Origin of the sequence: Rhizobium herbae, from assembly GCF_017873135.1 — a bacterium.
GTDB lineage: Bacteria > Pseudomonadota > Alphaproteobacteria > Rhizobiales > Rhizobiaceae > Pararhizobium > Pararhizobium herbae.
The window spans coordinates 218,417-275,189 of the sequence record NZ_JAGGJV010000004.1 but is presented as its reverse complement, the minus strand read 5'-3'; the positions used below and the strand labels follow the sequence as shown (position 1 = coordinate 275,189).

Genomic DNA, 56,773 nt, shown 5'->3' with positions numbered 1-56,773 from the left:
TGCGAAAGACTTCTACCGTATCACTGTGTCAGCCGGACGGACAGGTCGGCTGCCTTTGCGCCGATCGCCTTGAAGGCGGCGACCAGGGCAGCGCTATCTTCAGCCTGGAAATAATGGTTGGCGTCCGTTGCGCAATATTTCAAAAGAGTCTGGCCGCGTGTCGGCGCCATGAAGGCGACGGTAAAGACTTCGATCTTGTTGGTGCGTGCCGAATCGCAGGCTGTTTTTGTGGCGTTGTCAGACTTTACGTCATTGCCTTTGGTGTTGGTGCCATTGTAAAAGTTGTTCTCGCCGTCAGTCATGAAAACGATATATTTTGTCGGCGCGGTTTGGCCGTTCTTTGCCTCGTGGATCTTTTCTTCCGAGTTTTTACCCGTCTTTGTCAGTGCAGCAAGGGCGGCCTTGAACGCACCGCTCGAATCCGTGCCGCCTTCTGCGGTAAGCAAATTGACATAGTTCAGGGCTGATGCCGTGCCCCACTCGAGGGTGCCGGTGGTATCCTTTTGGCTGCTATACGACACGTCCGCGGTCCGGACATAATTGGAGTCCGGATCGGCCGTTTTCAGCTGCGCGAGCAGATTGCCGACGGCCAGCTTCAGCGAGGCGATCTTCGCCACGTAGCAGGGTGTGCTCCATGTGGCGAGGGGCCAGTTGCTTTCCTGGTAGGTATTGCAGGATTTGCTGGTGGTATCGATCGCGTTGGTCTTCCACGCCATCGAGCCGGAGCGATCGAGAACCAGGAACATCGAGAGCGCATTCTTCGCTTCGGTCGAGCCTAAAGACTTGCTTGTGGTGCTGATCGTGGTTTTTTTCATGCCGAGCAGCTGGGTCATGGCATTGAGCGGGACATCGAAGCTTGACGAGACCTGGACATTGTAAGTCTTGGCATTGCCGAGGCCGACGGTGGCTGCCTGCTCGTCGATGGTAACGACCGTGCCGGAAAAAGATTCGTCAAAATCGGCCTGTTCTTCCGGAGTCATGCTGGATGACTTCCAGTTCTGCATCTGGGCTTTTACGAAGCTCTTGGCCATCAGCTTGGCCTCCGCCTGTGTCGAGGTCTGGTTGGCAAGCGCCGATGATGCGGCAAGGGCGGCGGCATCGGTCGCGTCCTGCAGATGGTTCTTCGCCATCATCATATTGGTCATGTCGATTGCGACACCGCCCGAGGCGAGCAGGACCGGAAGCAAAAGCGCCGTCATCATGCCGAAATTGCCGAGGCGGTCGCCAACAAGATTTGAACAGGACTGCAGAAGAGTTGATCGCTTTGCCATTTTCCCCACACGAAACAGACGACATTTCTCAATGGAATGACATCTATCCGGTAAGTCTTACGGCCTCGTTCAACTCAGACGTCGGAATTGATTAAAATTTTAGCGATCCCACAAATGCAGGCTGTTGGGGCTGTTTCGATGTGCGAAAAGGGGACGGCGGGCGTTCCCGTTGTGGGTCACTGCAAGGGAATGACGTCGACGGCTTGCTCCGTCTTGTGCGATCCGTAGCTTTTCAGCACACCGATGACCGGTGCGACGTCGCTGTAGTCGCGGCCATGGCCGACGACAATATGATCCAATCCGGCAAAAATATTGTTGGTCGGGTCAAGTTCGAGCCAGCCGGCGGTGGTTCCGCACCAGAACCGCACCCAGGCATGCATGGCGTCGGCGCCTTCCAGGCGCTCCTTGCCCGGCGGCGGAATGGTTCTGAGAAAACCGCTGACATAGCCGGCGGGAATGCCGAGGCTGCGCAGCGCCGTGATCATCACATGGGTGAAGTCCTGGCAGACGCCGCGCTTCAGCTTGAAGGCCTCGCGCGGCGTCGTATCGACGGTGGTCGCCTTCGGATCGTAGACGAAATCCTTGTGGATTTCGGCGCAGATGGCCGTTGCGATCTGGCGGATGGTCATGCCGGGCCTGGCGATGCCGCGGGCATAGGCAGCGATTGCGGTATCGTCCGGCAGGCGCGGGCTGGCGCCGAGAAAATGATGCGGCGAATTGGCGTCGAGCGACCAGACGCTGGCAAGCTCGGCGGGAAAGCCGGCAAGATCCGGCGAAAAATCGGCGGTCAGCGCCTGGGGCTCGAGCTGGACGCGGGCCTGCATGCGGATCACCAGTTTCTCATGCTGCCTGCGAAACAGGATCGAGGTCGACGGATTGGCGAAGAAATCGACGCTGTCGCGGCGCTCTTCCGGCGGCGGCGTGCAGGTGACGGTGCCTGCCACAAGCCGCTGACGGTCCGGCAGCGACACGGGAAGCACGCGCACGACATGCCGGCCGCCCGAAACCGGGACTTCGTAGGTGTAGGTGATCCGCAGATTGATGTCGTAGAGCATGGAACTCTCAGTTTCGGCGCAGGCGATACGTCATATCCTATCCGAGATAGGTTTGCGCGAGGATGTTGGAGAAGCGCCCGAGTTCCTGTTCCAGGTGATTGTAGACCTCGGCGTTCATCGCCTCCGGCGTCATGACAGCGAGACCGGCATGAAGTTTCATCGCCTCGCGATAGAAGGGCGACATCTGGCCGTTCGAGAAGGCATTCGGCAATTGCTCGACCTCCGTCTTGATCTCGTTCAGCTGATAGAGGATGGAGCGCGGGTTGAGCGGATCGAGCGCAAGCAGGTCGGTGACGGTGAGCGAGGCGGTGTTGACGTTGTAGCGGCGGCGGTGGGTCATGACGCTGTCGCCGATTTCGAGCAGCATGTCATAGGCGCCGTCGGGCGCGTCCTCGCCGGACATATGGCCGAGTAGCCGGGTCATGTGCAGGCCGCGCTCGAGATAACGGCCGATCGACAGGAAGCGCCAGCCGGTAAAGCGATACATGTTTTCATGCACGAGACCGGCAAAGCCCGCCAGCTTGCGCAAGAGGATGGTCATGGCATGGGTGGCGTCGTCGCCTGCCTGCACCGTCGACTGGAATTTGCGCGCGGTCTTGGCGAGGTCGTTGAGCGCCAGCCAGCCGTCGGCGGAGAAGCGGTCGCGGATGTTGCTGGCGGAAAACAGGGCGCTGTTGATATTGGCCATCAGGCTGTCGGGCACCGGCTGCTTGGTATCGATATCGAGCCCGGCCAGATAGTCGGTGATGTCCTTCAGCAGCGGCATTTCGGTATTGGCGGTTTCGGCATAACGGCCGTGCCAGGCGCGCAGGATGCGCAGTGCGCCTTCCGCCCGCTCGATATAGCGGCCGAGCCAGAAGAGGTTGTCGGCAGCCCGGCTCGGCAGGCTGCCGGGCATGATGCGGATGAAGCTTTCCTCGGCCGGCAGAAGCGTCATCTGCTCGACGGGCTTCTGGCTGACGATCCAGACGTCGGCGGCAGAGCCGCCGGCCTGCATGGCAATGGCTGCTGCGTCGGCGCCGGAGCCGATGCGGGCGAAGCCGCCGGGCATGACCTGCCAGCCGTCGCGGGTGCGGGCAACATAGACGCGCAGGCTCATCGGCCGCGGCGTCAGCTTGCCGTTGACCCAGGCGGGCGTGGTGGAGAGCGTCACGACTTCCTGCCCGACGAGCTTTGGTCCGTCCGCCAGCAGCCATTCGGCGGCCGAGATCTTGGCGTTGTCGCGCAGCGACGAACCGAGGATCGACTGACCGTTGTCGTCGAAGAAGGGCCGGGTGGAATAGGCCGGGCCGATCACCATCTTTTCGATATTGCGGGCGACCTGGTCGCGTTCCGGCTGCTGGCCGCACCACCAGGTGGCAATGCTCGGCAGCAGCGGATCCTCGCCGAGCAGATGCCGACAGATGTTCGGCATGAAGGCAAGGAAGGCACGGGTTTCCAGAATGCCCGAGCCGAGCGAATTGACGATCGACACCGAGCCGGAGCGCAGCGCCTCGACGATGCCTGGGGTGCCGATATGCGAACTCTGGTTGAGCTCCAGCGGATCGGCGAAGGCGGCATCGAGGCGGCGCCAGAGGACACCGACAGGCTTCAGGCCGGCAACCGTGCGGACCATCACACGGCCATCGATGACAGTCAGGTCTTCGCCCTCGAGCAGCATGAAGCCGAGATAGCGGGCGATATAAGCGTGTTCGAAATAGGTTTCGTTGGCGACACCGGGCGTGAGTACGGCGATGCGGTCGTCCGGGTGTTTCTTGCGCGATTGCAGCGTGTCGCGGAAGGCGCCGAAGAAGCCGGCCAGCCGATGGACGTGGGTTTCGGCATAGAGATCGGAAAAGGCGCGGGTTGTCGCGACACGGTTTTCCAGTGCGAAGCCTGCGCCGGAAGGTGCCTCGGTGCGGTCCGACAGCACCCACCAGTTGCCATCTGGGCCGCGGCCGATTTCGAAGGAACAGAAATGCAGGAAATGACCATCGGCCGGGAGCACGCCGACCATCGGACGGAGGAATTCCGGGTTGGAGGCGACCAGCGAGGGCGGCAGGAAGCCTTCCGCGACCAGCCGGTTCGGGCCGTAGATGTCGGCTGCCATGCGCTCGAGCAATTCGGCGCGCTGGACGAGGCCTTTGGAGACCGCCTGCCATTCGGTATCGTCGATGAGAACCGGAACGTGGGAGAGCGGCCAGCTTCGCTCGGAATTTTCCTTCGTGCCATACGCCCGGTAAAATACGCCGGCGTCGCGCAGATAGCGGTCGGCGCGGGCGAAGCGGTTGGAAAGCTCGGTCTCGTCCATGCGGCCGATGGAGGAGAGAAAATGCTGCCAGACCGGCCGGACATTGCCATGCGTATCGAGCATTTCATCGGCAATGCCGGGAAGCGCCCGATAGCCGAAAACCGGATCGCTTCCGATCCGGTTTTGGCCGTGCATCGCTTCCGCCGTCTGCTTCTTGGACATTAAGATCCTATACTCCTGCCGGACGCCGCAAATCGAGCGTCAGGGGAAATTCTGCTGTCGGGGTTTCCGGCGTCAGCGCGTAAGCGCCGGCGGTGTGACCCCACGGCTCGAAACGCGCCAGTCTGCGGGCTTCGGCCTCGTTGCCGTTCACCGGGAATGTGTCGTAACTGCGTCCGCCCGGATGGGCAACATGATAGATGCAGCCGCCGATCGAACGTTTCGACCATGTATCATAAATGTCGAATGTAAGCGGCGTGTTAACCGGCAGATTGGGGTGCAAACCCGACACGGGTTGCCACGCCTTGTAGCGGACGCCGGCAACGGAGACACCGTTGAAGCCGGTCTTGGTAAGCGGCAGCGCACGGCCGTTGCAGGCAACGGTGTAGCGTTCGGGGTTGGCCGTATCCAGTTTGACCTGCAGGCGTTCCACCGAACTGTCGACGTAGCGCACGGTGCCGCCGGGCGCGCCTTCCTCGCCCATGACATGCCAGGGCTCCAGCGCCTGGCGGATTTCCAGCTTGGTGCCGAGATATTCGACCTCGCCGCAGAAGGGGAAGCGGAATTCGAGCTGGGCCTCGAACCATTCGGGCCGGAGATCGAAGCCATTGGCGCGGAGATCGCCGAGCACATCGAGGAAATCCTGCCAGACATAGTGGGGCAGCATGAACCGATCATGCAGGGCGGTGCCCCAGCGAACAAGCTTGCCTTCGGCCGGGTTCTGCCAGAAGCGGGCGATGAGGGCGCGCACCAGCAATTGCTGGGCAAGGCTCATGCGGGCGTTCGGCGGCATCTCGAAGCCGCGGAACTCGACGAGGCCGAGCCGGCCGGTCGGGCCATCCGGCGAAAACAGCTTGTCGATGCAGATTTCGGCGCGGTGGGTGTTGCCGGTGACATCCGTCAGGAGATTGCGGAACAGGCGGTCGACCATCCAGGGCAGCGGCTGCTGCGCCATGCCGGGCACGGGCACCTGCGCCATGGCGATTTCCAGTTCGTAGAGGCTGTCGTGCCGGGCCTCGTCGATGCGCGGCGCCTGGCTGGTCGGGCCGATGAACATGCCGGAGAACAGATAGGAGAGCGACGGATGCCGCTGCCAGTGCAGGATCAGGCTCTTCAGCAGGTCCGGGCGGCGCAGGAACGGGCTGTTGTTGGGATTGTTGCCGCCAACAACCACATGGTTGCCGCCGCCGGTGCCGGTGTGGCGGCCGTCGATCATGAACTTGTCGGCGCCAAGCCTTGTCAGGCGGGCTTCCTCGTAGATCGCCGTGGTTATATTGACGCAATCGGCCCAGTTGGACGCCGGGTGGATATTGACCTCGATGACGCCGGGATCCGGCGCCACGCGCATGACATTGATGCGCTCGTCCTGCGGCGGCGAGTAGCCCTCGATGTGGATCGGCAGGCCGAGATCGGCAGCGGCCTTTTCAGCGGCGGCGATCAGCTCCAGGTAATCCTCGATCCGCTCGACCGGCGGCATGAAGACGCAGAGGCGGCCATCGCGCGGTTCGACGCTCATGGCGGTGCGCACGGCGCCGCGGATATCGGCGTTTGCCGCTTCCAGCACCTGTTCGGCGCGCTTCTGCCGGGCGTCAGCTGCCACCTTGCGGGAGGCTTCGGCCAAGGCTCTCGCTGGCGTTCCGTAATCCGGCAGAGGCTCGCGGTCGATCGAAGGATCTTCGGGGTGGATATAGGGATATTGCGACGGCGGCACATAGGGCAGCGTGCCGAGCGGCATGCGGAAGCCGATCGGCGAATCGCCCGGCATGAGGAAGATCTTGCCGCGGCGCGTGCGCCATTTCTCGGATATCCATTTCTGCCCCTCGGCCCTGGAATTCCAGGCCTGGACGGGAAGAATATAACCGGTCGGGGTCGTCAGGCCGCGCTCGAACACCTTGGCAATGCGGGCGCGCTCTTCCGGGCTTTCCAGCTTGGAATTTTCCGGATCGACGTTTTCCGGCAGGCTGCCTTCCTTGATGATCCACTCGGCCGGATCCTCGAAGGCGGGGATGATCATCTCCGGTTCGATCTCAAGCTCGGCGGCAATGCCGGTGAGCAGCGCTGCCGCTTCCTTGTCGGTGACCTTGGTATCCTGGCCTTCGGCGGCGATCAGATCGGGATTGTGCCAGATCGGTAACCCGTCCTTGCGCCAGTAGAGCGAGAAGGTCCAGCGCGGCAGGCTTTCGCCGGGGTACCACTTGCCCTGGCCGTAATGCAGGAAGCCGCCGGGGGCGAAGCGTTCGCGCAGGCGACGGATCAGTTCATCGGCCTTGTCGCGCTTGGTCGGGCCGACGGCGCCGGTGTTCCATTCCTCCGATTCGAAATCGTCGATCGAGACGAAGGTCGGCTCGCCGCCCATGGTCAGGCGCACGTCGCTGCCGTTCAGCACCTTGTCGACATGTTCGCCGAGCGCGTTCAGCGCCTGCCAGCTTTCCTCGGAAAACGGCTTGGTGATGCGCGGATGCTCGGCCACGCGGCTGACCGTCATGGCGAAATCGAAGGTGGTGTTGGCATCGCCATAGAGGCCGCCGGAGATCGGCGCGGCGTTGCGGTAATGCGGCGTGGCGGCCAGCGGGATGTGGCTTTCGCCGGTGAGCAGCCCCGAGGTCGGATCGAGGCCGACCCAGCCGGCGCCGGGAATATAGACCTCGCACCAGGCATGCAGGTCGGTGAAATCGACCTCGGTGCCGGAGGGGCCGTCAAGCGCCTTCAGGTCGGGGGCAAGCTGGATCAGGTAGCCGGAGACGAAGCGGGCGGCGAGGCCGAGATTGCGCAGGATCTGCACCAGCAGCCAGCTGGAATCGCGGCAGGAACCGAGCGCCAGCTGCAAGGTCTCCTCCGGCGTCTGGACGCCGGGTTCCATGCGGATGACGTAGTTGACCTTCTGCTGCAGGCGGGCATTCAGGCCGACGATGAAGTCGATGGTGCGCATCGGCGTCAGGTCGATGGACTTGATATAGGCCTCCAGCGCCGGGCTCATCGGCTCGGGCTGCATGTAGATCTTCAGGTCGTCGCGGATGTCTTCCGGATAGGTGAACGGGAAGGTCTCGGCCTCTTCCTCGATGAAGAAGTCGAAGGGATTGTAGACCGTCATGTCGGCGACGAGATCGACCTCGATCTTCAGCTCTGTGACCGGGTCGGGAAAAACGTAGCGCGAGAGGTAGTTGCCGTAGGGATCCTGCTGCAGCGTGACGAAGTGATTTGCCGGCGTGACCTTGAGCGAGTGGCTGATCACCTTGGTCTTCGAATGGGCCGCCGGCTTCAGCCGGATGATCTGTGGGCCGAGCCGCACAGGCTTGTCGTACTTGTAGTGCGTCAGGTGATAGATGCTTGCTTTGATCGCCATGCGGACTTTTATCCCCTCGACGGTGGGTCTATGCCACCATTGAAAAGACTTTGTGCAATGCGAAGAAAGATTGCAAGGCGGAATTCTTGGCGGGAAGATTCATTTCCTGTGGGTGACATCCCCGGTTTGCGCCATGACCGCCTGGCCCAGTTCCTGAGCGACTTCCCAGACATGGCCGGAAGGATCGGCAAAGGCTGCGGTGCGGCGACCCCATGGGCGGTCGACCGGGCCGTTGAGCAGCGTGACGCCTCGGCGGTGCAGTTCGGCGCAGACGGCGTCGGTGTCATCGACCTTGATCGTGAACAAGGCGCGGGAGCCGGAGCCGAAGGGTGCCACGGTCGATGGCGCGATTAGTTGCGGTGCTTCGGTGACCTTCAACAGGTTTACCATCGCGCCCGAGAATTTGAAGACGGCTGAGACATCGTCCTGATAGACGATATCGGGAGCAAAGACCCTTTTGTAGAAGGCCTTGGCTTCATCGATATCGTCGACGAACAGAGTCACGACCTCGATTGAATCCAAACGCACGGCTTCTCTCCGATAGTGGCACCACAAAAGCGCACCGGCAGTGGTCTGCCGGTGCGCGTCCAGACAGGGAACAACGGTTCAGCGCTTCATCGCCACAAGATTGAAATAGGCACCCTGCGGATCGACGCAGTTGACCACCCAGGCGCCTCCGGGGACTTCCATCGGGCCGTTGACGACCTTGCCGCCCCTGGCGGTCGATCGTTCGATGGCGGCATCGAGGGCCTCGACGTTGAAGTAGAAGCCCCAGTAGGGCGGAGCGGGGACCGTGGCAGGCTTCGTCATCATGCCGCCGATCTGCGCGCCATTGTGGCCGAAGATCTGGTAGTCGCCCATCTCTCCCATCGGCATCGTCGTATCCTTGGTCCAGCCGAACATCTCCTGGTAGAAGGGGAATTCGGTCGCGAGGTCGCCGGCCATCAGTTCGTGCCAGCCGATATTGCCATTGGCGTTCTGGGCGATTTCCGGCATTTCGCCACTGCCATCGCCCTTGAACAGGGCAAACACCGCGCCGTGCGGGTCGGTGACGATGGCGAAGCGGCCGATGCTCGGAATATCCTCCGGCTGGCGATGCACCGTGCCGCCGAGCTTGGCGAGCTTCCGTGCCGCCGCATCGACGTCATCGACGCCGATATAGCCGAGCCAGGCCGGCGGAGCGTTCATCTTCAATGCGCCTTCGGGCATCGTCATCAGGCCGGCAATGCGCGCGTCGCCCGCCTTGAACAACGTATAGTTCGCGCCGGGCATGCCGGAATCGACGGAGGTCCAGCCGACGACATCGTCGTAGAATGCTTCCGCTGCCTTGGTATCGGTGGTCATCAGTTCGTACCAGACGAACGCGCCGTGTTTGTCGCTCATTGCATTTCTCCTCCTGGTGTTTTTTGGACGTTGCGTGGGTCGGAAAAGCAGGTCGTCAGACTGTGGAAATACGTTTGTAGTCGCAGGACATGACATGTTTCCAAGTGCCGTCGGCATTCAGGATGCGGGACGAGAAATTCCGGGTGTTCTCGTCCTTGATCGCGATGATGTCCTGGTATCGTGCCGTCCTGCCGGTGGTGTCGAAATCCGGGCCTTCGCAGTCGAGCGTCAGCACCTTGCCGGTGTCATCGAGCGTACCTTCGTAGATCCAGATATTGGTCATGACGGAGCTGATGAAAGAGCCGACATAGCGCTTCCTAGCCGGGTCGTAGCCGAGCGTCAGGATATTCGTCGCCGTGCCGCCGTCCGGCATGGTCCCGGTCGATTCGGAGACGATCCAGGCGCCGCCGAGGGAGCGGGTTTCCTCTTCCCATGCCGCCTCGGGGGCCTGCTCCGCGCTTTCGCCCGGCGGATCGAACGTCATCCGCCATCTGCCGGTCAGTTGTTGCAGCCACCGGTGTTGGTCAACAAGGTCCGCCTTCATCGCATCGTCTCCTCTTCGCGCGATTCGACCGGTCAGATATCGTCAGGCGCAGCAGGAATGCGCCTTTGGCTCCGTTTCATATTCATCGTGACGTTTTACGAAGCTCAATGTTGACGTTTCATTGCGGCCTTTTGGTGCCCGGTCGAGGATCATCAGCGTGGTGAGGATTTCCTCGCCGCCGCGGGCGTAGTCGGAATAGGTGTGATAGACATTGCCGGTCTCGTCGCGGATGAAGGCGCTCATGCCCGGCAGTTCGTCATTGGCCTCATCGGCGGATATTTCGCGGAAATTGTAGAAGACCTTGCCGCTTTCAAGTTCCTCCCTGGTGAAGGACACGTGGTAGTCGAAATTGAAATCGCTACCGAGCGACGACACCCAGGGGAATTTCCAGCCCATGCGCTTCCTGTAGGCCTCGATCTTGCCAAGCGGCGCGCGGGAGACGCAGACATAGGTCACGTCGTGATTGTTGAGATGGGCAAGCGTGCCGTCGATATGGTCGGCAAGGAAGGAGCAACCCGGGCAGCCGGCCTCCCAGTCGGGGCCGAACATGAAATGGTAGATCATCAGCTGGCTGCGGCCGTCGAACAGGTCGGCCAAGGTCTTTTTGCCCGCCGGCGTATCGAATGTGTAGGTCTTGTCGACCTTGACCCAGGGGAGCTTCTGGCGCTCGGCGCGGATCTTGTCGCGCAGCTTCGTTTCTTCCTTTTCGGTGGCGAGCAGCGCCCGGCGGGCGTCGAGCCATTCGTCGCGGGATACAACCGGATTGGTCAACATCGTTCATTCCTCCTCAGAAAATCGCGTTTCGTTCCGCTTGACTAAATACGTTGATATCAACATTATATCGATATGTCAAAGCCCATCGTGATTCCTTTCGAGACCACCCTTCTTGTGCGCGACACATGCCTGTGCCTTCATGTGCAGCGCGCAGCGCGGGCGCTGGCGCGGAAATTCGATGAGGCGTTGCGGCCGCTGGATCTGACCAATGGCCAGTTTTCGCTGCTGATGTCGCTCAACCGGCCGGAGCCGCCGGGCATGGGGCCTGTCGCGCATCTGCTCGCCATGGACCGCACGACGCTGACGGCGGCACTGAAACCGCTGGAGAAGCGCGGGCTCGTGGAAACGACGACTGATGCCAGGGATCGCCGCCTGCGCCGGATGAAGCTGACGCCGGCGGGGCATGCCCTGCTGTCGAGGGCAGTGCCGATCTGGGCGAGCACTCATGCCGAGGTCGACGCCGCTTTGGGCGAAGGCCGGCCGGACAGGTTGCGCGCCGACCTTCTGGCGCTTGCCTGACGCTTTCCAACATCCGTCGGAGGAGGCGGAACGTCGCATAACCAGAGAGGAGACTGCCTATGAGAATGATTTTTGTAAACCTGCCGGTGAAGGATCTGGAAAAGTCCAAGGCCTTTTTCGGCGCGCTTGGGTTCAGCTTCAATCCGAATTTCTCCGACGAGAATGCGGCCTGCATGATCGTTGCCGACAATATCTTCGTCATGCTGCTGGTCCATTCCCGCTTCAGGGATTTCATTATCGACGAGATCGCCGATACATCGAAAACGACGGAAGTGCTGACCTGCCTGTCGGCGTCGAGTCGGGCCGAGGTTGACGAGACGCTCGCCAAGGCGCTGGCCTCCGGCGGCAAGGCATGGCGGCCGGTGATGGACTACGGCTTCATGTACGGCTGCAGCTTCCAGGACCCGGACGGCCATGTCTGGGAACTGGCCTATATGGAGCCGCAGGCGGCGAGCTGATGCCTCCGTCGTTGAGGTAGATTTGGCAGAAAGGGCGTCGGCTTCGGTTGGCGCCCTCTTGCTGGGTGGCGTATTGCACAGGGGCCGCCGATTTGGCGGGCCACACGCAAAGGGCAGATTTCCATGTCGATATCCGAAGCGCAATTCTTGAGTCTGGTGCTGGCCAACCCGGTTAATGCTGAACTTCTAAACGCGCTGCCAATGCTCAAGCTGCCTCAATGCATGGTGACGGCAGGATGCCTGTTTCAGACAGCCTGGAATCTCAAGTACGGCAAGGACGCCGCATGGGGGGTGAAGGACTATGATGTCTTCTATTTCGACGATGACGACTTATCCTGGGAAGCGGAGGATGCCGTCATCCGCCGTGCCAGACATGTTCTCGGCGATGTGGGACAGCAGGTCGAAATCAGGAACCAGGCACGGGTGCACCTCTGGTATTTTGAAAAATTCGGCAAGTCGTATCCTCGGCTCCAAACTGTCGAAGACGGCGTCGATCGCTACCTCATTTCCTGCACGCGATTGGGGATCAGAGTAGAAGACCGGGCGCTGTATGCGCCGGATAGCCTCGACGATATGTGGAACGGCATTTTGCGGATGAATCCCCTCAACGCTCAACCAGACCTGTTTGCAAACAAATGCAAGGACTATCGCTTGCGCTGGCCGTGGTTGACAGTCATGGGATAACAGGCGGCAGCGCGTCGCCCACTGGTCTTTGTGGCGGGAAGGGCGCGGATGGCTTAAATAACTGCTTGTATCCGCCGCATAAAGCATGATGAAACATGACCCAGAACATCTATGACAACCCGGACTTCTTCGAAGGCTATAGCCAGCTCGGCCGCTCGGTCGAGGGTCTGGACGGGGCGGCGGAGTGGGCGTCGATCCGGGCGCTGCTGCCCGATCTGAAGGGCAGGCGCGTCGTCGATCTCGGCTGCGGCTTCGGGTGGTTTTGCCGCTTTGCCCGGGAACAGGGGGCTGCCAGCGTGCTTGGCTTCGATGTGTCGGAGAATATGCTGGCGCGGGCAAGGGCGACGTCCGACGGGGCGATCAGCTATGCGAAGGCCGATCTTGAAGTGCTGGAGTTGCCGGAGGACTCATTCGATCTGGTCTACAGTTCGCTCGCCTTTCATTACATCAAGGACCTCGATGCGTTGCTTATGCGGGCTCATGCTGCGCTCGCGACAGGCGGTCACCTGGTCTTTTCCATCGAGCATCCGATCTACATGGCGCCCGCTTATCCTCGTTGGTCGCAGGATGCGGATGGCCGCGCGACATGGCCGGTCAACGGCTATCTGGAGGAGGGGCCGCGCACCACGGACTGGCTGGCCAAGGGCGTCGTCAAGCAGCACCGGACGATCGGAACGCTGCTCAACATCCTGATCGGTCTTGGCTTTACCCTTTTGCATGTGGAGGAGTGGGGGCCGTCGTCTGAGCAAGTAGCGGCCCATCCGGAATGGGCCGTGGAACGGGAACGGCCGATGTTCCTTCTGGTTTCCGCGCGCAAGTAGCGATGCGGCTTATCGGGCCGGCGATTTGGGCTTTGACAGTTCATCGAGGATCCGCGCAAGGATCGCCGTCGTGGTGCGCAGATCAGTCTCACCGATCTCGGCGCCGAGCGCATCCGCCCATTCCGCCTGTCGGGTCTGGATGTCATTCAGGATCGCCTGTCCTTCAGGTGTCAGCACCAGCAGCTTGGCGCGCTGGTGGGCGGGGTTGTCCTCGTAGCGCACCAGGCCTTCCGTTTCCAGAATATCGGCGATCCGCTGCACGCCCTGGCGTGCGAGCCCAAGGACGCGGCCGATCTCTGCCACCGACATGCTGGCATGGCTTGCCGCCGCCAGCACCTGCCAGCGGGCGCTGCTTTGTCCCGCCGGTTTTGCCAGAGCGTCGCCGGCCGCCGTCAGGTGCTGGGCCAACCGGATGACGGATATGGAGAAGAGGGCGAAGGCATCGCCGGCATCGGTTCGATCGGGCTTTTTCATATTGACAACATACTGTCATTCTATAGAGTGTGAATATGACAGCAAGTTGTCATATTATCGAGCATCGGGCAAGGGAGATCCGGCATGAAAATGACCTACAAGGGAAGCTGCCACTGCGGCAAGGTGCGGTTCGAGGCCGATATCGATCTCGATGCAGGCACCGGCAAATGCAATTGTTCGATCTGCACCAAGCTCCGTGCCTGGGGTGCCACCATCAAGCCGGAGGATTTCCGGCTGCTGGCGGGGGCGGACGACATGGCCGACTACCAGTTCGGTACGATGAGCGGCCATCATCGCTTCTGCCGCACCTGCGGTGTCCAGCCTTTCAGCGACGGTTATGTCGAGCAGATCGGCGGTGCCTTCGTCTCGATCAATCTCGCCTGCCTCGACGATCTCGACCCCTCGGTGCTGGCGGAAGCGCCGGTGACCTATTCCGACGGCCGCAACAATGCATGGTGGAACACGCCGGCGGAGACGCGGCATTTGTGAGGGATGAGTGCCCTGTCCACGCCAGAGTTTTGGAATGCTCTGACGGTCCATATCCTCCGTCATTCTCGCCCTTGTGGCGGGAATCCAGTCACGCGACGTCCGTCGCGTGAAAAGAGTCCTTTGCGCTGCGGACGCAACGCTGCTGGATCCCCGGAACTCGCTATGCTCGCCCGAGGATGACGGAGGAAAATGATGTTCCCCGCATTGCGTCTTTGGGGCCGCCACGAATCTTAAATTGACCAACGGCGCAACAGAACCAAAGGGCTCCCGAAGGAGCCCCTGTTCAGCCGAGATCGCCCAGATCACGCACCGCGCCACGATCGGCGGAGGTGGCGAAGGCGGCGTAGGCCTTGAGGGCGGTGGTGACCTTGCGCTTGCGCAGTTCGACTGGCTTCCAGCCTTTGGCGTCCTGCTCGGCGCGGCGGGCGGCGATTTCTGCCTCACTGACGCGCAGCGAGATCGTCCGGTTGGGGATGTCGATGTCGATCATGTCGCCTTCGCGCACGATGCCGATCAGGCCGCCATTGGCCGCTTCCGGCGAGACGTGGCCGATGGAGAGACCGGACGTGCCGCCGGAGAAGCGGCCGTCGGTGATCAGCGCGCAGGCTTTGCCGAGGCCCTTCGATTTCAGATAGCTGGTCGGATAGAGCATTTCCTGCATGCCCGGTCCGCCCTTCGGGCCTTCATAGCGGATGACGACGACGTCGCCGGCCTTGACCTCGTTGGCAAGGATCGCCTTGACGGAGGAATCCTGGCTTTCGAAGACGCGGGCGGGGCCGGAGAATTTCAGGATCGATTCGTCGACGCCGGCCGTCTTCACGATGCAGCCGTTGATGGCGATATTGCCCTTGAGAACGGCGAGGCCGCCATCCTTGGAGAACGGATGCTGGGCATCGCGGATGACGCCCTTTTCGCGGTCGAGATCGAGCTCCTTCCAGCGGGCGCTCTGGCTGAACGCGACCTGCGTCGGCACGCCGCCGGGGGCCGCGCTGAACAGTTCGAGTGCCGCCGGATTGTCGGTGACGGCAATATCCCATTGCGACAGGGCATCGCCCAGCGTCTTGGCATGCACAGTCGGCAGGTCGGCATTGATCAGTCCGGCGCGATTGAGTTCACCGAGGATCGCCATGATGCCGCCGGCGCGGTGCACGTCTTCCATATGGACGTCGGCCTTGGCGGGTGCGACCTTGGAGAGGCACGGAACCTTGCGCGACAGACGGTCGATGTCGTCGAGGTTAAAGTCGATTTCGCCTTCATGGGCGGCGGCAAGGATATGCAGCACCGTGTTGGTCGAGCCGCCCATGGCGATATCGAGCGCCATGGCGTTTTCGAACGCGCCCTTCGAGGCGATGGTGCGCGGCAGGGCGGTTTCATCGTCCTGCTCGTAGTAGCGCTTGGCCAGGCCGACGATGCGGCGGCCGGCTTCGAGAAACAGCTTTTCACGATCGGAATGGGTGGCCAGCGTCGAGCCGTTGCCGGGCAGGGACAGGCCGAGGGCCTCGGTCAAACAGTTCATCGAATTGGCCGTGAACATGCCGGAGCAGGAGCCGCAAGTCGGGCAGGCGGAACGCTCGATGGTCTTGACGTCCTCATCGGACATGCTGTCATCGGCGGCAGCGACCATGGCATCGACCAGATCGAGCGCGTGGATCTTGCCGTCCGACAGCAGCACTTTACCGGCTTCCATCGGGCCGCCGGAGACGAAGATCGTCGGGATGTTGAGGCGCAGCGAGGCCATCAGCATGCCGGGGGTGATCTTGTCGCAGTTGGAAATGCAGACCATCGCGTCGGCGCAGTGGGCGTTGACCATGTATTCGACCGAGTCGGCAATGATTTCGCGCGACGGCAGCGAATAGAGCATGCCGTCATGTCCCATGGCGATGCCGTCATCGACGGCGATCGTGTTGAATTCCTTGGCGACGCCACCATGGGCCTCGATCTCGCGGGCGACCAGCTGGCCGAGGTCCTTGAGGTGGACGTGGCCGGGCACGAACTGTGTGAACGAGTTCACCACCGCGATAATTGGCTTGCCGAAATCGCCGTCCTTCATGCCCGTCGCGCGCCAGAGGCCGCGGGCGCCGGCCATGTTGCGGCCGTGGGTGGTGGTGCGGGAGCGATAGACGGGCATGGACGTCTTCCTTGAACGTTAGGACCGGGTGACGGCAGATATGGGGACCGGAGGCCACAATTGCAGCGGTTCCTAGCGCAAAACTGCGCCCGCGTCACGATTTTCGTAACAATATTTCGTGTTTTTTCAGCGGCGGCGATATCCGGGGAACCATGGCTGGTGGGAAGAAACGGCTGGGGTTTGACTGCTTTCATCGTGCGGAAAATCGCGTTTCCGGCCCGGCTTGCCATATTCGGGGCGCGTGCCCGGCGGAATTTCCCCTTCAACCAATTGATTCCGAAGAGGAACGGCATCCGCATCCCCCAATTGGGGGATGCGCGGTCAAGCGTTTCATTCTCTACTGGCGTTGCCGGACACTTTGCAACCCGGCAATTTCATCACGTAAACATTGCTAAAGTCCCCTCACCGGCAACGGCGGGGGGCTTTTTCAGCCTAAACCAGCGGACTTTTGCGGCCGGCGATATGGTCCTTGTTCAGCGCATCCATGATGTCCTTCGCGTCATCGCGATCGAGGCCGGTGAGGTCGCGCCCGTCCGATGCCGCGGGCAGCCGGGTGATGACATCAAGGACAGTCCAGGTGCCGTTCTTTTCCTGGCGCAGATCGTAGCGGGGTTCGTTCACAATCATCCTCGTTATCGAAGCGGGTTTCGATATGGTTATATCGTGATGACCCATCATGATCGCAATTGGGCGATGGATCGGGAAATAGCTGCGAGGATATGTGTGGCGGTTCGAACGCCGTTTGTGTTCGGGAGACTGAAGAGAGCTGAGCGATATGGGCGCTGCCGTTGTCCGCTTCCGCCTGCCAGGCCTGCCGCTCACAACGAAAAAGGCCTCTCGGTTTCCCGAAAGGCCTTTTTAAACTGGATGGTGGGCGTAACAGGGATTGAACCTGTGACCCCTACGATGTCAACGTAGTGCTCTCCCGCTGAGCTATACGCCCATCCGATGTCGGCGCATAGACCACAAACCCTCCGGAGCGTCAATAGGCTTTTAACAGCTTTTTGACAGGAAGTTTTGTGGCCCTTGCGCCCGGCCTTATGCGGCCAGCATCTTGTTCACTTCGTCCACAAGATCGCGCAGATGGAAGGGCTTGGAGAGGACCTTTGCGTCCTTCGGAGCTTTCGAATCAGGGTTCAGCGCCACCGCGGCGAAGCCGGTGATGAACATAACCTTCAGGTCCGGATCGAGTTCGGTCGCCCGGCGGGCGAGCTCGATGCCGTCCATTTCCGGCATGACGATATCGGTCAGGAGGAGCGAGAACGGTTCTTCGCGCAGCCGGTCGTAGGCGCTGGCGCCATTATCGAACGACAATACCTTGTAGCCGGCCTTTTCCAGGGCTTTCACCAGGAAGCGGCGCATGTCGTTATCGTCTTCGGCGAGGAGAATTTTTGGACTCATGGATTAAAGCCGTTGCACCTTACGTGTCGATGTCGGGAATTGCGGTGACATCATGAAACCGCAGTTGGGTAAATATCCGGTGAAGACTGAAGGTCAAGCCCCGCTCACCGGCAGGAACGACTATGGACATGATTGCGACCTGCTGGCAACATACACGAAGCTTCAACATTGTGACATGGTAAAAAAGGGCCGCGATGACGCAGAACGTCAGCGAAACCGAACAGTTCGAAGTTCGCGAGCCGGAAATGCAACGCATTCCTTTTGTCTTCAATTCCCCCCACAGCGGCCGGATCTATGCGCAATCCTTCCTGGATCAGTCGCGCCTGGATGGCATGACGATCCGCCGCTCGGAAGACCATTTCGTCGACGAGCTGTTCCATTGCGTGACGGATCTCGGTGCGCCGCTGCTGCTTGCGCATTTTCCGCGCGCCTTCCTCGACGTCAACCGCGAGCCCTATGAACTCGATCCGCGGATGTTCGACGGGCCGTTGCCGCCGCATGCCAATATCAGCTCGATGCGGGTTGCCGGCGGTCTCGGCACGGTGCCGCGGCTGGTGGCGGAAAACATGGAAATCTACCGCGGCAAGTTTCCTGTCGCAGAAGCGCTGGAGCGGATCGAAACCATCTACAAGCCTTATCACGCCTGCCTGCGGCGGCTGGTCGCCCGGACGCATGTCCAGTTCGGGCTGGCGGTGCTGATCGATTGCCATTCGATGCCGGGCAATATCCGCCTGGCCGGCACGGGCCAGCGGCCGGACTTCATCATCGGCGACCGCTATGGCACCAGTGCTTCCGCCGATTTGTCACGCACGGCGGTGTCGCTGCTCGAGGATCTCGGCTTCTCGGTTGTCCGCAACAAGCCCTATGCCGGCGGCTTCATCACCGAGCATTATGGCCGCCCCGCGCGCGGGCTGCATGCGCTGCAGATCGAGATCAATCGCGGTCTCTATGTCGATGAAGCGACGCTGCGGAAAAAGCCGGACTTTGCCATGCTGGCACAGACGATCGGCGTGTTCCTCGGCGGGCTCGCGGCACATGTGGAAAAATATGTGACGAACTCGTCGCTTGCCGCCGAATAGCGCCGGCTGCTACCTGAAATCATGACAAAAAAAACCGCGCTTGTGGCGCGGCTAAGTCTAGGGAGGAAACACCCAAGGAGGGTATTTACAGCCACAAGTGACTGTAAGGAAAAAGCTAATATTGCAGCGCACAATTGTCAAGCCCAATTTGGCCACAATTGGTGCAGTGCGCCAAAGCAAGCCGTCACCGAAACGTCACGAAATGGGCGATTTTGCCGTGTTTCCCGATTTTTGAGGCACGTTCTTCGGGAATCTGGAGCGAGACCGCTTTCGCAACTGCGAATCTGACGATTTTTCATGATTTTTTCGCCAGAGACTTCTTTTTCAAAAAAATGTGCCATAAGCACATTCAGCCTTCCATTTCCTGATTTTCGCGAGGTTTCATGCTGCCGGACCGTGAATTTTTCGACCGCCTTGCCGATGCGGCCAAGGCCGAAACCCTGCCGCGCTTCCGCACCGGCATCAGCGTTGCCAACAAGGAGGCTGCCGGTTTCGATCCGGTGACCGAGGGCGACCGCGCGGCGGAAGCGGCGATCCGGGCCTTGATCGAGACGCATTTTCCCGATCACGGCATTCTCGGCGAGGAATTCGGCAATGTCGGGCTCGACCGGGATTATGTCTGGGTGATCGATCCGATCGACGGCACTCGCGCCTTCATCTCCGGCCTGCCGGTCTGGGGAACGCTGATCGGCCTTTATCACAAGGGCGAGGCGGTGATGGGGCTGATGGACCAGCCCTTTACCGGCGAGCGCTATTTTGCCGACGGCAAGAACGCCCATTATCGCGGGCCGGGCGGAAACAAGGCGATCTCCACACGGCCCTGCGCCGATCTCAGCCAGGCGATCCTGTTTACCACCTCGCCGCATCTTTATACCGGCGATATCAAGACCCGTTTTGAAACCGTCCAGAGCAAGGTCCAACTCGCCCGCTACGGCTGCGACTGCTATGCCTTCGCGCTGCTTGCCTCCGGTCATATCGACCTCGTCATCGAATGCGGCCTGAAGCCTTATGATGTCGGCGGGCTTATTCCCTTGATCGAGCAGGCCGGCGGCATCGTCACCGACTGGACCGGCGGACCGGCGGAAATGGGCGGCGAAATCATCGCGGCCGGCAGCGCGGAAATCCACGCGCAGGCGCTGGCGATTCTGAAAGGCTGAAGGCCGAAACGGAGCGTCAGGCCGACAGATCCTCGTCTTCCGCCATTGCCATGTCCGCGGTACTCCCGGGAATGAATGCCTCGATCGCGGCAATCGCCTGGGCGCGGTAGTGGTCCGCTTCCTGCAAAAGTTCGTGCCGTCCGCCGTCGATCGGGATCATATGGCCGGCGCGGAAATTGCGGGCCAGATTCTCTACCGCGAGATGCGGCACCAGCCTGTCCTGCGTCGGTGCCAGCACAATGGTCGGCACGCGGATCTGCGTCAGGTGCTCGCGGCTTGAAACGCGCTTGATCGCCTTGAAGGTCTCGTGCAGCCAGCGGGCGGTGGGCGGACCGAGCGCCAGTTCGGGGTGGGCGTCGGTCAGGGCCTTGTTGCGGGCAAAGCGCCGCGCATCGGACGTCAAAAGGTTTTGCGAGAACGGCAGCGAGCCCCTGTCGCGCATCAAGGGCAGGAAGCCGAGGCCGCACAGGCTGAAGACGGCCGCAAGAAGGCTGATCATGCCCTGGCCGTGTTTCTGGCCGCCAAGCGCCACGAAGGGTGCGGCGATCGCCAGCCGGTCGATGCGGCTGGCAAGCAGCGGCGCCTGCGACAGCGCGATCAGCGCGCCCATGGAATGGGCGAGCATGAAGAAGGGCAGGCGGGTATCGGGCAGCACGATCTTTTCAAGGAAGATGGAGAGATCGCGCTCATAGTCGGCAAAGCGACGGACATGGCCGCGGCGCCGCTGTTTCAACAGGCGTTCGGAGCCGGCCTGGCCGCGCCAGTCGAAGGTTGCCACCCACAATCCCCGGGCTGTCAGTTCGCCGATCGTCTCGGCATATTTCTCGATCGATTCGTTGCGGCCCTGCAGAAGCACGACGGTGCCCTTGGCAACCGGCGCATCCGATTTGAAAATCGCATAGCGGATTTTCCTGTTGCCGACACCCTCGAAGAAACCGACGGTATGATTGCCGGGGATCGGGTTGTCCGGGGTGGGATAAAGGGTGGGTGTCATCGGCAGGGTCCGTGTCCGGCGGGTCTTTGAAGGTGCGCTGGCGATACAAGGGTGCGCCGGATACACCGGATTTATGAGCGCCTATCCTTGATCCATAGCGATTAAGGAACGGTGCAGGCCACGCGATAGAGATAGGCGAGGCGATCCAGCCGGTCAAAGAAAAAGGGCCGGAAACGGTGGGGGGACTGATTACCGCTCCCGGCCAGAGACAGTCGGTCGGCTGAAGACAGGCAGCATGCGGGAGAAGGGACGTTCACCGCTGCTGCCTGCCTCATCTTCCGATGATGCGGTTTTACCCGGCCGCAGCTGAACGGATATGGAACCGGCCGTTCATCCTGCGTTTATCGACGGCCGGTTTTGATTGCGGCAACCCTTCGAACTTGCCTGCCGGGGTCTTGAAGGCTGCAAAAACAATTCCCATCTCATCGATACGGGCGCCGAAGAGGGCCCGTTCACCGGTTCTGCCGTCGCCGCTTTCGGGATGACGGAACCATGATCGCACAACAGTTGCTCACAAGAGGACACCATGCGTCACGTTGATTTTTCCCCACTCTATCGTTCCACCGTCGGTTTCGACCGTCTCTTCACCATGCTCGACAGTCTCGGCCAGCCGGACCAGTCGCAGACCTATCCGCCCTACAATATCGAGCGGACCGGCGAGAGCACTTACCGGATCACCATGGCCGTTGCCGGTTTCGACGAAAGCGAACTTTCGATCGAAGCCCGCGAACACACGCTGACCGTCAAGGGTGAGAAGAGCGAAGAAAAGGCGACCGAGAACCAGTTCCTGTATCGCGGTATCGCCAAGCGCGCGTTCGAGCGCCGCTTCCAGCTTGCCGACCACGTGGAAATCCAGTCCGCCTCGCTGAAGAACGGCCTGCTTCATATCGATCTCCTGCGCGAGATTCCCGAAGCTGCCAAGCCGCGCCGCATCGACATCGTTGCCGCGCAGCTGGCGCCGAAGCAGATCGAAGCGACCCAGATCGACGCCAACGCCAGCTAAGCGTTTGGTATCAATCTCAGAATGAAGAAGCGGCGTCCGGAAGGGCGCCGTTTTTTTATTGAGCTGCGGCCGCAGCGGCGGCTTCCGCCTCGCGCCGCCGGCCTCTCCCGGCGTATTTCTGGGCAATCACCGCGCAGGCCATCAGCTGGATCTGGTGGAACAGCATCAAGGGCAGGACGATGCTGCCGATGCTCTGGCCGGCGAAGATGACGTTGGCCATCGGCACGCCGCTGGCAAGACTTTTCTTCGAGCCGCAGAAGGTGATGGCGATCTCGTCCTCTTTCGAAAATCCGAGCAGGCGGCTGCCGAACATCGTGACGATAAGCACGATCGCAAGAAGCACGATGTCGAGGGTGATCACCACCGCGAGGTCGCGGATGGAGAAGGTGTGCCAAAGGCCTTCGGTCACCGCTTCGCTGAAGGCAAGATAAACGACCATCAGGATCGAGCCGCGATCGACCGGCATCAGCAGCTTCTTGCGGGCGCGGATGAAATTGCCGATCCAGGGCTGGAGGATCTGGCCCGCGATGAACGGCGCCAGCAGTTGCAGGAAAATCTGCAGGAAGGCGTCGAGCGTGAAGCCGCCGCCATGGCCGCCGGCGGTAAACAAGAGGCCGACCAGCAGCGGCGTCAGGAACATGCCGAAGATGTTGGAGGCGGATGCGGCGCAGATGGCTGCGGGCACATTGCCGCCGGCCATCGAAGTGAAGGCGATGGAGGATTGCACGGTGGAGGGCAGAACGCAGAGGAAGAGGATGCCGGTATAGAGCGCCGGCGGCAGCAGCGTTGGCGGGAGGAAGCCGACGGCAAGGCCGAGCAGCGGGAAAAGCACGAAGGTCGATGCCAGGATGACGAGATGGAGCCGCCAGTGCAGCAGGCCGGCAACCACGACATCCCGGGACAGCCGGGCGCCGTGCAGGAAGAACAGGAGGCCGATGGCGATCTTTGTCGCCAGGCCGAACCACTCGGCCGGCTCGCCGGAAATCGGCAGGACCGATGCCAGGATGACGGTGAGAACCAGCAGGATGGTGAAGGTGTCGGGCAGGAAGCGGCGCATATCGATCGTCCGGACTATGACGGGAAGGTGGTGGCGACATCATTGTCATTGTGATATCGAATGCAAGAAATAACCATTATCACGATTCAGGATAATCCATGCTCGATCTGGTGCAGCTTCGCAGTTTTCTCGCCGTCGAGCAGATGGCCAGCTTCACGCTGGCGGCCGAGCGTCTCGGGCTTGGCCAGTCCACGGTCAGCCAGCACATACTCCGGCTGGAGGCGGATCTCGGCCGCAAGCTGGTCCAGCGCGATACGCACCGCGTCTCACTGACCGCGGATGGCGAGGCGCTGCTGGGGCCGGCCAGGGCGATGCTGTCGCTGGATGGGCAGGTCAAGTCCTTGTTTGCAGAGCGCAGCCTGCATGGTCGGCTGCATCTTGGTGTCTCGGAAGATTTCGTCATGAGCCGCCTGCCGGTCGTGCTTGAGGATTTTACCCGCGCGCATGCCTCGGTCGATCTCGAGCTGACCGTGGCTTTGAGTGGAACGCTGTACCAGATGCAGGATGAGGGCGCGCTTGATCTGGTGCTGGCCAAGCGGCGGATCGGCGATGCGCGCGGCCAGCTGGTCTATCGCGAGCCGCTTGTCTGGCTTGCCCGCGATCCGGAGCGGGTGATGCGCGGTCCGGTCCTGCCGCTGATCGCCTTTCCGCCGCCGAGCATCACCCGCAGCGTCGCACTGGAGGCGCTTGAGCGCGCCGGCGTTCCGTGGCGGATTGTCTGTACCTGCGGCAGTCTCAGCGGCCTGACCGCCGCCGCCCGTGCCGGAATGGGTGTCCTGGTGCAGCCGCGCAGTATGGCGCCGGCGGGACTGCGGGAAATTACCTCGGACACGCTGCCGCGGCTGGAGGATGTGGAGTTCGTGCTGGTGGCGCGACGGGGCGCGGACAGGGCGCTGGTGAAGGCCCTGTCCAACGAGATATTGTCCACGGTCGGCGGCTTGCAGGCGGCTGCCGGGCCGGGAAAAGCCGCGTTCTGATCAGAGGGCTTTCAGGAACCGGTCGACATCGTCCGGCGTCGTTGCGAAGCTGGTGACCAGACGGTAGAGGCCTTCATCCTCGGCGACGGAATTCGACAACGTGTGCGGCACGGGCCAGTCGTAGAAGACGGCACCATCGGCCTGCAGCTTTGCTGCCGTTTCCTTTTTCAGGACGACGAAAAGCTCGTTGGAGCCGCTCGGCCAAGCGAGGCGCGTGCTGTTCGATCCCTCGATGCCTGCGGCCAGCCGGCTTGCCATGCCGTTTGCATGACGGGCCAGATCGAGCCAGAGATCGCCTTCGAGATAGGCATCGAACTGGGCGGCGATGAAGCGGGATTTCGAAAAGAGCTGGGCGGAGCGCTTGCGCAGGTAGCCCATCTCCTCTGCCTTCGACGTATCGAACAGGATCAGCGCCTCGGCGCACCAGCAGCCGTTCTTGGTGCCGCCGAAGGAGAGCAGGTCGATGCCGCGTTTCCAGGTCATTTCGGCTGGCGTGGCGCCGAGCGTCACCAGCGCATTGGCGAAGCGGGCGCCGTCCATGTGCAAAGGCAGGTTGAAGGACTTGGCGATGGCGGCGATCGCATCGATTTCATCGAGGCTGTAGACGGTGCCGGCTTCGGTCGCCTGCGTCATGGTAACAGCCATCGGCTGGCCGCCGTGGACGCCGCCGCCGCGGGTGCGCTGGATTTCCTTCTCCAGCCGGTTCGGGTCCATCTTGCCATCTGGCCCATCGACCGGCGCAAGCTTTGCGCCATGTGAGAAGAATTCCGGGGCGCCGCATTCGTCGGCGTTCACATGCGCTTCGCGGTGGCACAACACATGACCGCCCGGACGATTGGTACTGGCGAGCGCCAGCGAGTTTGCGGCGGTTCCGGTTGCGACGAAGAACACGGCGACGTCGCGTTCGAACACCGCGGAGAGCGTCTTCTCGACTTTCCTGTCCAGTTCGCTGGTGCCATAGGCGGAGGCAAAGCCGCCGGCGGCCCTGACCAGGCTTTCGGCGATCACGGGATGGGCGCCCGCCCAGTTGTCGGAGGAAAAAATCATCGATGCGGTCCTGCGGTTCCGGGGGAATGATGCCCCGATTGATGGCTTATGCGTGACCATACGGATGCCGCCGCCGCAATCAATCCAGGGAGGGCGAGATAAGGACAATGTCAGACCAGTTTGAAACCAAATCGAAGAAAACGAGGAGATATTGAAATTAAATTACAAAAACACGCAATTAACCGCAATGTTCGGTAAAATCTCTCTGAATATTTTGCGTCAGTGGTCTTGCAGTCGCGGGTGGTTTCTGGCATAGAGCCTATGAAATAGGACAGTCTTGCTGTCCTATTTCGGTCTCAAGGCCGGAAAGATGCTGGAATGGCCGTTTTGGTGCGGCCGCCGGCTGACGATTGCAAGCCGCGCCGGACGCAAAAATGTCCGTGCTGACGCAGCAATCGCGATGGTCGCGAGCATTCTTGCCTGATGCAGTAAATGCTTCATTTGCGACCGGATCAGGATCATGCAACGATAATGCCGGTGTCGGCCTCAAACGGGTAGCTTGCCCGCGAAAGCCTGCCCGGACTGCGGAAATACCCGGCCCTTGCCGGGTTAACAGGAGGGACGACGATGACGGAATTTACGCCATCCACCGAAACCGGACTCAACATTGCGCGCCAGACGGCGACGGTTGAGAAAGCCGCCGTGTTCCCGGGCCTGCCGAAGAAACAGGGTCTTTATGATCCGCGCAACGAGCATGACGCCTGCGGCGTCGGTTTCGTCGCGCATATGAAGGGGGTGAAGTCCCACCAGATCGTCAAGGACGGCCTGTTCATCCTGGAAAACCTGACGCATCGCGGTGCCGTCGGCGCCGATCCGCTGATGGGCGATGGCGCGGGCATCCTCGTGCAGATTCCCGACCGCTTCTTCCGCGAGGAAATGGCGCTTCAGGGCGTTACTTTGCCAAAGGCCGGCGACTACGCCGTCGGCTATCTCTTCATGCCGCAGGACGAGGCGCAGATCGCCCATTTCAAGCAGGTGATCACCGATGTCATCGGCGAAGAGGGGCAGACCCTACTGGGTTTCCGCGAGGTGCCGGTCGACAATTCCTCGCTGTCGAAGGCGCCGCATATTGCCGCGACCGAACCATACCACCTGCAGGTTTTCATCGGCGCCGGCCGCGATGCCGCGACCAATGCCGAATTCGAACGCCGGCTGTTCACCCTGCGCAAGGTGATCTCCAACCGTATCTATGATGCCTTCCAGGGTGCCGATACCGGTTTCTATCCGGTGTCGCTGTCGACGAAGACAATCGTCTACAAGGGCATGTTCCTCGCCTATCAGGTGGCGGCCTATTTCAAGGACCTGTCCGATCCGCGCTTCGAAAGCGCGGTGGCGCTGGTGCATCAGCGCTTCTCGACCAACACCTTCCCGTCGTGGAAGCTGGCGCATCCCTACCGCATGGTCGCCCATAACGGCGAAATCAACACGCTGCGCTCCAACGTCAACTGGATGGCCGCCCGCCAGGCGTCGGTGTCTTCGCCGCTGTTCGGCGCCGACATTTCCAAGCTCTGGCCGATCTCCTACGAGGGCCAGTCGGATACCGCCTGTTTCGACAATGCGCTCGAATTCCTCGTTCAGGGCGGCTATTCGCTCGCCCATGCGGTGATGATGCTGATCCCGGAAGCCTGGGCCGGCAACCAGCTGATGGCGCCGGAGCGCAAGGCATTCTACGAGTATCACGCCGCGCTGATGGAGCCGTGGGATGGTCCGGCCGCCGTCGCGTTCACCGATGGCCGCCAGATCGGCGCGACGCTCGACCGCAACGGCCTGCGTCCGGCCCGCTATCTCGTTACCGACGACGACCGCATCATCCTTGCTTCCGAAGCCGGCACGCTGCCGGTCAAGGAAGAAAGCATCGTCAAGAAGTGGCGTTTGCAGCCGGGCAAGATGCTGCTGATCGACATGGAGGAAGGCCGCATCATCTCCGACGAGGACGTGAAGTCTTCGCTGGCGAACCAGCATCCCTATGCCAAGTGGCTCGACAACACGCAGCTGATCCTCGAAGAGCTGAAGCCGGTAGAGCCGCGCGCGCTGCGCCGCGACGTGTCGCTGCTCGATCGCCAGCAGGCATTCGGCTATACCCAGGAAGACACCAAGATCCTGATGTCGCCGATGGCAACGACCGGCCAGGAAGCGATCGGCTCGATGGGCACCGATACGCCGATCTCGGCGATGTCGGACAAGACCAAGCTGCTCTACACCTATTTCAAGCAGAACTTCGCGCAGGTCACCAACCCACCGATCGACCCGATCCGCGAAGAGCTGGTGATGAGCCTGGTCTCCTTCATCGGTCCACGCCCGAACATTCTCGACCATGTTGGCGCGTCGCATGCCAAGCGGCTCGAAGTGCGCCAGCCGATCCTGACCAATGGCGATCTCGAAAAGATCCGTTCCATCGGCCATACCGAAGATCGCTTCGATACCAAGACGCTCGACTTCACCTATGACGTGACGCGGGGCGCCGAAGGCATGCCGGATATTCTCGACCGGCTCTGCGAGCGGGCCGAAGCGGCCGTCAAGGGCGGCTACAACATCATCGTGCTGTCCGATCGCCAGATCGGTCCGGACCGCGTGGCGATCCCGGCGCTGCTGGCAACCGCAGCCGTGCACCATCATCTGATCCGCAAGGGGTTGCGCACTTCCGTCGGTCTCGTGGTCGAATCCGGCGAGCCGCGCGAAGTGCACCATTTCTGCCTTCTCGCCGGCTATGGCGCCGAGGCGATCAACCCCTATCTCGCCTTCGACACGCTCACCGACATGCACAAGCGCGGCGAGTTCCCGAAGGAAGTCGATGGCAGCGAAGTCGTCTATCGCTACATCAAGGCGGTCGGCAAGGGCATCCTCAAGGTCATGTCCAAAATGGGCATCTCGACCTACCAGTCCTATTGCGGCGGCCAGATTTTCGACGCTGTCGGCCTGAACTCGGAGCTGATCGAACGGTATTTCTTCGGTACCGCGACGCAGATCGAAGGCATCGGGCTTGAGGAGATCGCCAAAGAAACCTTCAACCGCCATCAGGCAGCCTTCGGCTCCGACCCGATTCTCAGCAACACGCTGGATATCGGCGGCGAATACGCCTACCGCATGCGCGGCGAAGGCCATGCCTGGTCGCCGGATGCCGTTGCCTCATTGCAGCATGCCGTGCGCGGCAATGCCGAGGATCGCTACCGTGAATTCGCCGAGATGGTGAATGGCGCTGCGCTGCGGATGAACACCATTCGCGGGCTGTTCTCGATCAAGGGCGCCGATGCGATCGGCCGCAAGCCGATTTCGATCGACGAGGTCGAACCCGCCGCCGACATCGTCAAGCGGTTTTCGACCGGCGCCATGTCGTTCGGCTCGATTTCGCGCGAGGCGCATACGACGCTGGCGATCGCCATGAACAGCATCGGCGGCAAGTCGAACACGGGTGAGGGCGGCGAGGAAGCCGACCGTTACCTGCCGCTCTATGACGGGTCGCGCAATCCGGAACGCTCGGCGATCAAGCAGGTTGCCTCCGGCCGTTTCGGCGTCACGGCCGAATATCTGGTCAATGCCGACATGCTGCAGATCAAGGTGGCGCAGGGTGCCAAGCCCGGCGAGGGCGGCCAGCTGCCCGGCCACAAGGTCGATGCGACGGTTGCCAAAACCCGGCATTCAACGCCCGGTGTCGGCCTGATCTCACCGCCGCCGCACCATGACATCTATTCGATCGAGGATCTGGCGCAGCTGATCTACGACCTGAAGAACGTCAATCCGGAAGCGGACGTATCGGTCAAGCTCGTCTCCGAAGTCGGCGTTGGTACGGTCGCGGCCGGCGTTGCCAAGGCGCGTGCTGATCATATCACCATCTCGGGCTATGACGGCGGGACCGGCGCATCGCCGCTGACCTCGCTGAAGCATGCCGGCTCACCCTGGGAGATCGGCCTTGCCGAAACCCATCAGACGCTGGTGCTGAACGGTCTGCGGTCGCGCATCGCGCTGCAGGTCGATGGCGGCCTGAAGACCGGCCGCGACGTTATCATCGGTGCGCTGCTGGGCGCCGACGAGTTCGGCTTCTCGACGGCACCGCTGATTGCCGCCGGCTGCATCATGATGCGCAAGTGCCACCTCAACACCTGTCCGGTGGGCGTGGCGACGCAGGACCCTGTCCTGCGCAAGCGTTTCAAGGGTGCGCCGGAGCATGTGGTCAACTACTTCTTCTTCGTGGCCGAAGAAGTGCGGGAAATCCTGGCGTCGCTGGGCTTTGCCAAGTTCGACGACGTCATCGGCCTGTCCGAACTGCTCGAAAAGGACAGCATGATCTCGCACTGGAAGGCTAATGGCCTCGACTTCTCCCGCATCTTCCACAAGGTCGATGCGCCGAAGGAAAAGACCTACTGGACCGAGAAGCAGAACCACCCGATCCACGACATCCTCGACCGCAAGCTGATTGCCGCCGCGATGCCGGCGCTGGAATCGAAGACGCCCGTTACGATCGAAGTCGACATCAAGAACGTCGACCGGTCCGCCGGCGCGATGCTGTCGGGCGAAGTCGCCAAGCGCTATCGCCACAAGGGCCTGAAGGACGACACGATCACGGTGAAGCTGCGCGGCACGGCCGGCCAATCTTTTGGCGCGTTCCTTGCTCGCGGCATCACCTTCGAGCTGATCGGCGACGGCAACGACTATGTCGGCAAGGGGCTTTCGGGCGGCCGCATCGTCGTGCGCCCGCCGGAAAACTCGAAGATCGTCGCTGCCAAGTCGATCATCGTCGGCAACACCGTGCTTTACGGGGCGATCTCGGGCGAATGCTACTTCAACGGCGTTGCCGGTGAACGGTTTGCCGTGCGCAACTCAGGCGCCATCGCGGTGGTCGAGGGCGTGGGCGACCATGGCTGCGAATACATGACCGGCGGTGTTGTCGTGGTTCTCGGCGAGACGGGCCGCAACTTCGCGGCAGGCATGTCGGGTGGCGTTGCCTATGTGCTCGATGAAAGCGACGATTTCCCCAAGCGCTGCAACATGGCGATGGTCGAACTCGAGCCGGTTCCGGAAGAGGACGACATGCTGGAGAAGCTGCATCATCACGGCGGCGACCTCATGCACAAGGGCATGGTCGATGTTGCCGGCGACATGACGCGCCATGACGACGAGCGGCTCTACCAGCTGATCTCGAACCATCTGCACTACACGGGTTCGCCGCGCGCCAAGGAAATCCTCGACCATTGGGTCGAGTTCCGGCCGAAATTCCGCAAGGTCATGCCGGTCGAGTACCGGCGTGCGCTGGAGGAAATGGAGCGCATGCGGATGGGCATCGCGGCGGAGTAACCGCCGATCTGTGACAACGCACCCCTGTAGCCAAGGCCTGGGGGTGCATCTGGCGCGCTCAGAGCGGGCGTCTACTCGGATTAGAGATATCAGGAATTTACGATGGGTAAGGTCACAGGCTTCATGGAAATCGACCGGCAGCTGGCAAAGTATCAGCCGGCGTCGGACCGTATCCGGCATTTCCGCGAATTCACAATCCCGATGTCGGACCCGGAAGTGCAGAAACAGGCCGCCCGCTGCATGGACTGTGGCATCCCTTATTGCCACGGCCCGACCGGCTGCCCGGTACACAACCAGATCCCCGACTGGAACGACCTTGTCTATAACGGCAACTGGGACGAGGCGATCCGCAACCTGCATTCGACCAACAATTTTCCGGAGTTCACCGGCCGCATCTGCCCGGCGCCGTGCGAGGAAGCCTGCACGCTGAACCTCGAAGACGCGCCGGTCACCATCAAGACGGTCGAGCAGGCAATCGCCGACAAGGCCTATGAGATGGGCTATATCGTGCCGCAGCCCGCCGTCACCAAGACCGGCAAGAAGGTTGCGATCATTGGTTCCGGTCCTGCCGGAATGGCCGCGGCCCAGCAGCTTGCCCGCGCCGGCCATGAAGTCCATGTTTTCGAGCGCGAATCCAAGCCCGGCGGTTTGTTGCGCTACGGTATCCCCGATTTCAAGATGGAGAAGAACTTCATCGATCGTCGCGTCGACCAGATGCGCGGCGAGGGTGTCACCTTCCATTGCGGCGTCAATGTCGGCGTCGACAAGAGCGTCGACAGCCTGATCGAAGATCATGATGCCGTTCTCTACTGCGGCGGTTCTGAGACGCCGCGCGATGCCGGTATTCCGGGCGTCGCGTTTCACGGCGTTCACGATGCGATGCCCTATCTCGTCCAGCAGAACCGCCGTGTCGGCCGCGAAAATATCGACAGCGTCGGCTGGCCGTCGGATCCGATCCTGGCCGGCGGCAAGCATATCGTTGTCGTCGGGGGGGGCGATACGGCGTCCGACTGCGTCGGCACGGCCTTCCGCCAGGGCGCCGTCAAGGTCACCCAGCTCGACATCCGCCCGCAGCCGCCGGAAAAAGAGGACAAGCTTTCTGTATGGCCGTTCTGGGCCACCAAGATGCGCACCTCTTCCAGTCAGGCCGAAGGCGCCGTGCGCGAATTCCAGGTGGCGACACTCGAATTCGTCGGTGAGGACGGCATACTGACAGGCGTCAAATGCTGTCAGGTCGACGAGCGGCGCAAGCCGATCGCGGGGACCGAGTTCGTCATCAAGGCCGATCTCGCCTTCATCGCCATTGGCTTCAGCGGTCCGGGTACCGACAGCGTGCTGAAGGACATGGGCGACAAGCTCACCATCGGCAAGGACAAGCGTGGCGGTTCGTTTGTCACCGCCAACGACAAGGATTATCGCACCTCGGTCGACAAGGTCTGGGCGGCCGGCGACGTGCGCCGCGGCCAGTCTCTGGTGGTCTGGGCCATCCGCGAAGGCCGCCAGGCAGCCCGTTCGATCGATGAAGCGCTGATGGGCTCGACAGTTCTGCCGCGCTAGTCAAATCCGCCTCTTTCGCGAGGCAAACCCCATTGAAAACGCCGCGTGCCGGGCTGGTGCGCGGCGTTTGCCGTTCTGTTGCGACCGTGCCGCCGTCTGCACCTGGGTTGAAGTATGGCGGCGAGATTTGATGCAACATTAACTTGCTGCAATGAAATGGTAATAAACCTTTAATTTGTAAATATTCGCGGCAGTTATAATATCCGTCTCAAGCGTATTTCATGATCTATCAGTATTGATCGCCTGGTTGGGCGCAATTCTGAAAAACAGGTCTTGGAAAGAACGCTGCCAATCACCCGACGCCGCGTTCCTGTGACAGGGAACCATGACGCCGCACCCCAACGCGTTCGTAAGGGACCCTTTGTCATGTCCAACATTCTCCTGACTCACCGTGCCGCAGCGCTGGTCGGAGCCGCCATCCTGGTCGGCGCGGCGGCGTTCCCCTTCACCATTCATTCAACGACCGCAATGGCGGCGTCCGTGCCAGCCATCGCGCCACAGGTTTCCAACGGATCCTTCGCGGATGTCGTCGCTGTCGACAAGCCGGCGGTCGTGACCATCACCACGACGATGAAGGCAACTGACGTCAGCGACAGCAGCGACAATTCGCCGATGGACGAGCAGTTCCGCCGGTTCTTCGAGCAACAGGGCATTCCGATGCCCAAGCAGGCCCCACGGCAAGGTGGCGGCGAACGCGGAATGGCGCTCGGATCCGGTTTCATTGTCGGTAGCGACGGCATCATCGTCACCAACAACCATGTGATCGACAACGCGATCGACATCAAGGTGACGCTTGACGACGGCACGGAACTGCCGGCCAAGCTTTTGGGCGCCGATCCGAAATCCGACCTGGCGGTGCTGAAGATCAAGTCCGACAAGCCGCTTGCCACTCTCTCCTGGGGTGATTCCGACGCGCTGAAGCTGGGCGACCAGATTCTGGCGATCGGCAATCCCTTCGGCATCGGCACGACGGTCACGGCCGGTATCGTTTCGGCCCGCGGCCGCGATCTGCACAGCGGACCCTATGACGATTTCATCCAGATCGACGCGCCGATCAACCATGGCAATTCCGGTGGACCGCTTGTCGATCATGCCGGCAATGTCGTCGGGATCAATACCGCGATCTACTCGCCGAACGGCGGTAGCGTCGGTGTCGGTTTCGCAATCCCCTCCGATCAGGCGCAGAAAATCGTCGCCAAACTGGAAAAGAGCGGATCGATCGATCACGGTTATCTCGGCGTGCAGATCCAGCCGGTGACGGCCGATGTCGCCGAAGCCGTCGGTCTTGCCAAGCCGCAGGGCGCTTTGGTCGCAGCCGTGAACAAGGGCACGCCTGCTTCGCATGCCGGGCTGAAGACCGGCGATATCGTGATGACTGTCGGCAGCGAGACGGTCAAGTCGCCCCGCGACCTGTCGCGGCTGGTCGCCGACCTGTCGCCTGGCGCCAGGGAGGCCATGACGGTCTGGCGCGATGGCAAGTCCGTCAATCTCAGCGTCACAGTCGGTGGCAATGATGGCGGTCAGAAGCAGGCTTCTCTGGGCAAGGACGACGGAAAGACCCAGAGCGGGCCGAGCATCGGCATCGCCCTTGCCGATCTGACGCCGGATGTCCGTCAGGAGCTGAACCTGCCCGACAACGTGACGGGTGCGGTTGTCGCCAACGTCAACCCCGACAAGCCGGCGGCAGCCGCTGGCATCCAGGCGGGGGACGTCATCGTCTCGGTGAATGACAAGGCGGTACTCGGCGCCGGCGACGTCAAAACGGCCATTGCAAATGCCGCGAGGTCGGGGCGCAAGTCGGTACTGCTGCTGGTCGAGCGCGGCACTGAAAAGACCTTCGTTGCGGTGCCCTTTTCAGCAGCCTGACCCGCAAGGGTGAAGCTGTCGAAGTCCCCGCCCCTTTTGCGGAAAAGGGGCGGGGATATCCTTGTTCAATTGCAGGATCAGTTGCGAATGACCGGATTGCTGATCACGGTCTCGGGCTTTGCCAGCCGGAAATCATCTACCCGCCCCGCCGGTGCCTCGGCGACGTCGCCCTTTTCGACAAGACGGTCACGGGGGCTTTTGCCGTTGCCGGTCAACGCCGTCGTTCCGCCGAGAAGAACGGCGGCACCATCGAGTTCCGGATCATCCAGGCTGATCGGCTGGGTCTGGATGATGTCTTCATTGGCGGTCGGGGCCGCAACGACCAGATCTTTCAAGCCGTCAGCGCCGGGAACGTCCTGGGTGGATACGGCCGCGTCGCCCAGTAGCTTGCGAATGTCCTTCTCGACATAGAAGGCAAGCTTGCGTTTGCCCGCCTTGGTCAAATTGATGCCGTCCGACCCGCGCAGGCGGACCTGCTGACCGTTGATGTCCGATCCTGTCATGACGAATTTTCCGCCCTCGTCGACGAAACCGTCCCAGATATCGATAAAGGTGCCGCCGACCTTTTCGGTTTCCGTTCGGAAGATGCCGTTGAGGGTCACCATGTCGGCGGTCATCGCTGTGGACTGGAAGGGCGGCATGCCGACCCAGAGAAAGGGTATGTTCTGGCTATGGGCGAGAGTTGCGAAGGCCCCGGTGCGCCGCGTATATTCGGCAAGCCAGCGGTCTGTCCTGAATTTTTCTTTTTCCCCGCCGATCGACATCTGCTGGCGTTCATTGGCGCCGAGGCTGATGATGACGAGGGACGGTTTCACCTCGGCGATATAGCCAGACAGGTTTTCCGGCCAGTTGAAATAGTCGTCACGCACGAGACCGGATGAGCCGTTTGCGCGTGTCTCGATGATGATGCCGGGCGTCGTCTCGAACGCGGTCTTGAGGCCGTCCCCCAGGCTGCCGGCAACGAAGTCGCCGACGACGAGAACCTTCTTGGCAGTCTCCAGCTTTTCGACGACCACGGGAGCGGGCTCGACTGGCTCGGGTTTGGCCTTCTGCCGCGTCTTTTTTGCCTTCGGTCGCTGCTGCGGTTCTCTCAGCCTGGGCTCGTAAATGGGAACGTCGTTATAGACGGGCGGCGGTTGCCGCCGGCCGAACCCGAACAGCATGTCGAGGATGGTCCTGCGCTCCTGCGCTTCCGCCTGGCGCGGCGGCTGCATCACGAAGGCGCCGATGCCGATCGCGATGACGATCAGGCCATTGAGCAGCCGGTGGAGGCCGATCCTGTCGCTGTATCTGCCGCTCATGCCACTGTTCCGCACTGTTCTGGCCTGAAGTCTATTGCGTTTGTCCGCAGCCGCACAACGCCTCCCTTTCGAAAGGCGTTGCGGTCAAGCATGCGTCCGGATTGTGCCGCAATTGAGAGCGCCCGGCGCTCTCCATCATCAGTTCTGCAGGGCCTTCAGCAGATGTTGCGTCGGTTCACCGTCCGGCGCGAGACCGTTGCGGTTCTGGAAGGCCTGTATGGCCGCCTTGGAGCCGGAGCCGAAATTGCCGTCGACTTCGCCGTCGTAGTAGCCGAGCTCCTTCAGTCGGGATTGCAGCTCGAACTTCTGCTTGATGTCGAGCGAACCATCCGGGCGGCTCCATGCCTGCTGCATGCCGCCGTAGCCGGCAATTTCGTCGGCCAGCAGGCCGACGCCCAGCGCATAGGAATCGGACGCATTATAGCGCTTGAGAACGAAGAAGTTCTTGGTCATCAGGAAGCCGGGGCTGCCGGCACCGCCGGGCATTTTCAGTTCTGCACGCTGATCGGTATTGCGGAATGCCTTGCCGTTCGGGCGGGTAAAGCCGAGGGCTGCCCATTGCGCCAGCGTTTTCGTCTGGCCGGCATACTGGCTGCCGCTCTGGGGGGGCGACACTTCGTAGCCCCATGTCTGCCCGGATTGCCATCCGTTCTTCTTCAACAGGTTGGCCGCGGTCGCCAATGCATCGGGCACCGAGTTCCAGATGTCCTTATGCCCATTGCCGTCGGCATCGACGGCATAGAGCAGGTAGCTGGTCGGAATGAACTGCGTGTGGCCCATGGCGCCAGCCCAGGAACCGTTCAGTTCACGCGGGCTGATATCGCCGTTCTGCAAAATCTTCAGGGCCGCGATCAGCTGGGTCTTGGCATATTTGGCGCGTTTCGGATCGGCATAGGCAAGAGTTGCCAACGCGCGCGGAACGTAGTGAAGACGCTCGTCCTTTTCCAGCACGGCACCATAGTTGGATTCCATCGACCAGATCGCCAGGAGGATGGTCTTGTCGATGCCGAAATGGCGCTCCAGGGCCGCGAGCGTCCGGCCGTGCTTGACCGCCATCTCCTGTCCGATCTTGCGCGTATAGGGGTTCACGCGGCTATCGATGTATTCCCAGATCTTGTGCTTGAATTCGGGCTGATAGCGTGCTTTCTCAAGGACGTCCGGATCGGGCGTCTTGACGCCGGAAAAGGCCTGGCGATAGGTGGCCTTGGTGATTCCGCTCTTTGCTGCCGTGGCATAGAAGCTGTTGATCCAGGTCTCGAAACCGGCGTCAGCCGATGCGGGCGACGAGGCAAACAGGGCTGCGGCCGCCATGAACGCGGCGGCGGCACGGCAAAGGAGGGCTTTTCGAATCTTTGTCATCAGCTGTCGTTTCCGTTGGTCGGCGCTCCCCCAAAAGCCATACCCTCAGGTTGGATTGGAGATGCACAAATTTACAGTCTAAGAGCCAGCTTCATGCATGGGTTGCATGCATGTGGTTCCATTTTCGGGCCGTTCCGCCAAGGAGGCGATCGCCAGAATCGGAATCTTACAAAAATGAAGTCAACAAATTCTTTACCATGAATGGGTGGTGTCGTCTTCCTTTGCAAAAAAATAGCAATTTGCCGCTTAATCCCTATTGATAGCAATCTGTTCTGTTTAAAATCACAGTGCCGTGATCCTGGAGATGTCAATGACTGACAAGCGTAAAGTTCGTAAGGCCGTATTCCCCGTTGCCGGTCTAGGAACCCGATTCCTGCCCGCGACGAAGGCCGTTCCCAAGGAAATGCTGACGGTCGTCGACAGACCGGTCATCCAGTATGTCGTTGATGAGGCACTGGATGCGGGGATCGAACACCTGATCTTCGTAACCGGCCGCAGCAAGGCAGTGATCGAGGATTATTTCGATATCCAGGTCGAACTGGAGCAGACGCTACGCGAACGCAACAAAAAGGCGGAGCTGACGCTCCTTGAAGGCATTCTTCCCGTTGCCGGCAGCACCAGCTTTACCCGCCAGCAATCGCCGCTCGGCCTCGGCCACGCCGTCTGGTGCGCGCGCGAGCTTGTCGGCGACGAGCCCTTCGCGGTCCTGTTGCCCGACATGATCATGTCCTCGGAAAAGGGCTGCCTCAGGGGCATGGTCGAGCTCTACGAGCAGACCGGCGGAAACGTATTGGCCGTGGAAGAATGCGCCCCGGACCAGACGCACAAATACGGCATCGTCGGTGCGGGCGACAAGGTGGGAGACGGGTTCAAGATCACCAAGATGGTCGAAAAACCGCCGCAGGGCACCGCACCATCGAACTTCTTCATCAATGGCCGTTACATCCTCCAGCCGGAAATCTTCTCTATTCTCGCCACCCAGGAGCGCGGCGCGGGCAACGAGATCCAGCTGACGGACGGCATGCTGAAGCTTGCTCAGACGCAGGATTTTGCCGGCTATCACTTCCGTGGCAATACCTATGACTGCGGCATGAAGGAGGGGTTTATTCTGGCGAACGTCGCTTTCGCGCTGGCGCGCGCCGACATCCGGCCGGGCGTCGAGGCTCCCTTGAAGGCTTTGCTGGAAGGCCTGAAATAAGGTTGCGGTCAACGTAAAAGTCCGCTCGCGTTTTTTTCGCGAGCGGACTTTGTTATTTTACAAAATCAGCGCCGCAGCGTCAGCCCGACGCCGACGCGCGCGATGTTGGTCGCGGGGCCGCTGTCGCGTGTCGTACGCTCGTAGCTGACATCGCCGGTGAGAGCGAGATAGCGGTTCAAGTCCCAGGTCAGGCCGGCACCGGTCAGCCAGACCTTCTCGTCATCCGTGCCGCCGCTGGGGAAGTTTCGGAAGGTCAGGCTGTTCGACAGGCGGGCCACGAGGGCCGTCCGCAGTTCGTGGGTCGCCCTGCTGCTCAGCGTATAGACCATGGCGCCGCTTTCGCCGGCTGTGGTCGAGGGTTCGAGCCCGGTCGAGATGCCGTAGGTCACGTCGGTGCCGCGCTGCGGCGACCAGTTGACCAGTCCGTCGATGGTGAACCCCTTGAGGTCGTCGAGACGGTTGTCCTCGAACCGATAGGTCTGATAGCCAAGCGCGATTTCGCCGTTTAGCTTCTCGCCGAGATCGGCCTCGATGCCGGCCCGGGCGCCGTAGCTATCATAGGACCTTTCGAAGCCGAGCGTGTCCTTCCGCAGATCGTAGATCGATTTTCCGGCGGAAGCCTCGATGAAAGGAATGAGCGCGGGGGAAAGCTCGTAGCCGACACGCACCGTGACCGCGCCGGCATTGCGGTTTCTGTCTTTCAGGGACAGCGTGCCGCCGTTTTCGAGTTCGGCGCTGCCATAGACATAACGGTCGAAATCGACCTTGGCCGAGCCGCGCAGGATGCCGAAATCGCGCTCGATCCCGGCGCCGAGCGTATACTGGTCGATGCCGGACTGGACGCTTGCATTGCTGATCGCGTTCGGATCGGTCGAATCCTCGCGTTCAAAGTGATAACCGGCCTTCAGTGTCGCGGTCGTCTGGTCGGCGAGGTCGAGCCGGAGCGCTGCGTCGAGGTTGGCGGTCGGTTCCGTCTCGCCGGAGCCGGACACGTTGCGCTGCCAGGTGCCTTCTCCGGTCACCGTCAGCTGGTGGCGGGACCAGTCGGAGGTCAGCGTGCCTTTCAGGCCAGTCTCGAGGTAGCTGCGGCTTTGCTTCGAGCTGCCGGTCTTGTTGCTTTCGAAATTGTAGGTCTGGCCGAGCGTCGGCTTGAGGACGAAGCTGCCAAGACGAATGCCCTGTGCATCGTTGCGATCGATATCGAGCTGTGACCTCAGACCATCGACCGTGTTTTCACGCAGGTTCGTGCGGGCCATATCCTCGTCGACGGTGGGATCATTGAGCAAAGGCTCGCCGCTGTCGGTGCTGATCGAACCGGTGGTGATCGCCGCCGTGTCCTGGCTGGGCGCCGTACCGGTCAGTGCTGTGGCGTTGGTGTTCGCTGTATCGGCCGCCGTCGTTGTGGTGTCGGCGGATGTCGTGGCGTCGTCCGATCCGGGAAGAAGCGCCTGTGCGGAGACGCCATGGGACGAAAGCAACGCGCAGCCGACCACGAGCCAAGCCGCAGCGGCCGCCGGGCGCGGAAGGCTGGTCCTCTTCGTGCGTGGAAAAAATGGCGTCATCTGCCGAATGCCCGGAAATCCGTTTACCAGTGTTGAGCAACCGTAAACGGATGTGGTTAACCATTCCTTTCCGAAACGGCTTCCGGCTTGAATTTCAGGCGCTTTCGACGATCAGGTGGCTGCCACTGCTGCCAATGACCTTGACGCGCGCACCAGCGGGCAGGTCCGGCCCGCTGACGGGCCAGGTCGTTGCGTCGAGCCGGATCCGGCCGCGCCCTTCGGCAATCGGCTGTTCCAGCACAACCGTCCGGCCGATGAGGCGGGCGCCGCGCTGGTTGAGAAGCGGCTCGTCCGACGTGTCCCCAGAGCGGGCAAGCAGCCTGCGGCCGATGAAAACCGCTGCGACGGAGAGGACGGCAAAGAATACCAGCTGCGCCTGCCAGACCCAGAAACCGGCCTCCCAGAGCAGAAGCGAGACGGCGCCGGTCAGAATGGCGGCGATGCCGATCCAGACGAGGAAGACGCCGGGTGCGACGACTTCCGCTGCCAGCAGCACGAGGCCCAGCACCCACCAGCTCCAGGGGCCAAGTTCGAGGACGATGCGCTCGATCATCGATCAGCCTTCCTGCTTGGTCGTGTCGAACGGATTGCGGACAGGGGGCGTGCGTGGTGTCACCTGGCGCACCGGCGCGGGCGAATTGCCGCCATCGCCGAAGACTTCCCGGGCAATGGCGCCGATGCCGCCGAGCGAGCCGATCAGCGACGAGGCTTCCATCGGCATCAGCACGATCTTCGAATTCGGCGCAGTGCCGATCGCCGCCATGGCCTCGGTGTATTTCTGCGCGACGAAGTAGTTGATCGCCTGCACGTCGCCGGCAGCAATCGCCTCGGAGACCATTTTGGTCGCCTTGGCCTCGGCTTCGGCAAGACGTTCGCGGGCCTCGGCGTCACGGAAAGCGGCTTCGCGCTGGCCCTCGGCCTGCAGGATCGCCGATTGCTTGGCACCCTCGGCGCGGAGAATCTGCGCGTTGCGCGACCCTTCGGCTTCCAGCACCTGCGCGCGCTTCTCGCGCTCGGCCTTCATCTGGCGGGCCATCGCATCGACCAGATCCTTCGGCGGCTGGATATCCTTGATCTCGACGCGGGTGACCTTGATGCCCCAGGGACCGACGGCTTCGTCGACGACATGCAACAGCTTGTCGTTGATGATCTCGCGGTTCGACAAAAGCTCGTCGAGGTCCATCGAGCCCATGACGGAGCGGATGTTGGTCATCGTGAGGTTGAGGATGGCGCTTTGCAGATCGGAGACCTGATAGGCAGCTTCCGCGGCATTCAGCACCTGATAGAAGGCGACGGCATCGGCGGCGCAGCTTGCATTGTCGCGGGTAATGACTTCCTGCGTCGGCACGTCGAGTACCTGTTCCATCACGTTCATCTTGGCGCCGACTTTATCGATGAACGGGATGATGATGTTGAGGCCGGGCTCCAGCGTGCGGGTGTAGCGCCCGAAGCGCTCGACGGTGTAGCGATACCCTTGCGGCACGGTCTTGATACCGGCGAACAGCACAAGGATGACGAGCACCACGAAAGCAATGACGACGATGTCCAGTCCGGCCAAGGGCATAGAGGTTCCTCCCGTTCGGCGCGTTGCGTTGCGCGCTACTCTAGGACAAGACGTGGCAGTTGCTCACGTTATTTGCAAGGACTGGTGGAAAATCCTTGGGCTTTCTTTACCGCCCCTTTGACGGCAGGATTATCGCTTATGGAAAAGTTCCCTCCCCACAAGGCTGCGATTGTGCGATCGATCGATATTTGATATTCAGGCGGCGGCGGTAAATGAGGCTTCCTGGCTTCATTAGGGTACCAGGTAACCTAGGGCTGACGGTTCCAACGGAACTGCTTTTGCAGCTTGACACCTTCTGCCACAGATCGCGTCGCCGCCATCACCCCCGCATCATTGGCGGTAGCTACAAATGTAACCTCGGCTCATTGGGGGAGGTCAGTCTCTCCTGCGACTGGTATTATGGGGTGGGGAGGTAACCTCGCTCCCCAGGATCTCTTAGGGCTTCTTTTCGATAACCGAAAGCGCTTCCGCCGCTGCTCGAAGAACCAACGGCCACTCTTTCGTTGAAAGATACTCGTGATCGTCCAATTCCAACCCGTTTACTTCGAAGACAATATCGAGCGCGGTGGCTAATTTTCGGACGCATTCAGCCTCTTCTTGCGAATATAAAGTGCATCCAATGTACGAATCAGGATCGTAAGCCAAGTCAGTATCATCGTATAGAAAGTGGACGCTATAATCGAATTCGTCATAGTTTCCAGTCTCTTCATCAATTACCTTCCAATATCGTTTCTGATATTCAAGATCCGATAGCTCTCTCAAATGAGCAATCAATCTTTCTCTAAGATTTGGTGAGTGAAGATAAATCATTTGTTAAACAAATCTCTCCATCCGAGCCAGTCCGACTTAGGTACGTGAGCGTTAATCGCATCTTGCTTGATATAACCATTTATTGGTTGACCATTTCGCCCAATTACAACGCCACCGCGGTTAATAATAACATGATCCACTCGCTGGGAAATATTACCTGAATTTGGGTCTCCTTTGTCAATCCGTATAGAGTTGTTGCCGTTTTTTGGATCGATCCAACGAACCCCTTCTTTCTTTTTATTTGTAAATGCGTTACCCCATTCTTTAGGAATTTTGCTCTGAGCCTCTGCGACAGTTTTCTGCCCCCCAGCCCGAAGTAACGGCCTTCCTTCCGGCAGCGGCACCAAATAATCCCATTGCGGCTTTGCCCGATGCGCCAAGAACAGTCTTATAGGATTCGATCGCTTCAGCAGCCGGAAGCCCGTTTAGGTCGCCTTTCGCAAATTTCTCTTCGACCGAGGCGCGAACTTTTCGGTTGCCGCCATGTCGCGAATAGCGTCATACTCTTGTTGCGTTAGATCGCCTTCGTCAAAACTCCGCCCTGCGTCACTGAGAGTCGCTTGGCCCCAAGCATCGACGTTTCGGGGGTCGTCTGCGCCTTAAATGAGATGTCCGTTGGGGTCGCTGTTATTTACAGGGTCATTCCCTGCATAAGCATACCGATTAGTCCCAACACCTTCGACTGTCGGATCCCACGTATCCGGCTGGATAAATCGCGCGCTGGCAGCCGAGCCAATCGATACAGACATCATGCTGCAGATCAGCAACATGCTCAGGACGCGGGTCAAAACCCTGTCGCAAAACCACTTCATCGACAAGCCCTCACTTGATTCCATATCGTTATTTTGGCTGATTATCCTGCGGCTGCCAGCAAAATTTGGCTCGCTTTTGACCCATCAATTTTAACCCGCTGAATTTCAACCATGGGTGAAGTTTGCGTGTGATTCGGTCAAGGGGTTACCAATGTTGTGAAGCTTACCCCGCGCCCCACCTTCGGGGGAGGGGGCGATGCCTATGCTGGGGATGATGGCAGAGGCGCGGATAATAAATTTCCCACTGGTCTTGCCTCGGCGTATCCGGAATCCTAGGCAAGCAAGGCCACTGACCAAAAGGAGGAAACGTTGTGGTGGAAAATAGTGTTAATTTTGACCTGATTCAACTAAAACTATATGATTGCCGGTCAATGGAAAAAGGGCAAGGATTTTTTGGCGTCAAAGAATCTTATGCTGATCTGATAGCCATTTCAGGGGCGCTTGATCCACTGCGGGTTGCTGTGATTGAATTTTGGAACAGCCATAAGAAAAATGATACATGCACCGGCGATGCTAATCTTATGAAGAAGTTATGGGAAAGAATTGATAGATATCAGTTAACTAGAAATATGGACAATGAATTGGACAGGGCTTGCGTATCTATTGTTAGTTCGAGCACCGTTTTAGACCATGATGAGATAGAAGGTCTGGTTGAAACTGCTGAAATTTTAGGTGTTAGTTGTGATGTTCTTGAAAACATATTGGCTAAAAATATAATTGGCTACAAATCTACTCTAAAATAGTTGAATTAATCAATTTGGTGGCGTCTAGAAAATTTTATCGTGATCTTTTTGTCGTTCTGCATTGAAGTGGGAGCCACTGAACTTTGATCCAACGGGGCTAGAGCCGCGGCGGTTTTGAATACGCAAATTGGCGCGGTGATAGCAGTCGGCGAAAACGTGTAGCTTTCATCTTGCGCAGCGTTGGAGCCGGCAACATCCCCACCACATCGATCAGCTACCGGGGGAGGACATCAGACCCAGCCCATCAGCTCCCGCCGCACCACGTGCTCCAGCACGCGCATTCCATCCGGGCTGTCGTTGAGGCAGGGGATATGAGCAAATTTCTCGCCGCCGGCGTGGTGGAAGGTTTCGGCGGCTTCGACGGCGATTTCCTCCAGTGTTTCCAGACAATCGGAGACGAAGCCGGGGTTGATGACGGCGATGCGTTTGATACCTTCCTGGCCGAGCTTTTCCACCGTCTTGTCGGTATAGGGCTGAAGCCATTCCTCCGGTCCGAAGCGGGACTGGAAGGTGACCCGCAGCTTTTCCTTCGGCCAGCCGAGTTTTTCGCGCAGCAGGCGTGCGGTCTTCTGACACTGGCAGTAATAGGGATCGCCCTTGTCGAAATAGGATTGCGGGATGCCGTGGAACGAGGTCAGCACCACCTCCGGTTCCCAGTCGAGCGTGGCAAGGTGGCTGGTGATCGAATTGGCCAGCGCCTCGATATAGACCGGATCGTCATGATAGGGCGCGACCGTTCGCAAGGCCGGCTGCCAGCGCATTTTCAGCAGCGCCTTGAAAGCCTCGTCGTTGACGGTCGCCGTGGTCGCTGCCGCATATTGGGGATAGAGCGGGAAGACGAGGATCTTCTCGCAGCCGTCCTTCTGCAGTTCATCCATTTTCGACTTTATCGACGGCTGGCCGTAGCGCATTGCCCAGTCGACCCGGACATTCGGGAGGTCCGCGAAGGACTTCGCCATCGTCTCTGCCTGGTTGCGGGTATAGGTGCGCAGGTAGCTTTCGTTCAGGTCCTTGTTCCAGATCGTCTCATAGGCCTTGCCGACCTTGGCGGGCCTCGTATTGAGCACGATGCCGAACAGGATCGGATACCAGAAGAACGGCGACCACTCGATGACGCGCCGGTCCATCAGGAATTCCTTCAGATAGCGCCGCATCGACACCTTGTCGGTTCCGTCGGGCGTGCCGAGATTGACCAGCAGCACCCCGACCTTTCCGAATTTGACGGGGGGATGGTTCGGGGCGGTCGTCTCGGTGGCGGCGGTCATGGGCATATCCTGCAGGTAATGGGGCGTGCCTCTTATACGGCGAGGCGACCTCATGGTTCATGCCGTTCTTAAAAAGAAAAGCCGGCCCGGGAAAGCCCGGACCGGCTGTTCGACAAGAGACATATTGTCTTACTTGGCCGGAATCTGAAGCGCCGTGCCGATTTCCAGCTTTTCGGGAACCGGATTGCCGTTGGCCTCGGCGATCTTCTTCCAGAGTTCGCCATTGCCGTAGACGGCCTTGGCCAGATCCCAGAGCGTGTCGCCGCGCACGATGACATGTTTGGTCTCGGCCGCTGTCGCGGTTTGCGCAGCGGGCTTGACTTCCGGAGTGGCGGTTTCGGTCTTGGTCGCCGACTGATCAGCCGGCTTTGCATCCGGAGTCACGGTTTTGGCGGCCGTGTCGGTGCTTTCCTGAGTGGAAGGCTGGGTGCCGGTCGCCGCGGCGATTTCCGTGATGCGGCCATCGGTCATCGGCTTGTAGGGATTGTTGGCCGTCAGGTAGTCGGCGAGAACCGTTTCGAGCCCCGGACCGTAGTCATAGGCATTCTCAGCCTTGGTCTTGAAGACGCTGTAGCCGTCGCCGCCATTGCGCATGTAATTGTTGGAGACGACATTGTAGGTCTTGGCCGGATCGAGCGGTACATAAGCCTCGCCTTCCTTGACCTCGACGACCGAAACGCGACTGCCAACGGGCTTGGACTTGTCGAAGGAGAACTTCATCCCGGCCACCTGCGGGAAGCGGCCGCCTTTTTCCTCAATCTGGCTCAGGCCGTTTTCCAGCGCCGCCGTGATATCGGCGCCTTTGATCTGGAAGGTTGCGATCGTGTTCTGGAACGGCAGCACGGTGATCGCCTCGCCCATGGAAACATCGCCAGCGTCGATCGAGGCGCGCAAGCCGCCGCCATTGGTGATGGCGATGGTGACGCCCTGGCCCTTGACGCGGTCGAGCATGGCGTCGGTCACGAGATCGCCCATTTCGCATTCTTTGGCGCGGCAGGAATCACGGGTTCCGTCGATGGGTGCATCGGTCTTGCCGATGATCTTCGTCTTCAGTTCTTCGATCGGTTTACCGAGCTCCTTGATGCGGGCAAGCACGGCTTCGTCCGGCTTGACCTTGGAATCGATCAGGATCGGATCGCCCTTGGCGGACTTGACGACGCCGCTGTCGTCGAAATTTACGACGAGATCGCCGAGATACTTGCTATAGGAACCGGCCTGGACGACCGGCACCTTGTAGCCGCCTGGATTGTCGACCATCGTCGGATATGGGCCTTCGGCTTTCTCGTCCGTATTGGACAGGAGGCTGTGCGAATGGCCGCCGACGACGATATCGACATCCGGGATCTTGGCAATGACGGCGAGGTCGCGCGGATAACCGACATGGGTCAATGCGATGATCTTGTTGACGCCTTGCGCCTTGAGTTCCTGGACGGCCGTGGTGATCGTGTCGACGTCCAGTCCGATCAGAACATCGTCGCCCGGCGACGAGATTTCCGGCGTGTCATTGGTAACGGCGCCGACGATCCCGACTTTCTGGCCGCCGACATCGAGAACGAGAGACGGCTTGATGCGATCGATGAGCTTGGACTTGAAGCCGGGGAGTACGTTCGAGCTCAGGACAGGGAAGGTGACCTTGTCGAGGAAGGTGACGAGACCGTCCTCGCCCTCGTCGAACTCATGGTTGCCGACGGTCATGGCATCGAACTTCATCAGGTTGAGGAATTCGGCTTCGGCGGCACCCTTATAGGTGGTGAAGAACAGCGAGCCTTGAAAATTGTCGCCGGCATTCAGCAACAGCACGTTCTTGCCGGTCAATTCCTGGCGCTTCTGGTCGATTTCCGTCTTCAGGCGCGCGGCGCCCCCGAAGCATTCGCCCTTGCCTTCTTCCTCGGCCGAGCAGGTGGAATCGAACTTGTTGATGGATTCGATGCGCGAGTGGAAATCGTTGATGTGCAGGATGTTCAGTTCATAATCGGCGAAGGCGGCGCCCGAGGAAAGCGCAAGGATCGAGGCTGTCATCAGTCCTGTTCGCAAATGTCTGATCATGGATGTCTCCTGTTTCGGCGTTTATTGTCGGCGTAGTAGAGCGCTGCTTTGACACTTGGGTCAAACCAGATGGTTTCATTTGGTTGCACCGACATCAAGTCCTAAATCGATCTATCCCTGCGGGGCCTCCCGGCAAGGTTAAAATCGAAGACGTCAAACAAAAAGCCGCCGGGGTTTCCGGCGGCGGTGGAGGGTGATGTGCATCTGAGATCGTGGCCGTTTTGCCCTTATGCCCGCGATAGTGACAATGCGTTGCGCGACGCATCCAGCTCCAGTTTTGCCAATACGGCGACGATAAAGGCCTGACCGAGCAGGAAACTCCAGCCGAGAACATTCGGGGCGATGAAGCCGCTGAGCGGCAAAAGAATGCTGACGGCGACCCAGAGCAAATTGCCAAGGATTACAAGGCCGACAGCCCATCGCGATGCCAAGGCAAACATGGCGGTTACAGCCATGAATGCGGCAATCGGCAGAAGGCTGAGGCCTGCGCCCTGCAGGAGGCCCTGCGGAATCTGCGTGATGGCGCTTGCCGGAACGGCGGCGGCCAGCAGCGCGGCGCCCATTGCTGCGCAGGTCACTGCATCGACCGTCAGGAGCGTTTTCAAAGAGAGTGCGTTGAGTTTGGGCATGATCAATCCTCGTTTCTCACCAACAGGCCCGCATCCATTGCAGCGCCTTGACCATAGTGTTGGCGCAGTCTGGTAATTCAGTCGATTACGTCTGAGGTAATTGCCGATTTTACCAGGTGCGGTCATATTCGCGGCATGAACGAGAAATCTTCCTCCGCAGGAGACCTGCTGCGCGACTGGCGCCAAAGACGGCGGTTGAGCCAGCTTGCGCTCGCCATCGACGCCGATATTTCGCAACGCCACTTGAGTTTCCTGGAATCCGGGCGTGCGCTGCCAAGCCGAGACATGGTGCTGCGGCTAACCGAAACACTGGCAGTCCCCTTGCGGGAGCAGAACGCCATTCTGATGGCGGCGGGGTTTGCGCCGCTTTACCGTGACCGGCCGCTGGATGCGCCGGAGCTTGCCGTTGCCCGAGGAGTGATCACGCGTATTCTGGACGGCCATGATCCGCATCCGGCGCTGGCTGTCGACCGGCACTGGACGCTTCTGGCGTCAAACAGGGCTGTTGGTGTGCTGCTTGCCGGTGTTGCCGAACATTTGGTATCGGGGCCGGTCAACGTACTGCGCGTCAGTATGCATCCGGACGGGATTGCCGGACGGATTTTGAATTTCAGTGAGTGGCGTAGTCACATTCTCAAACGGCTGATGCATGACATCGACATTTCGGCCGATGCGCAGCTTGCGGCGCTTCTCGAGGAACTGAAGTCCTACCCGGTGCCACGGGACGGTGCTGTACGAAGGCCAGACCGATCCGGTCATGCCGGGATCGCGGTGCCACTGGTTCTGGCGAGCGAAGCGGGACCGCTCTCATTCCTGAGTACCACGACGGTGTTCGGTACCGCCGTCGACATTACGCTGTCCGAAGTCACGATCGAAGCGTTCTTCCCGGCCGACGCGGCAACGGCCAAGTCTATGGCTGCGCTGGTTGGTCAGGAAGGCCGAGAACCATCCGGCTAAAGGCTGACGCTGCGTCAGCCCTTGCGCGACAGCGAGAACTGTGCGCCGGAATCCGTGGTGCAGTTGAGCTGCGACATTGTCACCATGGCGCAATTGACCTTGGACTGGGTGTTGCGGACCATCGACGTCATGTTGATCTCGACCAGCTTGGGCGACAGGTTGATGTAGTTTCCGGATGCGAGGATCTGGTTGGTGTCCGTCGTGCGGGTCGTGAAGGTACCGCCCGAGAACGTCGAGACGATGCCGTTCGGATCGACCCAGGAGCCTTCGACGCCGGCCGGTGCCATCTGTGTGGGCAGCTGGCGCACTTCGCGCGGCGACGATTGGCAGGACGCCAAGGCCACAGCGGCGGACAGGACGGTCAGGATGGCGATAGGCTTCATAGGTGTCTCCCGGATGATGCGCGGAAAGCTGACTTTTGGTTGAAAAAACCATGCCGTGATCAGGAGTTGAATGCAAGAGTGGGGCCTAAGCACGGCGGCTATTATTCGATCATCAACGAAAACGCCCGGGGATCGTTCCCCGGGCGTCAAAAATTGAAGTTTAATCAGTCGGTTCAGCGAACGAGGATGTTCTTGAACTGCCACGGATCCTTGGTGTCGAGCTCTTCCGGAAACAGGCCCGGGCGGCCGTCGAGCGGAGTCCAGTCGGTGTAGTGGCCTTCGACCGGGCCGAGATAGGGCGACTGCACTTCGAGGCAGCGCTTGTAGTCGATCTCGTCGGCTTCGACGATGCCGGCGGTCGGGTTTTCCAGCGCCCAGACCATGCCGGCGAGAACGGCCGACGTCACCTGCAGGCCGGTGGCGTTCTGGTAGGGTGCGATGCGGCGGGTTTCTTCCAGCGACAGGCGCGAACCGTACCAGTAGGCGTTCTTGTCGTGGCCGTAGAGCAGCACGCCGAGTTCGTCGATGCCCTCGACCAGTTCGTGTTCGTCGAGTACGTGATGGACCGGCTGCGCGTTGCCGCCATTGCCGAACATTTCGTGCAGCGACAGCACGGCGTCATTGGCCGGGTGGTAGGCGTAATGGCAGGTCGGGCGATAGACGACTTCGCCATCCTTCTCGACGGTGAAGTAGTCGGCGATCGAGATGGATTCATTGTGCGTGACGAGGAAGCCGTATTGCGGGCCGGGCGTCGGGCACCAGGTGCGAACGCGCGTGTTGGCGCCGGGCTGCTCCAGATAGATCGCTGCCTTGCAGCCCTTCTTGTGCTTCTTGGCGTTCTTCGGCATCCAGTTTTCGTGGGTGCCCCAGCCGAGTTCGGCCGGCTGCAGGCCTTCGGAAATGAAGCCTTCGACCGACCAGGTGTTCCAGAAGACGTTGAGCGGCTTCGGTGTCTTGGTCAGCTGCGTGTCGCGCTCGGCGATATGGACGCCCTTGACGCCGACCTTCTTCATCAGCTTGGCCCAGCCTTCGCGGTCATGCTGGTCGGGTTCGTCGAACTTCACGTCGAGATCATTGGCAAGATTGAGCAGCGCCTGCTTGACGAACCAGGAGACCATGCCCGGGTTTGCGCCGCAGGTGGAAACGGCCGTCGCGCCGCCCGGATTCTTCGCCTTTTCCTTGCGCACGGTCTCGCGCAACGCATAGTTGGTGCGCTCGGAATTCTTCATGCTCTTGTCGAAGTAGAAGCCGAGCCAAGGCTCGACAACGGTGTCGATATAGAGAACGTCGAGCTTGCGGCAAAGCTTCATCAGATCGAGCGAGCCGGTATCGACCGACAGGTTGACGCAGAAGCCCTGGCCTTCGCCTTCAGTCAGAAGCGGCTTCAGCAGATCCTTGTAATTGTCCTTGGTGACATATTCCTTGATGTGGCGGACGCCGTGCTTCGCCAGGATTTCCATGTCGCCCGCGTCTTCGCGCGGGTCAATGACAACCATCCGGCTCTTGTCGAATTTGAAGTGGCGCTCGATCAGGGGCAGGGTGCCGCGGCCGATGGAGCCAAAGCCGATCATGACGATCGGGCCGGTAATTTCGCCGTGAATCGGGTAGGTTGTTTCTGCCATTTCGCTTGTCTCCTGCGGACGGGTTCGTCTGGATAGGGAGGGCATATCGTGCCTGCCCTCTGGTTGGAAGGCCCTAGAGCATAGATTTCTGTCACAATAAAGGGCGGCGCGGTAACTCGGCCGGTTTGTAGCATGCGGCCGGTGACAGGTTTGTGGATGGCGGGGAGAGGCCGTTCTCAGGCTGTCCCCGTGATTTCGGCGGACCATGCCTTCACTGTTTCGGCCATAGCCTTCAGGTGGTCGGCGGTCGAGAAACCGGAAAGCATCTTGCGCGGCTTCAGGTCGTGATCACCGTCTTCCAGCCAGAGAATGCGGATGTTGGCAGACAGCGCGTAACCTGCAACCTCCTCGCGCGTGCCGAATTCGTCGCGGGTTCCCTGGCAGATGAGCGCGGGCGTTTTCAGCTGCGCCAGATGTTGCGTGCGCAGGTTATCAAGCTTGCCGGGCGGATGGAACGGATATCCGAGGCACAAAAGGCCGGCGATCGCTCCTGCAGACAGAAGTTCGTCGGCGACCATGCTGGCGACGCGGCCGCCCATCGATTTGCCGCCGATGATCAGCGGTCCGCTCACGCCGAGCCGGGCAACGGCTTCCCTGTATTCCGGTATCAGCGTGTCTGCTCGCGGCGGTGGCTTGCGCGTGCCGGTGCTGCGCCGGGCGGCCATGTAGCCGAACTCGAAGCGGGCGATGCGAAATCCTGCAGCGACAAGTGCTGCCGTGGCTGAATTCATCGATGCGGAATCCATCGGCGCACCGGCGCCGTGGGCAAGCAGAATGGTGACGGTCGCATCGTCCGGGCCGTCGATGAGAAAGTCCTGATGCATGATGAATCCCGCGTTTGGTTGCCGAGATGACCGTCACCGGCCAAGGCGTCCCTTATGACAAAAACGGCTTCCGGCGAAAAGCAGCCCGATAGGCATTGGGGCTATTTGGGTGCGGCCTGATCCGGATGGGCTGCCACAAAGGCGGGGAGCGCGGCACATCTGTCGGCAATTGCGACCGTGCGGGGACAGGCGGAGAGATCGACGGCCCAGCGCCGGGCATTGTAGATCTGCGGCACGAGGCAGAGGTCGGCCATGCTTGGTTTATCACCGTGAGAGAAATCGCCGGTTGCCGGATGGTCGAGCAGGCGCTCGAAGGCTTGAAGTCCTTCGCCAATGAACTTGCGCATCCAGGCCGAGCGTGCCGCCTCCGGATCGCTCGCCTGCTGCATGACGTGAAAGACGACGCCCAGATTGCAGGTCGGATGGATATCCATGGCAATCGCATAGGACAGTGCTCTGACGCGCTGGCGTTCCAGAGGGGCGGATGGCAGCAGGCCGTAGCCGGGCCGCGTCTCTGACAGGTATTCGATGATGGCGAGAGACTGCGTTAGCATCTGGCCGTCGATCTGCAGGGCCGGGACCAGACCCTGCGGATTTCGGGCGAGGTGATCCGCTTGCTTATGCTCTCCGCGCAAAAGATCGACAGGCACCGAACCATAGGGGATCGCCAGCATGTTCAGCGCGATCCGCACCCGGTAGCTGGCCGACGAGCGCCAGTAATCGAACAGAACCGTATCGCTCATGGCGCCCACCTCAGCCTCTTTCATATTTCGTGACGGTCTGCTCGATGGCGCCGAAGATCGAATGCCCGGCCTTGTCCTTCATCTCGATGCGGACGGTATCGCCAAAGCGCATGAACGGTGTTGTGGGTGCCCCCTTCTCGATGGTTTCGATGGTGCGTATTTCGGCGATGCAGGAGTAACCGGCGCCGCCTTGGGAAACCGGCTTGCCTGGGCCGCCGTCCAGCTTGTTGGAAACGGTGCCTGAGCCGATGATGGTGCCGGCTGAAAGTGGCCGGGTTTTCGCTGCATGGGCAACGAGCTGGCCAAAATCGAAGGTCATGTCGATGCCGGCATTGGCGCGGCCGAACGGCTTGCCGTTGAGATCGACCAGAAGCGGCAGGTGCAGCTTGCCGCCGTCCCATGCCTCGCCAAGCTCCTCCGGCGTAACGGCAACCGGCGAGAAGGCTGAAGACGGCTTGGACTGGAAGAAGCCGAACCCCTTGGCGAGCTCCGCCGGGATCAGGCCGCGCAGGGAGACGTCGTTGACCAGCATGACGAGGCGGATGGCGGCGCGGGCTTCCTCGACCGTCGCGCCCATCGGTACGTCATCGACGATGACGGCGATCTCGGCCTCCATGTCGATGCCGTAGGATTCGTCGGCCATGACGATCGGGTCGCGGGGACCAAGAAAACTGTCGGAGCCGCCCTGATAGATCAAGGGCTCGGTCCAGAACGTCGCCGGCATCTCGGCGTTGCGGGCCTTGCGCACCAGTTCGACGTGGTTGACGTAGGCCGAACCATCCGCCCATTGGAAAGCCCGCGGCAGCGGCGAGGCGGCGGCGTGCTCGTGAAACCGCATCGAGGGCTGTGAGCCAGTTTCCATACCTTCCGCGACTTCGGCCAGGCGCGGCCCCACATATTCCCAGTCGTCCAGCGCTGCCTGCAGCGTGCGGGCGATATGGCCGACCTCCGAGCAGCGGGTGAGATCCTTCGAGACGACGATCAACCGGCCATCGCGGGTGGAATCCTTGAGGGTTGCGAGTTTCATGGTTTTAACTTCCGTTGTTTATTCACAAGTAGACGACCGGCCTGTTCGATTGCCGGGTTGCCCCTCACCCTAGCCCTCTCCCCGCACGCGGGGAGAGGGGACGACGGAGGCTACCGCTTGTTCCTTCTCCCCGTTTGCGGGGAGAAGGTGCCCGACAGGGCGGATGAGGGGCCATTGTATTTAGAAAGTTTGCCTCACTTGATGCCCGGCGTGCCGTCGAACCTGCGCTCCAGGCCGTCCCAGCATTCGAGATAATTGTCCTGCAATGTCTCGAGTTCGGCGGCGTAGCGGGTCAGCTGCTGCGGGTAGCGGGTCTCGAACATGAAGGCCATGGTGTGGTCGAGCTTGACCGGCTTGAGATCGACGTTCGACGCCTTTTCGAAGCCGGGCGCATCCGGCCCATGCGGCAGCATCATGTTGTGCAGGCTCATGCCGCCGGGCACGAAACCTTCTTCCTTGGCATCGTACTGGCCGTGGATGAGGCCCATGAATTCGCTCATGATGTTGCGATGATACCAGGGCGGGCGGAACGTGTGTTCGGCCACCAGCCAGCGCGGCGGGAAGATGACGAAATCGACATTGGCGGTGCCCGATTCCTCCGTCGGCGCCGTCAGCACGGTGAAGATCGACGGGTCGGGATGATCAAACAGGATGGCACCGACCGGCGAGAAGGTTCTGAGGTCGTATTTGAACGGCGCGTAGTTGCCGTGCCAGGCGACGACGTCGAGCGGCGAATGGCCGATCTCGGTGACATAGAACTTGCCGCACCATTTGACATGGACGCGGCACGGTATTTCCTTGTCCTCATAGGCTGCGACCGGCGTCTTGAAGTCGCGCGGATTGGCGAGGCAATTGGCACCGATGGGCCCGCGATCCGGCAGCGTGAACTTGGCGCCGTAGTTCTCGCAGATATAGCCGCGCCATTCGGAGCCTTCGCCGAGGCGCGAGACCTTGAACATCATGCCGCGCGGGATGAGGCAGATCTCGGATGGTTCGGCATCGATGATGCCCATTTCGGTGAAGACGCGGATGGCCCCAAGCTGCGGCACGACCAGCAGTTCGCCGTCGGCATTGAAGAAGTAGTCGTCGATCATGTCTTCATTGAAGACGTAGGCATGCGCCGCCATGCCGACCTGGGTCATGACATCGCCCGCAGCCGTCATCGTGCGGATGCCTGAGAGGAAGTTGAGCTTTTCCGTTGGCGCCGGGATCGGGTTCCAGCGGAGCTGGCCGAGCGGCAGCGAGTGGTCGTCCAGGCAGGGGGCCGATTTCCAGAAGGGGTAGCTGGCATTGGAGAAGCGACGGGTATGGCGCACGCTCGGGCGGATGCGGTAGAGCCAGGAGCGCTCGTTGGTGCCGCGCGGTGCGGTGAAGGGCGAGCCGGAGAGCTGTTCGGCATAGAGCCCGTAGTTGCATTTCTGCGGACTGTTCTGGCCCTGCGGCAGTGCGCCCGGCAGAGATTCGGTCTCGAAGTCGTTGCCGAAGCCCGGCATATATTGCGGACTGTTGGCCACCGCGTCGACAACGACGGCCCGGGTTTTCTCCAGCATGGCTTGCACCTCCTCCGAGAGTATGGTTACAAATGTAACTGTCTATTTTGTAACTATCAAGGAAGCCATGGACGCGATTGACTTCGATCTGGAACAGTTCCTGCCATTTCGCCTCAATCGGGCAGCGGAATTCATCGCCCTGCGCTTTGCCGGCGCCTACAAGGCCAAATACGGTCTGACGCGGCCGGAATGGCGGACGCTGGCGGCGCTCGGGAGCTCAGGGCGGATGACTGCGACCGAGGTCGGCGCCCACTCGACCATGCACAAGACCAAGGTCAGCCGTGCCGTCTTCGCGCTGGAGGAACGTCGCTGGCTGAAGAGGACGCAGCATGAAGACGACCGCCGCGTAGAGCATCTGGAATTGACCGCTGCTGGAGCCAAGGCCTATCGGGAACTGACGAGGCTGGCGCGCGACTATTCGGCAGAACTCGAAACGCTGCTGGGAAAGGATGGCCTTAAAGCGCTATCGTCCGGGCTGGCCGCCGTTGAAGGCGTAATGGCGAAGCCGCGCTGATGATGCGCGTCAGTGCCTGCCGCGTTGACGCACCGGCAATCCCTGAAAATCCTTCAGCGTCGCCAGCACGATCGAGGTCTTGACGTGCTGCACGCTGTCATGCGGCAAGAGCACATCGTTGACGAAGTGCGAAAGCCCGGAAAGGTCATAGGTCACGACCTTGAGGTGATAGTCCATCTCGCCGGTCAGGGCGTAGCATTCCAGCACTTCCGGCAGGTCGGCGATCAGGGCTGCGAAGCGCTTGGCATTGTCGCGATTGTGGGTCGCAAGCGTAACGGCGATCACCACCATGAGATCGAGCCCCAGCCTGGCGCGGTCGAGCACCGCCCGGTAGCTGTGGATGAACCCTTCCGCCTCCAGTCTCGCCCGCCGTCTGGAGCATTGCGACGGTGACAGGGCGATCCGTTCCGATAGTTCGTTGTTGGTCAGGCGGCCGTCACCCTGCAATTCGGCGAGGATTTTCAGGTCATATCCATCCATCTGTTCCATTCGTGCAGATATCCTCAATAGAATGCATGAACCGTGCGCATAATTCCGATAGTATGCGCAAGAATGCAAGAACAATGCATGAAATTTGCGTCATGATGATCCTCGACATGGAGTTCAGAGGAGAGAACCATGGGACCCTTCCCGCATGATGCACCGCCGACAGGCATCACCACCGAAAACCCGGCCGGTACCGACGGTTTCGAGTTTGTCGAGTTTGCCCATCCCGAGCCGGAGAAACTGCGCGAGCTTTTCACCCGCATGGGCTACCGTTGCGTTGCCCAGCACCGCGCCAAGGACATCAGCGTCTGGCGCCAGGGCGATATCAACTACATCCTGAATGCCGAACCGGGCAGCCATGCCATGCGTTTCGTCGGCGATCACGGCCCCTGCGCGCCGTCGATGGCCTGGCGTGTCGTCGATGCCAGACATGCTTTCGAGCACGCCGTATCGAAGGGCGCGACGGCCTATGAAGGCAACGACAAGGCGCTTGACGTGCCGGCCATCATCGGCATTGGCGGGTCGCTGCTCTATTTCATCGAAACCTACGGCAAGAAGGGTTCGCCTTACGACGCCGAGTTCGAATGGCTGGGCGAGCGCGATCCGAAGCCGGAAGGCGTCGGCTTCTATTATCTCGATCACCTCACCCATAACGTCTATCGCGGCAACATGGACACGTGGTGGGATTTCTACCGCGAGCTGTTCGGTTTCAAGCAGATCCACTTCTTCAATATCGACGGACGCATCACGGGTCTGACGAGCCGGGCGATCACCTCGCCCTGCGGCAAGATCCGCATTCCGCTGAACGAATCCAAGGACGATACCAGCCAGATCGAGGAATATCTGCGCAAATACAAGGGCGAGGGCATCCAACACATCGCCGTTGGGACGGACGGCATCTACGAGGCGACCGACAAGCTGGCCGACAACGGCCTGAAGTTCATGCCCGGCCCGCCGGACACCTATTACGAACTCTCGCATGACCGCGTAAACGGCCATGACGAACCGATCGAGCGCATGAAGCAGCACGGTATCCTGATCGACGGCGAGGGCGTGGTCGATGGTGGCCTGACCCGCATCCTGTTGCAGATTTTCTCGAAGACGGTGATCGGCCCGATCTTCTTCGAATTCATCCAGCGCAAGGGCGATGAAGGGTTCGGCGAAGGAAACTTCCGCGCGCTGTTCGAATCGATCGAGGCGGACCAGATCCGGCGCGGCGTGCTGCATCCGGCCGCTGCTGAGTAAACGAAGGCCTTCACGTCACGAGCCCCGCCGGTTTGAAGCCGGTGGGGCTTTGGGCGTTTTGAGTTCGGGTGGCATCCTTCGTTGCATTCTAGCCAAACGTCATCGTGCAGTCAGGGGATGGTGATATCCGTCTTCCGATGCTCGTCGTTGTCTCGCTTTGAGACGCATGGAAAGATTTTATTAAGCATAAGCATCGCCCATCGGGGGGAAATCGCACAATCGGCATTATTCTGGCATGGTGGCCGTCATGGCTGGTATCATGAACGCAGTGATACGGAATCAGTGCGATGGATGACTTACAGGCGAGACTGGCG

General features: G+C 60.6%; 51 protein-coding genes and 1 tRNA gene (1 of these 52 only partly in view). 18 read left to right on the top strand and 34 right to left on the bottom strand.

What is annotated here, in order from left to right:
• Window positions 1-20: 20 nt before the first annotated feature.
• From J2Z75_RS12965 to J2Z75_RS12930, 8 genes are all read right to left on the bottom strand, one after another.
• On the bottom strand, window positions 21-1,271 hold the full coding sequence (locus J2Z75_RS12965) for a vWA domain-containing protein (RefSeq protein WP_209852912.1): 1,251 nt from the start codon (window positions 1,269-1,271) through the stop codon (window positions 21-23).
• A gap of 176 nt (window positions 1,272-1,447) precedes the next feature.
• Window positions 1,448-2,326, bottom strand: a complete 879-nt coding sequence (locus J2Z75_RS12960; protein ID WP_209852910.1) for a transglutaminase family protein — start codon at window positions 2,324-2,326, stop codon at window positions 1,448-1,450.
• 37 nt (window positions 2,327-2,363) lie between these two features.
• Window positions 2,364-4,778: a circularly permuted type 2 ATP-grasp protein gene (locus tag J2Z75_RS12955; RefSeq protein ID WP_209852908.1), complete on the bottom strand. Its 2,415-nt coding sequence runs from the start codon at window positions 4,776-4,778 to the stop codon at window positions 2,364-2,366.
• Window positions 4,779-4,785: 7 nt separating this feature from the next.
• On the bottom strand, window positions 4,786-8,118 hold the full coding sequence (locus tag J2Z75_RS12950; RefSeq protein ID WP_209852906.1) for a transglutaminase family protein: 3,333 nt from the start codon (window positions 8,116-8,118) through the stop codon (window positions 4,786-4,788).
• A 99-nt stretch (window positions 8,119-8,217) separates the two neighbouring features.
• Complete coding sequence (locus J2Z75_RS12945) at window positions 8,218-8,646, bottom strand: VOC family protein (protein ID WP_209852904.1); 429 nt, start codon at window positions 8,644-8,646, stop codon at window positions 8,218-8,220.
• Between the two features lie 78 nt (window positions 8,647-8,724).
• Complete coding sequence (locus J2Z75_RS12940) at window positions 8,725-9,501, bottom strand: VOC family protein (protein WP_209852903.1); 777 nt, start codon at window positions 9,499-9,501, stop codon at window positions 8,725-8,727.
• Window positions 9,502-9,556: 55 nt separating this feature from the next.
• Window positions 9,557-10,045, bottom strand: a complete 489-nt coding sequence (locus J2Z75_RS12935) for a DUF1579 domain-containing protein (protein ID WP_209852901.1) — start codon at window positions 10,043-10,045, stop codon at window positions 9,557-9,559.
• Between the two features lie 42 nt (window positions 10,046-10,087).
• Window positions 10,088-10,819: a DUF899 domain-containing protein gene (locus J2Z75_RS12930; protein WP_209852899.1), complete on the bottom strand. Its 732-nt coding sequence runs from the start codon at window positions 10,817-10,819 to the stop codon at window positions 10,088-10,090.
• Between the two features lie 72 nt (window positions 10,820-10,891).
• Here J2Z75_RS12930 and J2Z75_RS12925 point away from each other — a divergent pair, with 72 nt between their 5' ends.
• The 4 genes from J2Z75_RS12925 (at window position 10,892) to J2Z75_RS12910 (ending at window position 13,301) form a co-directional block, all read left to right on the top strand.
• Window positions 10,892-11,338 (top strand): MarR family winged helix-turn-helix transcriptional regulator, encoded by a 447-nt coding sequence (locus J2Z75_RS12925; protein ID WP_209852897.1) that lies wholly within the window; start codon window positions 10,892-10,894, stop codon window positions 11,336-11,338.
• A 59-nt stretch (window positions 11,339-11,397) separates the two neighbouring features.
• A complete protein-coding gene (locus tag J2Z75_RS12920; RefSeq protein ID WP_209852895.1) occupies window positions 11,398-11,796 on the top strand; it encodes a VOC family protein in 399 nt (132 codons plus the stop codon).
• 123 nt (window positions 11,797-11,919) lie between these two features.
• Window positions 11,920-12,480 (top strand): nucleotidyltransferase family protein, encoded by a 561-nt coding sequence (locus J2Z75_RS12915; RefSeq protein WP_209852893.1) that lies wholly within the window; start codon window positions 11,920-11,922, stop codon window positions 12,478-12,480.
• A 95-nt stretch (window positions 12,481-12,575) separates the two neighbouring features.
• Window positions 12,576-13,301 (top strand): class I SAM-dependent methyltransferase, encoded by a 726-nt coding sequence (locus tag J2Z75_RS12910; RefSeq protein WP_209852891.1) that lies wholly within the window; start codon window positions 12,576-12,578, stop codon window positions 13,299-13,301.
• Window positions 13,302-13,310: 9 nt separating this feature from the next.
• Here J2Z75_RS12910 and J2Z75_RS12905 read toward each other — a convergent pair whose 3' ends face one another.
• Window positions 13,311-13,775: a MarR family winged helix-turn-helix transcriptional regulator gene (locus tag J2Z75_RS12905; RefSeq protein WP_209852889.1), complete on the bottom strand. Its 465-nt coding sequence runs from the start codon at window positions 13,773-13,775 to the stop codon at window positions 13,311-13,313.
• A gap of 84 nt (window positions 13,776-13,859) precedes the next feature.
• Here J2Z75_RS12905 and J2Z75_RS12900 point away from each other — a divergent pair, with 84 nt between their 5' ends.
• Window positions 13,860-14,264, top strand: coding sequence for a GFA family protein (locus tag J2Z75_RS12900; RefSeq protein WP_209852887.1), 405 nt, complete (start codon window positions 13,860-13,862; stop codon window positions 14,262-14,264).
• Window positions 14,265-14,547: 283 nt separating this feature from the next.
• Here J2Z75_RS12900 and ilvD read toward each other — a convergent pair whose 3' ends face one another.
• The 4 genes from ilvD to cpdR1 all read right to left on the bottom strand — a co-directional run bounded on the left by ilvD (window position 14,548) and on the right by cpdR1 (window position 17,793).
• Window positions 14,548-16,392, bottom strand: coding sequence for a dihydroxy-acid dehydratase (gene ilvD / locus J2Z75_RS12895; protein ID WP_209852885.1), 1,845 nt, complete (start codon window positions 16,390-16,392; stop codon window positions 14,548-14,550).
• A 432-nt stretch (window positions 16,393-16,824) separates the two neighbouring features.
• Window positions 16,825-17,019, bottom strand: coding sequence for a hypothetical protein (locus J2Z75_RS12890; RefSeq protein ID WP_209852883.1), 195 nt, complete (start codon window positions 17,017-17,019; stop codon window positions 16,825-16,827).
• 241 nt (window positions 17,020-17,260) lie between these two features.
• Window positions 17,261-17,335, bottom strand: a tRNA-Val gene (locus tag J2Z75_RS12885).
• Window positions 17,336-17,430: 95 nt separating this feature from the next.
• A complete protein-coding gene (cpdR1, locus tag J2Z75_RS12880; protein ID WP_018327941.1) occupies window positions 17,431-17,793 on the bottom strand; it encodes a response regulator CpdR1 in 363 nt (120 codons plus the stop codon).
• Window positions 17,794-17,987: 194 nt separating this feature from the next.
• Here cpdR1 and J2Z75_RS12875 point away from each other — a divergent pair, with 194 nt between their 5' ends.
• Both J2Z75_RS12875 and hisN read left to right on the top strand, forming a co-directional pair.
• Window positions 17,988-18,872: an N-formylglutamate amidohydrolase gene (locus J2Z75_RS12875; RefSeq protein ID WP_209852881.1), complete on the top strand. Its 885-nt coding sequence runs from the start codon at window positions 17,988-17,990 to the stop codon at window positions 18,870-18,872.
• Window positions 18,873-19,255: 383 nt separating this feature from the next.
• Window positions 19,256-20,029, top strand: coding sequence for a histidinol-phosphatase (gene hisN, locus J2Z75_RS12870; RefSeq protein ID WP_209852880.1), 774 nt, complete (start codon window positions 19,256-19,258; stop codon window positions 20,027-20,029).
• A 16-nt stretch (window positions 20,030-20,045) separates the two neighbouring features.
• On the opposite strand, the gene J2Z75_RS12865 is transcribed toward hisN, so the two are convergent.
• Complete coding sequence (locus tag J2Z75_RS12865) at window positions 20,046-21,023, bottom strand: alpha/beta fold hydrolase (protein ID WP_209852879.1); 978 nt, start codon at window positions 21,021-21,023, stop codon at window positions 20,046-20,048.
• A 526-nt stretch (window positions 21,024-21,549) separates the two neighbouring features.
• Between J2Z75_RS12865 and J2Z75_RS12860 the strand changes: the two genes are divergently transcribed.
• Window positions 21,550-22,026: an Hsp20 family protein gene (locus tag J2Z75_RS12860; protein WP_209852878.1), complete on the top strand. Its 477-nt coding sequence runs from the start codon at window positions 21,550-21,552 to the stop codon at window positions 22,024-22,026.
• A 55-nt stretch (window positions 22,027-22,081) separates the two neighbouring features.
• Here J2Z75_RS12860 and J2Z75_RS12855 read toward each other — a convergent pair whose 3' ends face one another.
• Window positions 22,082-23,083, bottom strand: a complete 1,002-nt coding sequence (locus J2Z75_RS12855; RefSeq protein WP_209852877.1) for a bile acid:sodium symporter family protein — start codon at window positions 23,081-23,083, stop codon at window positions 22,082-22,084.
• 98 nt (window positions 23,084-23,181) lie between these two features.
• Between J2Z75_RS12855 and J2Z75_RS12850 the strand changes: the two genes are divergently transcribed.
• Window positions 23,182-24,060 carry a LysR substrate-binding domain-containing protein gene (locus tag J2Z75_RS12850; RefSeq protein ID WP_209852876.1) on the top strand — a complete coding sequence of 293 codons (879 nt, stop codon included), beginning with the start codon at window positions 23,182-23,184 and terminating at the stop codon, window positions 24,058-24,060.
• Here the strand turns inward: J2Z75_RS12850 and J2Z75_RS12845 are convergent, their stop codons facing one another.
• On the bottom strand, window positions 24,061-25,107 hold the full coding sequence (locus J2Z75_RS12845) for a threonine aldolase family protein (protein WP_209852875.1): 1,047 nt from the start codon (window positions 25,105-25,107) through the stop codon (window positions 24,061-24,063). It abuts the gene before it with no gap.
• Window positions 25,108-25,674: 567 nt separating this feature from the next.
• On the opposite strand from J2Z75_RS12845, the gene gltB reads away from it, so the two are divergent.
• The 3 genes from gltB to J2Z75_RS12830 all read left to right on the top strand — a co-directional run bounded on the left by gltB (window position 25,675) and on the right by J2Z75_RS12830 (window position 33,819).
• Complete coding sequence (gene gltB, locus J2Z75_RS12840) at window positions 25,675-30,396, top strand: glutamate synthase large subunit (RefSeq protein ID WP_209852873.1); 4,722 nt, start codon at window positions 25,675-25,677, stop codon at window positions 30,394-30,396.
• Window positions 30,397-30,498: 102 nt separating this feature from the next.
• Window positions 30,499-31,953, top strand: a complete 1,455-nt coding sequence (locus J2Z75_RS12835; RefSeq protein ID WP_209852872.1) for a glutamate synthase subunit beta — start codon at window positions 30,499-30,501, stop codon at window positions 31,951-31,953.
• A gap of 366 nt (window positions 31,954-32,319) precedes the next feature.
• On the top strand, window positions 32,320-33,819 hold the full coding sequence (locus tag J2Z75_RS12830; protein WP_209852871.1) for a DegQ family serine endoprotease: 1,500 nt from the start codon (window positions 32,320-32,322) through the stop codon (window positions 33,817-33,819).
• A gap of 77 nt (window positions 33,820-33,896) precedes the next feature.
• Here J2Z75_RS12830 and J2Z75_RS12825 read toward each other — a convergent pair whose 3' ends face one another.
• Window positions 33,897-35,120: an SGNH/GDSL hydrolase family protein gene (locus tag J2Z75_RS12825; RefSeq protein ID WP_209852870.1), complete on the bottom strand. Its 1,224-nt coding sequence runs from the start codon at window positions 35,118-35,120 to the stop codon at window positions 33,897-33,899.
• A 138-nt stretch (window positions 35,121-35,258) separates the two neighbouring features.
• A complete protein-coding gene (locus tag J2Z75_RS12820) occupies window positions 35,259-36,431 on the bottom strand; it encodes a lytic murein transglycosylase (protein ID WP_234937338.1) in 1,173 nt (390 codons plus the stop codon).
• A gap of 358 nt (window positions 36,432-36,789) precedes the next feature.
• Here J2Z75_RS12820 and galU point away from each other — a divergent pair, with 358 nt between their 5' ends.
• Entirely contained in the window at window positions 36,790-37,677 is an 888-nt protein-coding gene (gene galU, locus J2Z75_RS12815) for a UTP--glucose-1-phosphate uridylyltransferase GalU (protein ID WP_209852868.1), read from the top strand.
• Window positions 37,678-37,742: 65 nt separating this feature from the next.
• Here the strand turns inward: galU and J2Z75_RS12810 are convergent, their stop codons facing one another.
• From J2Z75_RS12810 to J2Z75_RS29685, 6 genes are all read right to left on the bottom strand, one after another.
• Entirely contained in the window at window positions 37,743-39,239 is a 1,497-nt protein-coding gene (locus J2Z75_RS12810; protein ID WP_209852867.1) for an outer membrane beta-barrel protein, read from the bottom strand.
• A 94-nt stretch (window positions 39,240-39,333) separates the two neighbouring features.
• Window positions 39,334-39,792 carry an NfeD family protein gene (locus tag J2Z75_RS12805; protein ID WP_209852865.1) on the bottom strand — a complete coding sequence of 153 codons (459 nt, stop codon included), beginning with the start codon at window positions 39,790-39,792 and terminating at the stop codon, window positions 39,334-39,336.
• Between the two features lie 3 nt (window positions 39,793-39,795).
• Window positions 39,796-40,797 carry an SPFH domain-containing protein gene (locus J2Z75_RS12800; RefSeq protein WP_234937337.1) on the bottom strand — a complete coding sequence of 334 codons (1,002 nt, stop codon included), beginning with the start codon at window positions 40,795-40,797 and terminating at the stop codon, window positions 39,796-39,798.
• 441 nt (window positions 40,798-41,238) lie between these two features.
• Entirely contained in the window at window positions 41,239-41,613 is a 375-nt protein-coding gene (locus tag J2Z75_RS12795; protein ID WP_209852863.1) for an SCO4402 family protein, read from the bottom strand.
• Window positions 41,610-41,993: a hypothetical protein gene (locus tag J2Z75_RS12790; RefSeq protein WP_209852862.1), complete on the bottom strand. Its 384-nt coding sequence runs from the start codon at window positions 41,991-41,993 to the stop codon at window positions 41,610-41,612. The genes J2Z75_RS12795 and J2Z75_RS12790 overlap by 4 nt, the downstream gene beginning before the upstream one ends.
• 219 nt (window positions 41,994-42,212) lie before the next feature.
• Entirely contained in the window at window positions 42,213-42,362 is a 150-nt protein-coding gene (locus J2Z75_RS29685; protein WP_407692764.1) for an RHS repeat-associated core domain-containing protein, read from the bottom strand.
• Window positions 42,363-42,739: 377 nt separating this feature from the next.
• Here J2Z75_RS29685 and J2Z75_RS12780 point away from each other — a divergent pair, with 377 nt between their 5' ends.
• Entirely contained in the window at window positions 42,740-43,168 is a 429-nt protein-coding gene (locus J2Z75_RS12780; protein ID WP_209852860.1) for a hypothetical protein, read from the top strand.
• 230 nt (window positions 43,169-43,398) lie between these two features.
• On the opposite strand, the gene hemH is transcribed toward J2Z75_RS12780, so the two are convergent.
• The 3 genes from hemH to J2Z75_RS12765 form a co-directional block, all read right to left on the bottom strand.
• A complete protein-coding gene (gene hemH, locus J2Z75_RS12775; RefSeq protein ID WP_209852859.1) occupies window positions 43,399-44,433 on the bottom strand; it encodes a ferrochelatase in 1,035 nt (344 codons plus the stop codon).
• A gap of 129 nt (window positions 44,434-44,562) precedes the next feature.
• The gene (locus J2Z75_RS12770) at window positions 44,563-46,479 is read right to left on the bottom strand and encodes a 5'-nucleotidase C-terminal domain-containing protein (protein WP_209852858.1); all 1,917 of its coding nucleotides are present in this window, start codon (window positions 46,477-46,479) and stop codon (window positions 44,563-44,565) included.
• Window positions 46,480-46,706: 227 nt separating this feature from the next.
• Entirely contained in the window at window positions 46,707-47,108 is a 402-nt protein-coding gene (locus J2Z75_RS12765; RefSeq protein ID WP_209852856.1) for a hypothetical protein, read from the bottom strand.
• Window positions 47,109-47,243: 135 nt separating this feature from the next.
• Between J2Z75_RS12765 and J2Z75_RS12760 the strand changes: the two genes are divergently transcribed.
• Window positions 47,244-48,065 carry a helix-turn-helix domain-containing protein gene (locus J2Z75_RS12760; RefSeq protein ID WP_209852854.1) on the top strand — a complete coding sequence of 274 codons (822 nt, stop codon included), beginning with the start codon at window positions 47,244-47,246 and terminating at the stop codon, window positions 48,063-48,065.
• A 14-nt stretch (window positions 48,066-48,079) separates the two neighbouring features.
• Here J2Z75_RS12760 and omp10 read toward each other — a convergent pair whose 3' ends face one another.
• The 6 genes from omp10 to hmgA all read right to left on the bottom strand — a co-directional run bounded on the left by omp10 (window position 48,080) and on the right by hmgA (window position 54,214).
• Window positions 48,080-48,448, bottom strand: coding sequence for an outer membrane lipoprotein Omp10 (gene omp10, locus J2Z75_RS12755; RefSeq protein ID WP_209852852.1), 369 nt, complete (start codon window positions 48,446-48,448; stop codon window positions 48,080-48,082).
• 173 nt (window positions 48,449-48,621) lie between these two features.
• Complete coding sequence (locus J2Z75_RS12750; protein WP_209852850.1) at window positions 48,622-50,070, bottom strand: homospermidine synthase; 1,449 nt, start codon at window positions 50,068-50,070, stop codon at window positions 48,622-48,624.
• A 176-nt stretch (window positions 50,071-50,246) separates the two neighbouring features.
• Window positions 50,247-50,894 carry an alpha/beta hydrolase family protein gene (locus J2Z75_RS12745; protein WP_209852848.1) on the bottom strand — a complete coding sequence of 216 codons (648 nt, stop codon included), beginning with the start codon at window positions 50,892-50,894 and terminating at the stop codon, window positions 50,247-50,249.
• A 101-nt stretch (window positions 50,895-50,995) separates the two neighbouring features.
• Window positions 50,996-51,637: a maleylacetoacetate isomerase gene (gene maiA / locus J2Z75_RS12740; protein WP_209852846.1), complete on the bottom strand. Its 642-nt coding sequence runs from the start codon at window positions 51,635-51,637 to the stop codon at window positions 50,996-50,998.
• Window positions 51,638-51,647: 10 nt separating this feature from the next.
• A complete protein-coding gene (locus tag J2Z75_RS12735; protein WP_209852844.1) occupies window positions 51,648-52,664 on the bottom strand; it encodes a fumarylacetoacetate hydrolase family protein in 1,017 nt (338 codons plus the stop codon).
• A gap of 194 nt (window positions 52,665-52,858) precedes the next feature.
• Window positions 52,859-54,214, bottom strand: coding sequence for a homogentisate 1,2-dioxygenase (gene hmgA / locus J2Z75_RS12730; protein ID WP_209852842.1), 1,356 nt, complete (start codon window positions 54,212-54,214; stop codon window positions 52,859-52,861).
• Between the two features lie 67 nt (window positions 54,215-54,281).
• Here hmgA and J2Z75_RS12725 point away from each other — a divergent pair, with 67 nt between their 5' ends.
• On the top strand, window positions 54,282-54,728 hold the full coding sequence (locus J2Z75_RS12725; RefSeq protein ID WP_209852840.1) for a MarR family winged helix-turn-helix transcriptional regulator: 447 nt from the start codon (window positions 54,282-54,284) through the stop codon (window positions 54,726-54,728).
• A 9-nt stretch (window positions 54,729-54,737) separates the two neighbouring features.
• Here the strand turns inward: J2Z75_RS12725 and J2Z75_RS12720 are convergent, their stop codons facing one another.
• Window positions 54,738-55,217, bottom strand: a complete 480-nt coding sequence (locus tag J2Z75_RS12720) for an Lrp/AsnC family transcriptional regulator (protein WP_209852837.1) — start codon at window positions 55,215-55,217, stop codon at window positions 54,738-54,740.
• Window positions 55,218-55,346: 129 nt separating this feature from the next.
• Here J2Z75_RS12720 and hppD point away from each other — a divergent pair, with 129 nt between their 5' ends.
• On the top strand, window positions 55,347-56,459 hold the full coding sequence (gene hppD / locus J2Z75_RS12715) for a 4-hydroxyphenylpyruvate dioxygenase (protein ID WP_209852836.1): 1,113 nt from the start codon (window positions 55,347-55,349) through the stop codon (window positions 56,457-56,459).
• Between the two features lie 287 nt (window positions 56,460-56,746).
• Window positions 56,747-56,773: the start of a GGDEF domain-containing protein gene (locus J2Z75_RS12710; protein WP_209852834.1), read on the top strand. 882 nt of this gene lie beyond the right edge of the window; only the first 27 of its 909 coding nucleotides appear in the window; the start codon lies at window positions 56,747-56,749; its stop codon lies beyond the right edge, outside the window.

Bases quoted from the DNA above. Each gene is read 5' to 3' on its own strand.
- J2Z75_RS12965 (WP_209852912.1), bottom strand. From the start codon at position 1,271: ATGGCAAAGCGATCAACTCTTCTGCAGTCCTGTTCAAATCTTGTTGGC.
- J2Z75_RS12960 (WP_209852910.1), bottom strand. From the start codon at position 2,326: ATGCTCTACGACATCAATCTGCGGATCACCTACACCTACGAAGTCCCG.
- J2Z75_RS12955 (WP_209852908.1), bottom strand. From the start codon at position 4,778: ATGTCCAAGAAGCAGACGGCGGAAGCGATGCACGGCCAAAACCGGATC.
- J2Z75_RS12950 (WP_209852906.1), bottom strand. From the start codon at position 8,118: ATGGCGATCAAAGCAAGCATCTATCACCTGACGCACTACAAGTACGAC.
- J2Z75_RS12940 (WP_209852903.1), bottom strand. From the start codon at position 9,501: ATGAGCGACAAACACGGCGCGTTCGTCTGGTACGAACTGATGACCACC.
- J2Z75_RS12935 (WP_209852901.1), bottom strand. From the start codon at position 10,045: ATGAAGGCGGACCTTGTTGACCAACACCGGTGGCTGCAACAACTGACC.
- J2Z75_RS12930 (WP_209852899.1), bottom strand. From the start codon at position 10,819: ATGTTGACCAATCCGGTTGTATCCCGCGACGAATGGCTCGACGCCCGC.
- J2Z75_RS12925 (WP_209852897.1), top strand. From the start codon at position 10,892: ATGTCAAAGCCCATCGTGATTCCTTTCGAGACCACCCTTCTTGTGCGC.
- J2Z75_RS12920 (WP_209852895.1), top strand. From the start codon at position 11,398: ATGAGAATGATTTTTGTAAACCTGCCGGTGAAGGATCTGGAAAAGTCC.
- J2Z75_RS12915 (WP_209852893.1), top strand. From the start codon at position 11,920: ATGTCGATATCCGAAGCGCAATTCTTGAGTCTGGTGCTGGCCAACCCG.
- J2Z75_RS12910 (WP_209852891.1), top strand. From the start codon at position 12,576: ATGACCCAGAACATCTATGACAACCCGGACTTCTTCGAAGGCTATAGC.
- J2Z75_RS12905 (WP_209852889.1), bottom strand. From the start codon at position 13,775: ATGAAAAAGCCCGATCGAACCGATGCCGGCGATGCCTTCGCCCTCTTC.
- J2Z75_RS12900 (WP_209852887.1), top strand. From the start codon at position 13,860: ATGAAAATGACCTACAAGGGAAGCTGCCACTGCGGCAAGGTGCGGTTC.
- ilvD (WP_209852885.1), bottom strand. From the start codon at position 16,392: ATGCCCGTCTATCGCTCCCGCACCACCACCCACGGCCGCAACATGGCC.
- J2Z75_RS12890 (WP_209852883.1), bottom strand. From the start codon at position 17,019: ATGATTGTGAACGAACCCCGCTACGATCTGCGCCAGGAAAAGAACGGC.
- cpdR1 (WP_018327941.1), bottom strand. From the start codon at position 17,793: ATGAGTCCAAAAATTCTCCTCGCCGAAGACGATAACGACATGCGCCGC.
- J2Z75_RS12875 (WP_209852881.1), top strand. From the start codon at position 17,988: ATGACGCAGAACGTCAGCGAAACCGAACAGTTCGAAGTTCGCGAGCCG.
- hisN (WP_209852880.1), top strand. From the start codon at position 19,256: ATGCTGCCGGACCGTGAATTTTTCGACCGCCTTGCCGATGCGGCCAAG.
- J2Z75_RS12865 (WP_209852879.1), bottom strand. From the start codon at position 21,023: ATGACACCCACCCTTTATCCCACCCCGGACAACCCGATCCCCGGCAAT.
- J2Z75_RS12860 (WP_209852878.1), top strand. From the start codon at position 21,550: ATGCGTCACGTTGATTTTTCCCCACTCTATCGTTCCACCGTCGGTTTC.
- J2Z75_RS12855 (WP_209852877.1), bottom strand. From the start codon at position 23,083: ATGCGCCGCTTCCTGCCCGACACCTTCACCATCCTGCTGGTTCTCACC.
- J2Z75_RS12850 (WP_209852876.1), top strand. From the start codon at position 23,182: ATGCTCGATCTGGTGCAGCTTCGCAGTTTTCTCGCCGTCGAGCAGATG.
- J2Z75_RS12845 (WP_209852875.1), bottom strand. From the start codon at position 25,107: ATGATTTTTTCCTCCGACAACTGGGCGGGCGCCCATCCCGTGATCGCC.
- gltB (WP_209852873.1), top strand. From the start codon at position 25,675: ATGACGGAATTTACGCCATCCACCGAAACCGGACTCAACATTGCGCGC.
- J2Z75_RS12835 (WP_209852872.1), top strand. From the start codon at position 30,499: ATGGGTAAGGTCACAGGCTTCATGGAAATCGACCGGCAGCTGGCAAAG.
- J2Z75_RS12830 (WP_209852871.1), top strand. From the start codon at position 32,320: ATGTCCAACATTCTCCTGACTCACCGTGCCGCAGCGCTGGTCGGAGCC.
- J2Z75_RS12825 (WP_209852870.1), bottom strand. From the start codon at position 35,120: ATGAGCGGCAGATACAGCGACAGGATCGGCCTCCACCGGCTGCTCAAT.
- J2Z75_RS12820 (WP_234937338.1), bottom strand. From the start codon at position 36,431: ATGGCGGCCGCAGCCCTGTTTGCCTCGTCGCCCGCATCGGCTGACGCC.
- galU (WP_209852868.1), top strand. From the start codon at position 36,790: ATGACTGACAAGCGTAAAGTTCGTAAGGCCGTATTCCCCGTTGCCGGT.
- J2Z75_RS12810 (WP_209852867.1), bottom strand. From the start codon at position 39,239: ATGACGCCATTTTTTCCACGCACGAAGAGGACCAGCCTTCCGCGCCCG.
- J2Z75_RS12805 (WP_209852865.1), bottom strand. From the start codon at position 39,792: ATGATCGAGCGCATCGTCCTCGAACTTGGCCCCTGGAGCTGGTGGGTG.
- J2Z75_RS12795 (WP_209852863.1), bottom strand. From the start codon at position 41,613: ATGATTTATCTTCACTCACCAAATCTTAGAGAAAGATTGATTGCTCAT.
- J2Z75_RS29685 (WP_407692764.1), bottom strand. From the start codon at position 42,362: ATGTCTGTATCGATTGGCTCGGCTGCCAGCGCGCGATTTATCCAGCCG.
- hemH (WP_209852859.1), bottom strand. From the start codon at position 44,433: ATGACCGCCGCCACCGAGACGACCGCCCCGAACCATCCCCCCGTCAAA.
- J2Z75_RS12770 (WP_209852858.1), bottom strand. From the start codon at position 46,479: ATGATCAGACATTTGCGAACAGGACTGATGACAGCCTCGATCCTTGCG.
- J2Z75_RS12765 (WP_209852856.1), bottom strand. From the start codon at position 47,108: ATGCCCAAACTCAACGCACTCTCTTTGAAAACGCTCCTGACGGTCGAT.
- J2Z75_RS12760 (WP_209852854.1), top strand. From the start codon at position 47,244: ATGAACGAGAAATCTTCCTCCGCAGGAGACCTGCTGCGCGACTGGCGC.
- omp10 (WP_209852852.1), bottom strand. From the start codon at position 48,448: ATGAAGCCTATCGCCATCCTGACCGTCCTGTCCGCCGCTGTGGCCTTG.
- J2Z75_RS12750 (WP_209852850.1), bottom strand. From the start codon at position 50,070: ATGGCAGAAACAACCTACCCGATTCACGGCGAAATTACCGGCCCGATC.
- J2Z75_RS12745 (WP_209852848.1), bottom strand. From the start codon at position 50,894: ATGCATCAGGACTTTCTCATCGACGGCCCGGACGATGCGACCGTCACC.
- maiA (WP_209852846.1), bottom strand. From the start codon at position 51,637: ATGAGCGATACGGTTCTGTTCGATTACTGGCGCTCGTCGGCCAGCTAC.
- J2Z75_RS12735 (WP_209852844.1), bottom strand. From the start codon at position 52,664: ATGAAACTCGCAACCCTCAAGGATTCCACCCGCGATGGCCGGTTGATC.
- hmgA (WP_209852842.1), bottom strand. From the start codon at position 54,214: ATGCTGGAGAAAACCCGGGCCGTCGTTGTCGACGCGGTGGCCAACAGT.
- J2Z75_RS12725 (WP_209852840.1), top strand. From the start codon at position 54,282: ATGGACGCGATTGACTTCGATCTGGAACAGTTCCTGCCATTTCGCCTC.
- J2Z75_RS12720 (WP_209852837.1), bottom strand. From the start codon at position 55,217: ATGGAACAGATGGATGGATATGACCTGAAAATCCTCGCCGAATTGCAG.
- hppD (WP_209852836.1), top strand. From the start codon at position 55,347: ATGGGACCCTTCCCGCATGATGCACCGCCGACAGGCATCACCACCGAA.